The sequence below is a fragment of the Parvibaculum sp. genome, from assembly GCF_030694575.1.
Taxonomy (GTDB): domain Bacteria; phylum Pseudomonadota; class Alphaproteobacteria; order Parvibaculales; family Parvibaculaceae; genus Parvibaculum.
On sequence record NZ_JAUYUS010000112.1, the window covers coordinates 1 to 56,404 of the forward strand.

Consider the following 56,404-nt stretch of genomic DNA (forward strand, 5'->3'; position numbering starts at 1 on the left):
ATGGACCGCGAGGATGCACGGATCGCGATGGCGGAAGTGGCGCCGGAGGGGATCGTCGTTTCCAATCATGGCGGACGGCAGCTCGACGGCACGCCGGCGACGCTCGACGCGCTGCCCGCGATCCGCGAGGAGGTGGGCGACCGGACGACGGTTTTCGTCGATGGCGGCATCCGAAGCGGGCTCGACATCGTGAAGGCGATGGCGCAAGGCGCGGATGCGTGCCTGCTCGGCCGCGCCTGGGCCTTTGCACTGGCGGCGCAGGGGGAAGCCGGCGTGAAGGCGATGCTCGGCACGATGCGGCAGGAAATGCATGTGGCGCAAGCGCTGACGGGCTTCACGCGGGCGCGGGATATCGACGGCAGCGCGATTGCGTGAGACGACCGGGGCACGAGGGGCGCGGATCATCGGGAAGACATGATGAGACCTGCTTCATATCTTTCGCTTGCGGCACTTGTTCTTGCCGCGCTCGCGCTCGTTCCGGCGGGCGCGCATCTCTTTGCCCTGCCTAACAAGATCGGGCTGACGCAGGACGACTATTTCACCGTTCAGGGCATCTATCGCGGCTGGAGCCTGTTCGGCATCGTGCTCATCGGATCGCTTGCCGCCAATCTCGCGTTGGCCGTTGCGCTGCGGCGAGAGCGGGTGCCCTGCCTGTTCGCGGCGGCGGGCGCCCTTCTCATGGCGGCGGTGCTGCTTCTCTTCTTCGCGTTCATCTATCCGGCAAACCAGGCGACGGCGAACTGGACAGCGGTGCCGGAGAACTGGGACATGCTGCGCAGGCAATGGGAATATGGCCATGCGGTGAATGCGGTGCTGACATTCGCGGCGTTCATCTGCGTCGCGGCGAGCGCACTCGGAACGCGGCGGGAAATATAGGTCAGGCCGAGGTTCGGGGTTTTCGCTTTTTCGCGGCGCGCCTGCGGGCGGCGGGGTCGATGACGATTTCGATGTCGGTCATGTCCACCGCCCTACCCTTTTCATCGACATAAGCGACGGAAATCTTGCCGCCCGTCGTGCGCGAGCGGAGCGTGAGCGGCAGCTTTTTCCCGCCCAGATATTTGTCGCCCCATTGCGTCATCGCCATGAAGGGGAGCGCCAGCGCGCGGCCCATCTTCGTCAGCGGATATTCGACGCGGGCGCGCTGGCCCACTTCGCGATAGGCGCGCTTGTCCATGATGCCGGTTTCGACCAGCGATGCGAGGCGGGCGCTCAAGACAGTGCGCGGGATGTCGAGATCGGCCTGAAAGTCGTCGAAGCGGCGCAGGCCATGCTGCGCGGAGCGGAGAATGAGCAGCGTCCAGCGGTCGCCGATCAGCTCGAAGCTGCGCGAGAGGTTGCATTCTGCGAGCGAGACCGGCGAGCGGCGGATGGGGGCATCGTCCTTCATGACGCCAGCATATCTGAGTTGCAAATTCATATCCAGCCTGTCATGGTCAGCAAAGTCCATAAAATGGATTCAGCAGGAGAAGATCATGGCGCCGCAGAACCTCCACGAAGACGACCCGCTCGACGATTTCGACCCGCGCGAGATCACGCTCAACGGCGCGACGAAGAGGGTTCATGTGAGCGGCGCCGGGCCTGCCGTGATCGTGATGACGGAGATGCCCGGCATCAGCCCGCATGTGGCGCGGTTTGCGCGCTGGGTGCGCGACGCGGGGTTCACGGTCTACATGCCTTCACTGTTCGGCCGCGACGGCGCCGTGCCGGCGGCGGAGGAAGGCGTGGCGGTTTTTCAGCGGGTGTGCGTTAGCGCCGAGTTCCGCGCCTTCGGGGCGAATACCTCGAGCCCGGTGACGCAATGGCTGAGGGCGCTGGCGCGGATGGCGCATCAGGAATGCGGAGGGCCGGGCGTCGGCGCGATCGGCATGTGCTTCACGGGGAATTTCGCGCTCACCATGATGCTGGAGCCGGCGGTGCTGGCGCCGGTTCTCGCGCAGCCGTCTCTGCCGCTCGACGAGCCAGCGGGACTGGAGATCGCGCCGGAGGAGCTGACGGCGGTGAAGGCGCGGCTCGACCGCGAGGACCTCACCGTTCTCGGCTATCGCTTCACGGGCGACAGAATCTGCCGGGCGGAACGCTTTGCGGCTTACGCGAACGCCCTCGGCGACCGCTTCAGAGCACGGGTGCTGCCGGACGAGGCGGCGAACACAGATGTTGCGCCCTTCTTCGCCAAGCATGTCAACTATCCGCACAGCGTGGTGACGCAGCACCTGATCGACGCGGCGGGCGAGCCGACGATTGCGGCGCGCGACGAGATACTGGCGTTTTTCGCGCAGCGGCTTGGCGAGGGGCGTTGATCCAGAGGCATCAGAGATCGAGTTCGGTGCGGCAGGCGGCCTTCAGAAGGGGAAGGCGGGAGCGGACCAGCTCCCATATGATTTCGATATCGATGTCGCCGTAGTCGTGACGCAAGATCGAACCGAAGCGGCGAAGGTTCACGAAATCCGCCTCGGGATATTTTCCGTCCAGCCCATCGCCGATCTTCCGTGCAGCTTCGCAGCATCGTTCAAGACATCGCTCGACAGCATCCTGCGTCAGCGGGCTGGAGCGAAACGCCGCTTCATCCATGCCCGCTACATGCCCCTCAATACGCGCGATCTGTTCGAGAATATCTCCGAGACGTTTCAGCGGATCGCTAGAAGGCATAAATCTGATCCTCGGCGAGATGTTCCGCGAGTTCCGGTTTCATGCCGGCACGACGACGAACGATATCGACCGGGACGCCGATGAGGCTTTCGACAAGGCCGCCAATACCCGCGAGGTCGAGAATATCGAAGCGGCGAGCCGGATCGATATCGACCACGATGTCTATATCGCTTTCGGGCGTGTCTTCCATGCGGGCGACGGAGCCGAAGACGGCGAGGTGGAGAACGCCTCGTCTTTCGAGTTCGGGTTGCGCTTTCTGCAGTGTACGGAGCACATGGGCGAGGCGGCTTTTGTGGCGCGGGCGATCCGACAGGGCCGATTGCAGCGCCTGTAGGCTGGCGCGGAGGGGCGTTCCCCTGCCCTTTTCGAAATTGACCAGCGTGGCGCGGGAGATGCCGGCGCGGCGGGCAAGCTCGGCCTGGGTCAGGCGGAGGCGGGCGCGGGCGGCGCGGAGGTCGGCGGGGGTGAGGGTTTCGGCAGTTTCCATGACTGAAGGATGTACAATATTTTACTTTTTGTCAAATATTTTACATCACACAGCATGTCAGGCTCGGCGCCCCCGCCCCAAACGGCTTGCAGCCGTTTGACCCTCCCCGAGGGGAGGGTGGGAAGAAAGATTGCCGATGAGCGTGTGTCTCTGTACTGCGCCCTACTCCGCTTTCGTTATGCGGAGGATCTGGCCTTCTTCTTCGTCGGTGAGGAGGTAGAGGGCGCCGTCGGGGCCCTGGCGGACGTCGCGGATGCGGAGGCCCAGGGTTTCGAGGAGGGGTTCGTCGGTCAATACCTTGTCGCCGTCGAGGGTGAGACGGCGGAGGCTCGGGATGGCGAGGCCGCCGACGAAAAGGTTGCCCTTCCATTCGGGGATGGCGTCGCCCGTATAGAAGGCCATGCCGGAAGCGCCGATGGAGGGCGTCCACTGATAATGCGGGTCCTCCATGCCGGGTGCAGATTTTTTGCCGGTGCCGACCGGCGTGCCGTTGTAGTTGACGCCGTTGGAGACGACGGGCCAGCCGTAATTCTTGCCGGGTTCGGGAATGTTGATCTCATCGCCGCCGCGCGGCCCGTGTTCGTTTTCCCAGAGTTTGCCGGTTTCGGGATTGAGGGCGGCGCCTTGCGGATTGCGGTGGCCGTAGGACCAGATTTCCGGGAGGGCGCCTTCCTTGTCCACGAAGGGATTGTCTTCAGGCACGGAGCCGTCGGGCCAGATGCGGACGACCTTGCCGAGATGGGATGAGAGGTCCTGCGCCTGGCCGCGGAATTTTTCCTGCTGGCGCTCGCCCAGCGTGACGAAGAGATGGCCTTCACGGTCGAAGACGAGGCGCGAGCCGAAATGATTGGTGCTCGCTTCCTTCGGCTGCTGGCGGAAGATGACTTCCACGTCCTTCAATTGCGGCGACATGCTTTCGGTGAGACGGCCGCGCGCGACGGCGGTGCCGTTTTTATTTTTGTTCTCCGGGGCGTCGCCTTTTTCCGAATAGGTCAGATAGACGAAACGGTTTTCCGCGAAGTCCGGGTCGAGCGCGACGTCGAGCAATCCGCCCTGGCTGCGCGCGTCGACCTGCGGCACGCCATAGATCGCATTGCCGATCTTTCCTTTGGGCGTGACGATGCGGAGGAAGCCCGGCCGTTCGGTGACGAGCATGTTGCCGTCCGGCAGGAAGGCGAGACCCCAAGGATGCTTCAGGCCCTGCGCCACCGTTTCGACGCGGATATTCGTTTCGCGGGTCGCGATATTTTCATCGAGCGCGAAGGCGGCGCCCGCCGATCCGGCAAGGAGGCAGACGGCGAGAAGGAGGCTCGGGATGCGGGGCATGGTTAGTTCCTTCCGGCTTCGGGCGGGCTCATATCGGCGGCGGAGCCGTTCACGGCGCTGCCTTCGTGAGCCGTTTTCGGCGGCGCGCGCAGGATTTCTCCCGTGCCCTCCGGCATGACGTCGCTGGTGGACCAGGAGATAATGAACAAGGCGTCGTATTCGGTCTGTTGCGAGAAGCCGAAATCGGAGGCGGAACTTGAAATCAGCTTGCCGGTCTTCGCGTCGTAGCCGGCGGCGGCGAATTTCGCGACGCCCTGGCGGCGGTCGCGCTTGAAGAGCGCGATCTCGGGCAAGCCGAGGCTGCCCGCCAGCGGGATCGGCACATCCATCTGCGGGATGCCGACGATCAGCGAGTTCTCGTCTATCGAGAGCGCGCCGGCGCGAATTTCCACGATCATGTCGGCCTGATCCCGCTTTTCGACGAGGCGCGCGCCGCGGCGCAACAGCCGGTCGCGGATGGCGGCGACGGCGTATTTGCTGTCGGTGCCGTCGAAATACGCGGAGTCGACGAAGATTTTCGTATCCACGGGAATGGCGATGGAGAGGTTCTGCGCCGCGCGGTCGGCGGCGGCGGAGATCATCAACTGTTCCGTCGCTGTACGCGAGGGGGCGGTCCGGCGCTCCGTGGTGCAGCCGGCGAGGAGAAGGGCCGCCATGGCGGCGAGAGCGAAGGGGGCAAGCGGGCGGGGTTGCATGAAATCCCTTGGGAAAGCGGTCATGAGCCGAGCTTCGCCGCAGGAGGGGACGAAAATGTGGCGGTGCGGCAAAGAGCGCGCGGTCCCTGCCCGCCAGGTCACAACATTTCGGGCGATGGAACCTTGACAGAAAAGGCGGGTGGCTTTTAGTTAGGCTACCGAACTAAATGACGGCGCCGGTTTCACCCGGCCTCGCGCTTCAGGGAGTAGCCCCCATGACGATCCGCACACCGCTTTGCGACCTTCTCGGCATCAAATATCCGATCATGCTGGCCGGCATGGGCGGGGTTTCCTATGCGGAACTCGCGGCCGCCGTATCCAATGCGGGCGGCTTCGGCACGCTCGGCATGGCCGGGCTGCAGCCGGAGGAGATCCGCGTGCAGATGAAGAAGGTGAAAGACCTGACGGACAAGCCGTTCGGCGTCGACCTTCTGGCGGCGGTGCCGGAATCGCTGGAGCGAACGGCGGACATCATGATCGAGGAAGGCGCGACGGCGTTCATTTCCGGTCTCGGCGTGCCGAACAACATCCTGAAGAAGCTGCACGATGCGGGCATGAAGGTGATGAATGTGTGCGGCACCGTGAAACATGCGGTGGCGGGCGAGAAGGCGGGGCTCGACGGCGTGATCGCGCAGGGCACCGAAGGCGGCGGACATACGGGCAAGGTGGCCGGCATGGCGCTGATCCCGCAGATCGTGGACGCGGTGAAGACGATCCCCGTGATCGCGGCCGGCTCCATCGTCGACGGGCGCGGGCTCGCGGCGGCACTTGCCTTCGGCGCGCAGGGCGTGTGGATGGGCACGCGCTTCATCGCCGCGAAGGAAAGCCATGCGGGCGACATGTACCGGCAGGTGATCGTGGACGCGAAGGACACGGACACGATCGTGACGCGCTGCTATTCGGGCAAGACGATGCGCGTGTTCAACAATCCTTACGTGCAGGACTGGGAGAGCCGTCCGCAGGAGATCCAGCCGTTCCCGCAGCAGGCGATCCTGTCGCATCAGAACAATGTGATGGGCGGTATCGGCGGGCAGATCGAAGGGCTCGACCGCGACCGCTCCTGCTTTGCCATGGGCCAGGGCGCGGGCGGTATTCACGAGGTGCTGACGGCGGCCGAAATCGTCGAGAAGACGATGGCGGAGGCCGAAGAGGTTCTGGCGCGGCTGAAGAAATACGCCTGAACGAGACCGGCCGGCGGCAGGCCCGTTTCCTGCACCGCGTTCCCTGGAACCCGCACTTTTGAGGGGTGCGGACGGGAATTCGGGGCGGAATGGAACAGGGACTGTCCATATTCGATACATACGGCTTCATGCGCCGGCGGAAGCGTGCGGTTTGCGCGCTGCTCGCCGCGCTGATGCTGGCCGCCGCGCCGCTTCCCCATGCCCGCGCGCTGGCGCTTCCAGGCACAATGCTGCAGCTCGCCGAGGTGCTGGGGGCCGTTCACCATCTGCGGACGCTGTGCGGCACCAATGAGGGGCCGCTGTGGCGGAACAAGATGATCGAGATGATGAGCGTCGCCAATCCGTCCGAAACGGAGCGGCAACAGCTCATTCAACGCTTCAACGACGCCTATCACCGCTACCAGGACGCCTATCGGAACTGTACCGCCAAGGCGGCCAGCCAGTCCGACAAGCTGATGCTGGACGGGCAGAGACTGGCGGACGAGCTTGCTTCCGGCAGCTACGGCCGATAGCGGCGGACGAGTATCCCCTGCGACCCTATGGTTATCGGAGACGGCGTATGTCTCATCCGATATGGCGACCGTTAACCTCCGCTTCACGAAACGGGAGACATTCGCCGCGAGTGTGTTAAAAAGGCGATGTAATTCTCCGGCGCGTATGCCGGAGGCGAAAGTGCCGTAGAGAGGGACCATGGCCGAAGATTTTCCTGGAGACGCCACGTTCGGTCCGCTCGACGAAGACGGATACGACGCGTCGCCGCTGACGGAATCCGAGCAGCGCCGCGTGGCATTGCAGAACATTCTCGACGCATGGGACGAAGCGCTGGGCGAAGGCGTGGAAGCCGACGTGCTGGCGACGACGGCGATTTTCGCCGCGCTGTCCGACATGGTGGAAGCCTATGGCGAGGACGCCGTGGCGGAGATGGCGAACGGACTTGCCGACCGCGTGCGGCAGGGCGAGTTCACGCTCAATCGCGTGCTGAACTAGGCACAAGCGGACCGCAAATCGAAAGCCCGCCGTTTCCTGCGAGACGGCGGGCTTTGATTTTCAACGGATGATTTTCGTCAGAAGCGGATGTTGACGCCGAGCGAGGTGCGGTTGCTCGTCAGGTCGATATCGCCATCGACCGGCAAGCCGAACCATGTGCCGGCGTAATTTTCGGCGCCGAGATCCATGTAGAGATATTCGGCCTTCACCGACACCCTGTCGCTGATTGCATATTCCAATCCGGCGCCAGCGGTCCAGCCGACCCGGTTTTTCGTTTCGTTCACGTTCGTCGTGAAGCCGAAACCGAAATCCTGGAAATAATCGACTTCCTGCCGCGCCCAGGCGATGCCGCCCGTGAGGTAAGGAAGGAACGCGCCTGCCGCATATCCGAGACGGCCGCGAAAAGTGCTGTAGGCTTCGATCTTGCTGTGGGTTTGCGTGACGATGGTGAGGCCGACGGTGTCCACGATGTTGCGGCTGCCGGACGCCTCGGACAATCCGATGTCGGCAATAAAGCCGGTGACGATGCCGTTCGGATGCTGGTGGTCGTAACCGACCTGAATGCCGCCGGAAAAGCCGTCGAGGTCGTGGTCGTAACCGTAGTAGTCGTTCGTCTCCGTTTCAAACCAGTCGTAGCCCGCGTGCATGCCGACATAAAAACCGGACCAGTCATGGCCTCTGTCGGCGGCGAGCGCGGGCGTCGAGAACATAGCGACGGCTGCCGCGAGGCAGGCAATGCGTTTCATGGAGGGGCCCCCTTACCAAACTCATAATTTCACTCACGCAAATTAAGGAGCATTGGTGCGAGGTCAATAAAAAACGGGCGGCGAAGGGGGAGCCCCCTCGCCGCCCGGGCATCTGCCAAATGCCGGATCAGAGCATCACTTCGATAAGGCGCGGCCCCTTCTGCTTCATGGCCGAAGAGAAAGCGTCGGCGAATTCTTCCGCCGTTTCCACCCGGACGGATTCGACGCCCATGCCCTGCCCCAGATGCACCCAGTTCAGTTCCGGGTTGTGAAGATCGAGCATGGAGAGCGCCTTGGGGCCGGGGTTTTCGGCGCCGACACGCATCAGCTCGATATTGAGGATGGCGTAGGAGCGGTTGGCGAAGATCACGTTGGTCACGTCGAGCTTTTCGCGCGCCTGCGTCCAGAGGGATTGCAGCGTGTACATCGCGCCGCCGTCGCCGTGGAGACAGACGACCTTGCGGCCGGGACAAGCGACCGCCGCGCCGGTGGCGAGCGGCAGGCCCTGACCGATGGCGCCGCCGGTGAGCGAGAGGTGATCGTGTGGCGCGGCGTTCACCGTCGCGATCATGGAGCCGATGCCGGAGGTCGCGGCTTCATCCGAGACGATGGCGTTGTCCGGCAGATAATGCGCAATGATCTGGCCGGCCGTGAACTGGTCGAGCGCGCCTTTCGGCAGATCGGGCTTTTTCAGGGGCGCGACATTCGCCGGCTCTTTCGGCGCGGCGATGGCGGAGGCGACGGCTTCGAGCGCGGCGGTGCCGTCTTCATGCGGATGGGCGAGATAGATGATGTCGGCGCTTTCGGGCGTGCACCAGCTCGGCTTGCCGGGATAGGCGAAGAAGGAGACGGGCGGCTTCGAGCCGACGAGGATCAACTGCTCGACGCTCGCCAGCGTTTCGACCATCTGCTCGGCGAAATAGGGGATGCGCTCGATGACGACGCGGCCCGCGCCGCGCTGGAGGCGGGGCGCGAAGGTGTCGCACATGATGCGCGCGCCGGATGCCGCGGCGATGCGGCCGGCGGCGGCGAGGCCGCGTTCCTTGAGCGCCGCACCACGGACGAGGATCGCGGTCTTCTTGCCGTTCTTCAGCGCCCTGGCAGCGGCGTCGATGGCTGCCGAGGAGACTTCGGCGGGCGCCGTCAGCGGCAGCTTCGGCGCGGGATGCTCGGCGTCGAGCCAGGCGGTGTCGGCGGGGAGGATGAGCGTTGCGATCTGGCCGGGCGGTTGCATGGCGGCATGGACCGCGCGGGCACCATCGGCGGCGACGGTTTTCGGGCTGGTGGAAGATTGCACCCAGCCGGAGACGGGGCGCGCGAAGCCGACGATGTCGGAGGCGAGCGGCGCGTCGTATTGGGCGTGGTAGGTGGCGTGGTCGCCGACGATGTTGACGATGGGCGTCTGCGCGCGGCGGGCGTTGTGGAGATTGGCGAGGCCGTTGGCGAGGCCCGGCCCGAGATGGAGAAGCGTCGCGGCGGGCTTTTCGGCCATGCGGCCATAGCCGTCCGCCATGCCGGTGACGGCGCCTTCGAAGAGGCCCAGGATCGCGCGCATGCCCTCGACCTTGTCGAGCGCAGCAACGAAGTGCATTTCCGAGGTGCCGGGGTTGGAGAAACAGACCTCGACGCCCGAATCCACCAGCGTCCGCACCAGACTTTCCGCACCGTTCATGTTGCCGTCTCCCACGCGATTTTTTATTGCGAACCGGAATTCCAGTTCGAGATTAGAGCAAAACCCTCGCCGCGACACGTGCGAGAATGAGGATACCGAAACCGAAGATGAGCACCCCCGAGACACGGTTCACGATCACCAGCATGTGGTCGTTCATGCGATGGCGGAACAGGCTGACGAAACCGGAGACGCTGGCCCACCAGAGGATCGAGCCGGACATGACGGCCAGCACGATGGTGGCGGCGTGACCGTAATCCTCGCCAGCAGCCGCGAGACCCGCGATGCCGCCGAAAATGGCGATGAAGCCGAGCATGGTGGCCGGGTTGGTGATGGTGAGGACGAAGGTGGCGGCGAAGACGGCCGCCATGGCGCCGGAAGCGTTGACCGGTTCCTCGTCGCCGAAATGGGGACGGGCAAACCAGGTACGCAGGCCGAGGCCGATGAGGAAGAAGCCGCCGATGAACTGCAGCACGGTTTCGAAGCTGATGACGAAATCGACCGCGGCGGTGAGGCCGAAGGCGGCGATGGCGGCGAAGATCGCATCGCCCGCCGCCGCGCCGCCGCCGGACAGAAAACCGTTCAGCCAGCCGTAGCGGAGCGTGCGGCGGATGACGATGAGATTGACCGGGCCGATGGGCGCGGCAACCGCCACGCCGATCGCGACACCATTTGCCGCCAGTCCAAAATCGATCATACGACTACAACGTCGTTGCCCGGCGGATTCGCATAAAGCTTTTCGACGAGAGCGGCGCGGCGGCCGAGCGCCACGGACTGATTGATGTAGCCCTTGTCGGTAAGCTCGCCCGCATCGACGCTGGGCGGCTCGGCCATGAGCAGCGCACGGACGATGCGCGTGCTCGACCCCGGATGGGTCTTGTTGTGCTCACGCATGCCATCGGCGAGACGCTCCAGCACGGCCGGGTGGCGGATCAGGTCTTCGACGGCAAGGGAGGGATCGCCGGCGATGTTGCGGCAGGCGGGAATGTTGGGGAAGCCGAGAATGCCGACGAAGGCGCGGTCGAGGCCGGCGACGAGCGCGTCGGACAGAACACCGTTCGAGCCAGCGACGACATCGACGCGGAGCTTGCCCGCGCTCACCCATGTGCCGGTGGAAAGCTTGAAGTCTTCCGCCACGCGGCCGTCGAAGACGAGACCTTCGAGCGGGTTTTCGGGATCGAGGAAACGGGCGCCGTCGCCGAGGCGATAGAAGCCTTCTTCGTCATAGGCCTCGCGCGTCTTCTCCGGGTTCTTGTGGTAGCCCTTCGTGATGCAATCGCCGCGCACGCGGACTTCCATCTTCTGGCCGACGGGCGCGAGCTTCAGTTCGATGCCGGGCAGCGGCAGGCCGAGAAGGCCCATGCGCTCGGTCGGCCAATGGACGTTGCAGATCGTCGGCGCGGTTTCGGTGGCGCCGTAGCCGGACGAGAAGACGATGCGCTCGCCCACCGTGCGGATCGCGACCTTCTGGATGCGGTCGTAAAGGTCCTGGCTCAGGGCAGCGCCGCCGTAAGCCATGGTGCGGATGCGCGAGAAGAAGTTCTTCGCCAGCGCCTCGTCGTTCTCCAGCTCGTCCACCAGCATGGTGTAGGCGGCGGGAACATTGGAATAGGCGGTGGGCGCGATCTCGCGGAGGTTCTGCACCGTTTCCGCGAAGCCGCCCGGGACGGGACGGCCGCCGTCGATATAGAGCGTGCCGCCGGAGACGAGGAGATTGTTCAGGATGGCGTTGCCGCCGAAGCAATGGTTCCAGGGGAGCCAGTTGAGGAGGACGGCGGGCTCCTCGTTTTCCTCTTCCAGCGTCACGCTTTTCGGCATCACCGAATTCACGCACATCATGCGCTGCGTGGTGATGACGGCTTTGGGCATACCGGTGGAGCCGGAGGTGAAGAGATACTTCGCGACCATGTCGTAGTTCTGGCGCGCATAGCTCTCTTCGACCGCATTGCCCGGCGCCGTGGCGAGAAGATCGGCGAAGGCGGTGCCGCGCGAGCCATCGACGGTGACGAGTTCGACGCCGTCGAGATCGAGCGCCGCGAGGCCGCGTTCGAAGGGCGCGGCTTCCTGCATGAAGATGAGCTTCGGTTCGACGAGATCGAAGACGTAGCGCAGCTTGTCGAAATCCGAACTCATGGTGCTGTAGGAGGGCGAGACCGGCGCGACGGGAACGCCCGCCAGGATCGCGCCATAGGTCATCAGCGCATGTTCGATGGAATTGCCTGAGAGGATCATCACCGGCGAGGACTGATCGAGGCCGCGATCGAGCAGCGCCTGCGCGATGGCGTTCACCTGCCGGTTGGTGTCGGCATAGGTGAGAAGTTCCCACTCGCCGAAGCCTTCCTTCGACGGCCTGCGCTTGCCGAGCCAGACGCGGTCCGGCGCTTCAGCGGCCCATTTGCGGATCGGCGCGATGAGATTTTCGGGCACGCCGCGCAAGGGATGGGGATTGCGCATCACGATCGAGCCGTCGGCGCGGTGCTCGATGTCGAGCTTCGGCTCGACATAGTTCGGGAAGCGGAACGGCGGCAGGTTCATATCGGGCTTTGTCATTCCGGCCGCTCACGCATTCACGTCGATGACGGCGCGTCCGCGCACATGGCCCGCGATGATTTCTTCCGCGAGCTTCGGCACGTCGTCGAGCTTCGCCCGGAAGCTCATGGCGTCGAGCTTCTTCATGTCGAGGTCGGTGGCGAGGCGCTTGTAAGCTTCGACGCGCTTTGCCATCGGCGCCATCACGCTGTCGATGCCGGCGAGCGTGACGCCGCGCAGGATGAAGGGCGCGACGGAAGCGGGAAGGTTCATGCCCTGCGCAAGGCCGCAGGCAGCGACCGTGCCGCCATATTTCGTCATGGCGAGGACGTTTGCCAGCGTGTGGCTGCCGACGGCATCGACGGCGCCGGCCCAGCGTTCCTTGCCGATGGGCTTGCCGGGGGCGGAAAGCTCGTTGCGGTCGACGATTTCGGAGGCGCCGAGGGATTTCAGGTAATCAGCTTCCGAGGCGCGGCCGGTGGAAGCGATCACCGTGTAGCCGAGCTTCGAGAGGAGCGCGATGGCGACGGAGCCGACGCCGCCCGCCGCGCCGGTGACGAGGATGGGGCCGCTTGCGGGCGTGACGCCATTATGTTCGAGCGCGAGGACGCAGAGCATGGAGGTGTAGCCGGCGGTACCGATGGCCATGGCGCGCTCGTTCGAGATCGCGTCGGGAAGCTTCACCAGCCAGTCGCCCTTCACGCGCGCCTTCTGCGCATAGCCGCCATTGTGGCCTTCGCCGACGCCGTAGCCGTTCAGCACGACGCGGTCGCCGGGCTTGAAACCGGCATGGGAGGATTTCTCGACCTTGCCGGAGAAGTCGATGCCCGGGATGAGCGGGAAGGAACGGATGATCGGCGCCTTGCCGGTGAGGGCGAGGCCGTCCTTGTAGTTCACCGTCGAATAATCGACCGCGACGGTGACGTCGCCTTCCATCAGATCGGCTTCGGTGAGGTTCACGAATTCGGCTTTCGGGCCGGCTTCGCCCTTCGAGACGCGGATGGCGCGGAACGTATCGGTCATGGGTCGGGCTTCCTGTTTGACGCTTCCGGGTGGCTATTTTTGTGCCTGTTGTGGCGACAAACGAACCCAAATCCGGCGCGGGGTCAAGCAGCGGAGGGACGGCCCTGCGGCGGCGCGGGAGACGGCTGGCACTCACCGCGGGAAGAGAGTGCCAAGTCCCTGATTTTGTTGAACGAATCGGCTTGCTTCAGCGTTTGTCAATATCGACGTGTGTAATTTTGGTGACTACGATTCACTGACACATGTTCTGTTCTGGATTGTTCGATCTGGAGGGCGTTGCGTGAAACAGGTTTCGGAACTGAAGAAGCTGATCGAAGGCTACCGGCTGGTGACGGCCGAAATTCTCTACCGGATGCCCGACCATCCGAAGCTGCTGCAGAGCTATCTCTGGCAGGATTACGACCTCGAACCGAAATATCCGGCGCTCTCCAGGTTTCTCGACTTCTGGTCGCGGGAGCTTGAGGGACCGATTCATTCGGTGCGCGTCGGTACGCGGCGGGTGATCCATCCGAGCGAGCTGATCCGGGCGGATTTCGTGGCGACGATTCATTAGTACCCTCCTCGTCATTGCGAGGAGGCGAAGCCGACGAAGCAATCCAGAAGCTGCAAAGGCGGAGCCTGCCGCCCCTGGATTGCTTCGCTCCCTGCGGTCGCTCGCAATGACGATGATTTTCAGTGGCGCGGGAGGTTCTCGACGAAGGTGATCGGTTCGCCGGTCGCTTCCGCATCCAGTTCGTCTTCCCACATGGCGCGGTGGCCGCGGACGATGGTGCCGATGGGCCAGCCTTTGACGGTCATGCCGTTATAGGGCGTCCAGCCGCATTTCGAGGCGATCCATTTATCCTCGATCGTGCGGGTGGCCGACATGTCGACGATGGTGAGGTCGGCGTCGTAGCCGACCGCGAGGCGGCCCTTGCGGGACATGCCGAAGATGCGCTGCGGGCCGGCCGATGTCAGGTCCACGAAACGCTGCAGCGTCAGGCGGCCTTCGTTCACATGGTTGAGCATCACCGGCACCAGCGTCTGCACGCCGGGCATGCCGGAGGGCGACTTCGGATAGGTCTGTTCCTTTTCTTCGATGGTATGCGGCGCGTGGTCGGAGCCGAGCACGTCAACGATGCCGGCGGCGAGACCTTCCCACAGACCGGCGCGATGTTCGTGGCCGCGGATGGGTGGGTTCATCTGCGCCAGCGTGCCGAGCGCCTCGTAGCATTCGGGCGCGGCGAGCGTCAGGTGTTGCGGCGTGACTTCGACGGTGGCGATGTCCTTGTTCTGCGCGAGGATCGGCATTTCATCGGCTGTTGAGATGTGCAGCACATGGATGCGCTTGCCGGCTTCGCGCGCGAGGCGGAGAACGCGCGTGGTGCAGAGAAGGGCGGCTTCGGCGTCGCGCCAGACATGATGCGTCTCGACATGGCCGAGCAGTGCCAGCTCGCGGCGTTCGCGCAGGCGGAACTCGTCTTCCGAATGGAAGGCGGCACGGCGGTTGATCGCCTTCAGCACGCGCAGCACGTCCTCGTCCTTTTCAACGAGCAACGTGCCGGTGGAGGAGCCCATGAAGACCTTGATGCCGCAGCAGCCGGGCGTCCGCTCGATGTCGGCGAGGATGTCGACATTCTGCGTGGTGGCGCCGCCGTAGAAGGCGAAGTCGCAATACATGCGGTGGCGGGCGCGGGCGACCTTGTCGGCGATGGCGTCGGGCGTCGTGGTCGGCGGGGCGGTGTTCGGCATTTCGAAGACGGAGGTGACGCCGCCGAGCGCGGCGGCGCGGCCGCCCGAGGCGAGGTCTTCCTTGTGTTCGTTGCCGGGCTCGCGCAGGTGGACCTGGCTGTCGACGACGCCGGGGAGGATGTGGAGCCCTCTCACGTCGATCGTCTCGGCGGCGGAGACGCGCGAGAGATCGCCGATGGCGGCGATGCGGCCGTCCTTTACCGCGACATCGGCGAGGCCGGTGCCGTCATGATTGACGATGGTGCCGCCCCGGAAGACGAGATCGCAGGTCATGCTCACGACAAATTTCCTTTTTCCAAGATGGGCACGGCATTCTGGCCGCTCACGTCCGTTTGTGCCAGCAAGGCGGTGGCGGCTTCCAGGACCGTTTCGACCGCGAGGTCTTCCATGTGGTTGCGGCCGTGCCAGTCTTTCTCCACGCCCTCCCCCGCCCGGACCTCGCCCACTGCGCGCGGGACCCGCACGGCAACGGTCTTCGGACCCCAGGGCGCATAGATGGCGTCGTCGCTCGGCCCGAAAAGACCGACGGTAGGCGCGCCGGCGGCGGCGGCAAGGTGCATGAGGCCGGAATCGTTGCCGACATAGAGGCGGACGCGCTCGAAGCAGGCGGCGGTTTCGTCGATGGCGGCACCCACGAGGTCGATGCGGTGCGATTCAGGCACGGCGTCGAGGACCGGCTGGCAGGCCGCGCGGTCGCCCGGACCGCCCGTTACGAGAAGATGCGCGCCTTCCATGGCGCCGCCGGGTCCGAGCAGGCGCCGGGCCAGTTCGGCGAAACGGTCCGCCGGCCACATCTTGCCCTCCCAGGCGGCGGCGGGGCCGATGGCAAGGACCTGCATGCCGTCCGGGATCACGGTACGGGCGCGGGCCTGCAGTTCAGCACCCGGCCAGACGCGCGGATCGGGCGGCGGCGAGAAGCCCGCCACATTTGCGTTGTGGACGACGCGGTGCAGCGTGTGATCGGGCTTGAGGATGTGGCGCTTCCGCGTCCATAGCAGCCAGGCGGTCGCGGAGCCGCGCAGGTCGATCACCGCCTCGAAGCGGTGGAACATCGTGGCCTTGAGGAGTTTGCGCCAGTGGCCGGCGCGCTTTTCCTTGCGCATTTCGATGATGCGGGTGACGCCCGGCGCGTGGCGGAAAACGCCGGTCGCGAGCGGGCCGCAGGCGACCCAGAATTCGGCGCCAGGATAGCGCTCGATCAGGCCGCCGAGGAGACCCGTCGACAGGACCGCATCGCCGATGCGGTTGGAGGCAATAAAGAGAATACGCATATAAAATCCGCCAGCGGCGCGAAGGACGGGCGAACCGCCAGCCTCGGGGTTCACCGGGTTATAAGTGGCCGGGGCGCCGCTGCCAAGGTTCCGGGTGCTTGCGGACCGCCCTCGCCGGGCCTACATCTGATGGCCGGAACGGAACGAGGCAGGACATGACAGGGGCGTTGGCCTCGGCGCTTTCGAAGCGCGGGGTTCTGAGGGTCGCGGGCCCGGAGGCGCGGAGCTTCCTGCAGGGCCTTGTCACCAACAATGTCGAGCTTGCGAGCGGCGATACGGCCGTTTACGCCGCGCTGCTGACGCCGCAGGGCAAATTCCTGTTCGATTTCTTCATTGCCGCCGACCCCGCCGACAAGGACGCCGTGCTGCTCGATTGCGACGGCGCGCGGGCGGATGCGCTGGTGAAGCGGCTCACCATGTACAAGCTGCGGGCCAAGGCGACCATCGAGGACCTGAGCGACACGACGACCGTGCTGGCGCTGTGGAACGAGGACGGGAGCCCGCTCGCCGAGGGCCCGGGCTTCGCGGACCCCCGGCTTCCCGGCATGGGACGGCGGGCCATCCTGGCTTCGGGCGATGCCGAGGGTGCAATTTCGGCGGCGAAAGCGCGGGCGGCGGGCGAGGAAGAGTACCACCGGCTGCGAATAATGCTCGGCGTGGGCGATGCCGCGCAGGATTTTGAACCGGATCGGACCTTTCCTCTCGAGGTGAATATAGCGGAGCTTAACGGGATCGATTTCCACAAGGGCTGCTTCGTCGGGCAGGAGGTTACCTCGCGGACGAAACGGCGCGGCAGCGTACGGAAACGGCTGCTGCCGGCGCATGTGGAAGGCGATCTGCCGCCGCATGGAACGCAGGTGAAGGGTGTCGCGCGCGAAGTGGGCACGGTGCTGTCCGGCGACGAAGAAACGTCGCGCGTGCTGGCACTGCTGCGGCTCGATCTCATTCGCGGCTCGGTGCTGGAAGCGGGCTATTCGGAAATCCGGCCGGAAGTGCCGTCATGGCTGCATATCGATCTCGACGGCAGCGACGAGGAAGCGAGCACGGGCGATGGCGACTGAGACGAAACGATGCCCGTGGCCGGGCGAAGACCCGCTCTATGTGGCCTATCACGACGACGAATGGGGCGTGCCGGAATATGACGATCGGGCGCTTTTCGAGAAGCTCGTGCTCGACGGATTCCAGGCCGGCCTCTCGTGGATCACGATCCTGAGAAAACGCGAGAGTTTCCGCGAGGCTTTCGACGGCTTCGAGCCGGAACGGATCGTGCGCTATACGCCGGCGAAGGTGGAGAAACTGCTGAAGAACCCCGGCATCATCCGCCATCGCGGCAAGATCGAAGCGACGATCGGCAATGCGCGCGCTTATCTCGACATCATGGAGAAGGACGGCAGCTTCGCCGACTTCCTCTGGGCGTTCACCGACGGTGTGCCGCAAGTGAACAAATGGAAGCGCATCACCGACGTGCCGGCGGAAACGCCGATGAGCGTCGCGATGTCGAAGGCGCTGAAGGCGCGCGGCTTCAAATTTTGCGGACCGACGATCGTTTATGCCTTCGCGCAGGCGGTCGGCATCGTCAACGACCACCTCGTCACCTGTCCCCGACACGCGACTTGTTCCGCAATGGTTGGAATCTCCAACCAATAATTAAGCGTCGTTATGTCCTGCTGTGTCGGCGGAATCAATGTTCCGCCACATTGTCGGCACATACGGGCCACGTTGGAACTCTATTCTACGCTTGTTCCAGCCAGTGGAGGGGAAATCAAATGTTCAAGCGCCCAAAGGGTGTTTCCGATTCCGATCCGGCGCCAACGCCTGGGTCTTCCGGCGTACGCGCGGAAGACGTCACGCCGACTCAAACACCGCCGGACATAAACCCGGACGAGCGCGACCGCGACAATGCCGGTACGCGCGTCATCACCCCATCCTATCAAGTAAGGAAGCCGCCCGTGCGCACTCTTCAATCGACTCATCCTTCGTCCGCTGCTCCCGCACCTGCCGCCAACCTGCATGTGGGCCGGGGACTGAAGCTCGAAGGCAAGATCCAGTCCTGCGACTCGCTCGTCATCGAGGGCGACGTGCAGGCGACCATCGAAAGCGGAACGCTGACCATCTCCGAAACCGGCGACGTGCGCGGCGAGGCGACAGTCGACGAAGCCGAGGTGAACGGCAAATTCGACGGCACGCTGACCGTGAAGAAGTGCCTGACGATCAATTCGTCGGGGCGCGTTACCGGCACGGTGCGTTATGGCGAACTGAAGGTCGAGCAAGGCGGACAGGTGAGCGGCGAAATCCGCGCGGCCGACGACGCCAAGCCGGACGACAAGGCGGAGACGGCCCGCATCGGTGGCAAATCCGGCAACGGCGACACCAAGAGCGACACGACGCGAAGCGACAGCAGCGAGAACGGGACGCGCACCGCGTCGATGATCTGAACTAGGGTATGAGCCATTCCATCCGCGCCGCGTCCGCCTGCCAGCGGATGCGGGCGCGGCGGTGGCCCGTGCGGCTGAGCACCACCACATCCGCGTCGTCGAAGGTAAATTCGAGCAACGCAAAATTCCGGCGTCCCTGGTCCAGCCGTTCGGCAGACGGGATCACGCCTTCGACATCGGCGGGCAATCCCGAAACCGGCATCGCACTTGCCGTTCCGGGGGCAGCGGTGACGAGGTAGGCGCGGCGGCTCGACAGGGGCGCCCCCTGCCATGCGGCTTCCGCCCCATCGTCCTCCGTCCGAATCCTCGCTCTTCCCGAAAGCCTGACCTGAACATCGCAGCGCGGCTCATAAAGGAGGAGCGATGCGCGCGGATCGCGTGCGAGTTCGGCAACTTTTATCGAGCGGGCGTCGGTGAAGGCGAAGAGTGCGCGCGAGGCGCGGTCGAGATCGCGGAGAAAAACCGTTCTGAGGGCCGGGGCGCCAGTGGCCGAAACGGTGGCGAAGGCCGGTTTACGCAGGGGCGACGCGGCATTGGCGACACCTTCGGCCGCCAATACGAAAGCCAGTTCCGCCATGTCCCCGAGCGTTAACGCACGCAGCGCTGCGCCCTCGTAAGGCGCGCCGGGGAGCGCAAACCCGCCTTCTTCCGCCTGCCCTTCATTGCCCATGCCCTGCTCCCCCTCCATTCCCTGCCGTTCCACAGTGGAATCCTCCGCATAGCTGTTCTATTTTAACCTCCGTGGCTGGGGGAAAGCCGCATCATTTCATTCCGGGTATAACCGATCAAAAGACCCAGGATGCACGCCGGCAACGAGATCAAGAAGAATCGGGTGGACAGTGACCAAAGTCGTCATCAGCGGGACGGGCGTTTTTACGCCGCCTTATTCCGTCAGCAATGCGGAACTCGTCGAGACCTTCAATACGTATGTAGATAAATACAACAAGACGCATGCGGCGGAGATCGAGCGGGGCGAGGTCGAGCCGCTCAACCAATCGAGCGTCGAATTCATCGTGAAGGCGTCGGGCATCGAATCCCGTTACGTGATGGACAAGTCCGGCATCGTCGATCCGGAGATCATGGCGCCGCGCCTGCGGCAGCGCTCCAACGACGAGCCGTCGATCCTCGCGGAAATGTCGGTCGACGCCGCGCAGAAGGCCCTGAAGCGCGCCAACAAGACGGCCGCGGATATCGACGCGGTGCTGGTTGCGTGTTCGAATCTCGAACGTCCCTACCCCGCCATCGCCGTCGAGGTTCAAGAGTTGCTCGGCATCGAGGGGTTCGGCTTCGACATGAATGTCGCCTGCTCGTCGGCCACTTTCGCCATCCAGACGGCCTACGACATGCTGCGCTCGGGCTCGGTCGATTGCGTGTTGATCGTCGACCCGGAAATCTGCTCGGGGCATCTCAACTTCCGCGACCGCGACAGCCATTTCATTTTCGGCGATGTCGCCACGGCGATCGTCGTCGAGCGCGAGGAGACCTGTACCGCGAAGGGCGCCTGGGAAATTCTCGGCACACGGCTGCTGACGAAATTCTCGAACAACATCCGCAACAATTTCGGTTTCCTCAACCGCGCGACGCCGGAAGGCATCGGTGCGAAGGACAAGCTGTTCGTGCAGGAAGGTCGAAAGGTCTTCAAGGAAGTCGTGCCGATGGTTTCGCAGCTCATCCTCGAGCACATGGCGGATGAAGGGCTCGACCCGAAGGACCTGAAGCGCATGTGGCTGCATCAGGCCAACAAGAGCATGAACGACTTCATCGGCCGCAAGGTGCTGGGCCGCGACCCGGAGCCGGGCGAGCAGCCGAATATCCTGCACGAATACGCCAATACGAGTTCGGCAGGCTCCATCATCGCCTTCAGCAAATTCAACGAAGACCTGAAGGAAGGCGATCTCGGACTGATCTGCAGCTTCGGGGCGGGATATTCGGCCGGCAATGTGCTGGTGAGAAAGCGGGCGTAGCTTCCCGCCCGCCCGGAACTACTTCTTCAGCGGTTCGACCGTGACGATGCGGAAGGTGAGCATGTCGCCGTCCTGTTCGGTAACGGAAAGATATTCCCCCGCCTTGAACTCGTGACGGTCGAGCTTGAAGAAGGGCTCGTCGCCTTCGCGCGTCGTCGCATCGTAGTCGATCACCCAGCCACGGCCGATATGGCGGAGAAGCCCCTTCTGGTCGGGCTCGCCACGCCAGAAGCGCCGCACGAGGCATTCCTTGGCATGGGCCTTCCAGGCTTCGGGGTCGAGCTTCATTTCGCCGTCGAGCGGCACGACGAGATCGTAACCGTGCGCGGGCGAACCGTCGGGGAACTCCTCGTTGCGGGCAAGCGTCATGTGGACATGGTAGAGGGTCATCGGAATTTCCGTTTCTTCTATGCGTGGTTTCAGTGCGCCATCAGGACGGGGATGGTGGCGTGAGAGCGGATATGCTGTGTCGCCCCGCCGATGATGAATTCGCGAAGGCGGCTGTGGCTGTAGCCGCCCATGACGAGGAGATCGGTTTTCGATTTCTCCGCCTGTTCGAGCAGCACCTCGCCGTATGCACGGGTCTGCGCGTCGACGAGATGCACATCCGCGACGACGCCGTGAAGCGCCAGATAATCGGCGAGCGTGGAACCGGGAGTGGGGTCCAGTTCCTTGCCGCCGATGCAGAGGATGGTGACCGACTTCGCTCTTTCGAGGAAGGGGATCGCGGCCGTGACGGCGCGCGCGGCTTCGGCGCTGTCGTCCCAGCCGATGGCGACGGTGCCGCCGACCGGCGACCATGCCTTCTTCGGCGCAATCAGGACCGGACGGCCCGCGCTCATCATGGCCGCTTCAAGCGCCGTGCCGCCCGCCGTTCCGGTGGTGCCCTCGCCGAAGACAATGAGATCGGAGAGGCGGCTATGCGCGGCGACGACTTCGTCGCGGCGGCCGGTCACGTCGAGGAAGCGGGCGGAGGGCAATTGCGGGTCCGCGCCCTTCACAGCGACGGGGATGCCCATTGCGGCGGCGGATTTTTCCAATGCGGCACGGACGCGAGCGGAAGCCTGATCCGCACCTTCGCGCGCGGCCTGCATCAGATCCTCGATCACCTGCCCCGAAACGCCGTCGCCGAGATAGGGCAGCGCCTCGCTCGGATCCGGACGCGCGAACAGCCCGACAAGCTGCGCCTTGAAATCGCGAGCGACCGAAAGCGCCGTCGCCAGCACTTCATCATCCTCGGGCCGGCCGGCGAGAGGGACGAGAATCTTACGGACGGACATATCAGCCTCCATCTTCCATGTGGGACGGCGCGGGACGCGGGGCGCGCTCCGAACCGAGAATCAATACAGGACATCCGGCAGATGCCGAAAGACGCGCCGCATCCTCATCATCGCCGAGCCAGGCCGCATTGACCACGATCAAACCGACGCCGTCCCGGCGGGCGGCATCCGCGATATCGGCGGCGGATTTACCCTTCGCGGAAAGGCGCCGGAAGGGGGCGCCGATGCGCGCGGCAAGGGTTTCGGCAAAGGCGGCGCAACTTTCGGCCAGGCTCGAGCCTTCGTCGACGGTGGCGACGGGACGGCCCGGCATGACGGCCTGAAGCGCGTTGGCGGGGCGCGCGGGCGCGGCGAGCCGGGTTTTGGCGAGCGATGCGCGGAGACCGACGCCACGCCCCACAAGGAGCACGTCGGCATGAACTTCCCGCGTTGCCGCGCGGACGGTGCGGCCGACTTCGCGCGAGGCGGAGCCGGGCGAGCGGATGACAAGCGTATCATCCGCACCGGCGCTCGCGGCGAGCGAGGCGAGCGGGCGGCCGCGGCGGACATCGAAGCTCCAGTCCACATTCGCCTCGGCCGCGATCCGCGCGAGCGTGCGGCGAACGCTTTCGGCCTGCGCCTTCATCGCACGGAGCATACGTTCCGGATCGACGCTGCGGATTTCGCCGGAAAGGGAAATTTCGCGGGCAAACGGCAGGTCGGCCAGCGTCAGCAGGTTTTCATCCTCGACGAAGACACCCTTCAGGCGCGCATCGACCGAGGCCGCAAGACGCGCGGCAAGAGAAAGGGCCTCGCGCGCAACCAGCGAGGTGTCGAGGCCGATCACGACCCGCGTCTCGGGCGCCTCGGTCTTTTCGGGCTCCGTCTTTTTCGGGGCCGCCATTACGCCCCCTTCCTCCCGTTTGTGCCGCTCTCGTCCGCCGGACGCTGGGCAAAGCGGATCTGGTTGTCGGCGAAGGCGGCGAGCCTCTGCTCGGTGCGCGCATAGATGCTGCCGTCGGGGAATTTTCCGTCCGGTCCGCGTATGCCGGCGGGAGCGCCCATCAGCAGTTCGACGCCTTCCTCCACATGCTCAACAGGATAGATCGCAAACATGCCGCGCTCCACAGCGTCGACGACGTCCTGCCGGAGCATAAGGTGCTTCACGTTGGAGGCAGGGATCAGCACGCCCTGATCGCCGGTGAGGCCGCGGCGCATGCAGATGTCGAAGAAGCCTTCGATCTTGTCGTTGACGCCGCCGATCGCCTGCACCTCGCCGAGCTGATTGACCGAACCGGTGACGGCGAGGCCCTGCGCAATGGGCGCTTCGGCAAGCGCGGAGATGAGTGCGTAGAGCTCGGCGGAAGAAGCGCTGTCGCCGTCGACGCCGCCGTAGGATTGCTCGAAGACGACGCTGGCGCTCATGGAAAGAGGAATGGCGGGGAGAAACTGACCCGAGATGTAGCCCGACAGGATGAGCACGCCTTTGGTGTGGATCGGGCCGCCCAGCGCCACCTCGCGCTCGATGTCGATGACGCGGGCACTGCCGAGGCCCATACGGACGCGCGCGGTGATGCGGCTCGGGCGGCCGAAGGAGACGCTGCCCATGGAGAGGACCGAGAGGCCATTCACCTGGCCGACGCGCTCCCCCTCGGTGTCGATCATGACGATGTCGCGCGTGATCATTTCGAGGCTGCGTTCGCGCAGACGGTCAGCGCGGGCGATCTGCGCGTCGACGGCTTCGTCGATGTGATGCGCCGAAATTGCGGCGGCGGCTTCGCTGCGGGCGATGTGGTCGGCCTCGCACAGGAGATCGACGATGGGGCGCATGACGGTGGAGAGCTTCTCGGCGTCTTCCGCCTGGCGCGAGGAACGCTCGATGACGCGGCCGACGCCGGAACGGTCGAGCGGTAACAGGCCTTCCTCGCGGCATGTGCTCGCGATCAGGCCGGCGTAGAGCTGATCGTTGTCGGGCTCGCGGTCGATCTCGTCCTCGAAGTCGGCGGCGACCTTGAAAAGTTCGCCGAAATCCGGGTCGAGGTTGCTCAGCATGTAGTAGAGATAGCGGTCGCCGAAGAGGATGATCTTGATGTCGAGCGGGATCGGATCGGGCTCCAGCGTCACGGTGCTGATGAGACTCAGATACTCGCCGGCGCTTTCTATCACGACCTTGCGGCGGCGAATGGCGCGCTTCAGCGCTTCCCAGGCGAGCGGCTCGCGCAGCAGCTTCAATGCGTCGATAAGGAGGTAGCCGCCATTGGCGCGGTGGAGCGAGCCCGGCTTGATGAGCGTGAAATCGGTGACGAGCGCGCCCATCTGCGGCATGTGCTCGACGCGGCCGAGCAGGTTCGCCATGGTCGGATGGTCTTCGTAGAGGATCGGGGCGCCGCCGCCGATATAGCCGCCCGCGTCCGCGATGTCCTGCGCGCGCCATTTGGAGGAACCGCTCTTGCGGGCTTCGTTGCTGTTGTCGACGACGATGTTGACTTCGTAACGGCGGAGGGGATCGCTTGCGCCGAGATCGGGACCGCGGCCCTGCATCGCGGCCTGCATGGCGATGATTGCGCGCTGCTGCTCCGGCACCGCATCGCCGCCGCTTGCGAACATGCCGATATTCTCGACGAGATCGCCCATCACCGCGGTGAGCCAGGCGGCGACCGCCGTCATGCCCTCGAAGAGCGAGCGCAGTTCGCGCATGGCGCGCTCCACGGCGCGTTCGGCGACCTCGCGGTTGAGCGCGCGGACACGCTGGCGATGCTCCTTCTCCCAGCCCGGCACATGCTCGATGGTTTCGGCAAGCTCCTTCTGCAGCGTCTCGATGGTGTTTTCGATCCGCTTGCGTTCCTGCTCGGGGAGCTTGTTGAATTCGTCCGGCTTCAGCACATTGCCGTCATGCACGGGTGCGAGCGCGAAGCCGGCGGGCGTGCGGAGGAGCGCGATTTCCTGCGTCTCGGCCTTGGCGCGCAATTCCTCGAAGGCCTGTTCCTGCTTCTCCTGATATTCCTCGTCTATCGACTGGCGGCGGTTCTGGTATTCCTCGCTCTCGATGATCGAGGGGATCGTGACCTTGAGGTCGTCGATCAGGCGCGCCATGCCCTCCTTCAGCGCGCGGCCGGTGCCGGCGCCGAGTTCAAGGGCGACCGGCTTGTGGGGCGTCCGGAAATTGTTGACATAGACCCAGTCGGAGGGCGCGCGCTCCTTGAGCGCGACGCCGGATAGGAAGCGCAGGACGGCCTCGTGCTTTCCCGCGCCATCCTGCCCCAGCACGAAGATGTTGTAGCCCTGGCGGCGGATGCCGGTGCCGAAACGGAGCGCCTCCAGCACGCGCTCCTGGCCCACGAGGCCCGCATGATCGTCAAGCTCGGCCGTGGTCTCGAATGTGAACTGGCCCACATCGCAGGCACGATAAAGCATCTCGGCAGGAACAGGTTCAACAGCCATATTCGTCCCGTTTCAGCGGCCTTGCCGCAGGCGTTTCTTGTGCCGCAACTGTATGCTGCGCCGCTGCCCGGGGCAAACGAGCGGCCTGCGGCGGATCAGCCGACGGCGGAGGCCCGGCTGGATCGGGCAGCGGGTGACAAGCTTTCCCGTCCGCCCTAAGTTGCGCCTTCACTTTCAACTCCGGCATCTCATGGCATCGCACGACGGAAAACGCGAAACCGCTCCGAAGCCCCGCGCCTGGCAACGCATGCTGAGCGGGCGGCGCCTGGACCTGCTCGATCCCTCGCCGCTCGATGTCGAGATCGACGATATCGCACACGGGCTTGCGCGCGTGGCGCGGTGGAACGGACAGACGGAAGGCGACCACGCCTTCACCGTCGCCGAGCATTGCGTGCTGGTGGACGATATCTGCGCCCGCTTCAGGCCGGGCTGGCCTGTGAAGTGGCGGCTCGCGGCGCTGCTGCACGATGCGCCCGAATATGTGATCGGCGACATGATAAGTCCGTTCAAGGCGGCGCTCGGCATCGACTACAAGGCGTTTGAACACCGGCTCGCCGCCGCCATTCACATGCGCTTCGGGTTGCCCGCGGAACTGCCGCAGAGCGTGGAAGACCTCATCAAGCGGGCGGACAAGGCCTCGGCTTTTTTCGAAGCGACGCAGATCGCCGGTTTCTCCGACGAGGAGGCAGCGCGGATCTTCGGGCGGCCTCGCGGGCTGACCCCCATGGCCATCGAACCGCTGCCGACGAAGAAAGCCCAGGCGCGGTTCCTGAAGCGGTTTGCGGAACTGGCGGACGGCGATTCGAACCCATAAAGGCCCGCCAACGCTGGATTTCGGCCCGGCTTTGCACAAATTTGTGTTATTAGGATCGTATGTTCCACTTCGCCACGATTCAGCCGCCGACGAGCGACAGATGATTTATGTAAGCCCTCTAAGTGCCGTCGAAGATGCGATCCGCGACATCCGGCCTTCGCATCTCGTCAGCCTGCTCGATCCCGAAACGATGATCGGTACGCCGGAGGGCATTCTGCCCGACCGTCACTTGCGGATCGGCATCAACGACATCGCGGAAGCGATCGACGACCTCGTGCCACCCAGTGCCGGGCATGTGTCGGCGCTGATCGACTTCGTGCGCGGGTGGGACCAGCAGAACCCGCTTCTCGTTCACTGCTGGGCCGGGATCAGCCGTTCGACGGCGGCGGCATTCATCGCGCTCTGCACGATCAACGAGGCGCATCCAGAGGACGAACTTGCGCGGCATGTGCGCATGTGCGGTTCCCATGCACATCCGAACCGGCTGATGGTCAAGCTCGCCGATGAGCTTCTGATGCGCGAAGGGCGGATGTCGGCCGCGGTCGAGGCGCTCGGCCCCGGACGCGCCTGCTGGGAAGGCGAACTCTTTTCCATTCCGCTCCGACCGGGCCTCGATCGTCAGGCTTCGCTCCATCCGGGGAGCCGCTGAGGGGCATGACCAAGGTGCGCGTAAAGCCATCCGTTCAGTCCGCCGCCGAGGCGGCGATGCGCGCGGACAAGGCCGTCGTCATCGGCCTCAACGCGGCCATCGTCACCGTTTCCGACGACGAGCCGAAAATTCTCGTCGTACCGCATAATGAAACGGACGGCGCGAGTGGCTGGGACGCGCTGCCCTTCGGTCCGTTCAATCCGCTGCGTCACCGTACCCTCGAAATCGGCCTGCGCTCATGGGTTCAGGAGCAGACGCAGATCGAGCTCGGCTATGTCGAACAGCTTTACACGTTCGGCGACCGGGGGCGGCATTCGCTGGAAGTGGAAGCGCCGGGAGAGCATGTCGTTTCGGTTGGCTATCTGGCGCTGACGCGCAGCCATGACGAGGCGCTGAAGGGCGCCGCATGGCGCGACTGGTATCAGCATTTCCCGTGGGAGGACTGGCGCGACGGCAAGCCTCAGATCATCGACCAGGTGATCGTGCCGCTGCTGCGCGAGTGGGCGGGACGGCAAAGCGAAGCCTCGCCGGAGGAACTTGCCCGCGGCAAGCGCCGCGACCGGATGCGCCTCTGCTTCGGCGTGGACGGCGTCGCATGGGACGATGAAAAGGCGCTGGAGCGCTACGAACTTCTCTACAGCGCGGGGCTGCTGCTGGAAGCGGCGCGCGACGGGCGGCCGAACGCCCAGAAACTTCTCAACGGACAGGCGCCGCAGCTCGGGCGGCCGATGCAGTTCGATCACCGGCGCATTCTCGCGACGGCCATGAGCCGCCTGCGCGCGAAGATCAAGTACAGGCCTGTCGCCTTCGAACTGATGCCGCCGGCTTTCACGCTTTATGAGTTGCAGAAGACCGTGGAGGCGCTGCTGGGTCTTCATGTCCACAAGCAGAATTTCCGGCGGCTGGTCGAGAATGCCGGCCTCGTGGAACGGACGGGACGCATGTCGACGCGCACGGGCGGACGGCCCGCCGAGCAATTCCGCTTCCGCCGCGAAGTGCTGAACGAGCGCCCGGCGCCCGGCCTCAAGCTTGCGCCTTCGCGCAGCCGTGCCAACAGCTGATCATCGGGAGACGGAGCATGAACGGCATTTCCATCAAGGCAATTCTTGTCAGCTCGATCTTCGGTTTCGTGCTGATGCTCGTTCTCATCATGATCCTGGGCGCGCTCTATCCAGTGCTGTTCAACGGCGGCACTGCGGCAGATTTCGAGCAGTCCTGGTTCTCGATGCTGGCGCTGGCAGCGCCCGTGGCGGCGGGCTATCTCGCGGCGCGACAAGCCCAAACGCGGCCCGTGCTGCATGGCGCCTTGTCGCCCGTCCTCAATGTGCTCTGGGGATTGATCGCCATGACATTTCTGGTGCCGCCAACGGCTTTCACGGTAGCCGTGCTGGTGGCCAATGTCCTGCTCGGCGCGCTGGGCGGCTACCTATATCCAAGCGTCAGAAAACATTGATCTTTTCAGGCTGCCCTATTTTGAACGGCGCGCATCGCGCAAGCGGGATATTCCTTGTTGACGCTTGATAATACTCAAGCGTAGCATATCTATCGTTAGAGCCCGGCCCTCTCGGAGTGCCGGTGTTTTTGATCCCTTATATATACTCACAGTGAGTATATATGGGCAGCGAACAGGGAGGTCATCATGGCCCTCGCAGGTAGCATGCAGCAGCAAAAGACGGGCAGCGTAACGCCCGCAGGAGCGCGCAAGTTCAAGCCGCTGGAGATGCCCGAGCTTGAATACACGCCCGGCCTCGCGAAGGAGATGGCGCCTCTCTACGAGAAGGTGAAGAACGTCATTCCGTCGGTCGAGTGGCCCTTCTTTGCGCCCTATATCCACGCCATCAACCGGCTGAAGAAAGAGCGCGACGCCGTTGTGCTCGCGCATAACTACCAGACGCCGGAAATCTTCCATTGCGTCGCCGACATCGCGGGCGACAGCCTGCAGCTTGCCAAGGAAGCGGCGAAGGTCGATGCCGACGTGATCGTGCAGTGCGGCGTCCACTTCATGGCCGAGACGTCGAAGCTGCTCAACCCGCACAAGACCGTGCTCATCCCCGATGTTAAGGCGGGCTGCTCGCTCGCCGACTCGATCACGGGCGCCGATGTGCGCCTGCTGCGCGAGACTTATCCGGGCGTACCGATCGTTACCTATGTGAACACGTCCGCCGAAGTGAAGGCGGAGAGCGACATCTGCTGCACCTCTTCCAACGCATTGAAGATCGTGGAGAGCTTCGGCGTCGACCGCGTGCTCTGCATTCCGGACGAGTTCCTGGCGAAGAACATCGCCAAGCAGACGGATGTGAAAATCCTTACCTGGAAGGGCCATTGCGAAGTGCATGAGCGCTTCACGGCCGAGGAACTGCGCCAGTATCGCCGCGACGACCCGAACATCGTCATCATCGCGCATCCCGAATGCCCGCCGGAAGTCGTGGCGGAAGCCGATTTCTCCGGCTCCACGTCCGGCATGATCAACTGGGTGAAGGAACATCAGCCGAAGCGCGTCGTCATGGTGACCGAGTGCTCCATGAGCGACAACGTCGCGGTGGAAAATCCGAACGTCGAGTTCGTGCGTCCCTGCAACCTCTGCCCGCATATGAAGCGTATCTCGCTGAAGAACATTCTCGAGAGCCTCGTCTATATGCGCGAGGAAGTGACCGTCGATCCTGCCGTCGCCGTTCGTGCACGGCAGGCCGTCGAGCGGATGATCAATCTCGGCAACTGACAAGGTCTCGGGAGACGCCATCATGGCTCAGGGCAACATCGTCGATGCCGGCGACGTTCTGATCGTCGGCGCGGGGCTTGCGGGCCTCTTCACGGCGCTGAAACTCAGCCCGCGTCCCGTCACCGTGCTCGCGGGCGCGCCCATCGGCGACGGCGCGTCGAGCGCCTGGGCGCAGGGCGGTATCGCAGCGGCCATCGAAGCGGGCGACACGGCCGAATCCCACGCCGCCGACACGATCGCGGCGGGCGCGGGCACGGTGGACGAGGAAGCCGCGCTTTCGATCGCACGCGAAGCGGCCTTCCGCATCGAGGATCTGCTGAAGCTCGGCGTCCCCTTCGACCGCGACATCGAGGGCAAGCTCTCGGCGGGCCGCGAGGCCGCGCACAGCCACCGCCGTATCGTCCGCGTGAAGGGCGATCAGGCCGGCAAGGCCATCATGCAGGCGCTTGTCGCCGCCGTGCGCGCCACGCCTTCCATCCGCGTGATGGAGGGACTCTCGGCCTATGAACTTGCCATCGAGAACGGACGCGCTGTCGGAATTTTCGCCCGGCCGGCCCATGCCGCCACCGCGCCTCAGCCGCTGCTCATCAAGGCGCGCGCCGTCGTGTTGGCGAGCGGCGGTGTCGGCCAGCTTTTCGCGGTCACCACCAATCCGCTTCAGGCACGCGGCGAAGGCGTCGCCATGGCGGCGCGCGCGGGCGCGCTGATCGCGGATCCGGAATTCGTGCAGTTCCATCCGACCGCCATCGCCTCTCCGCGCGACCCGGCGCCGCTCGTCACCGAGGCGCTGCGGGGCGAAGGTGCGGTCCTGATCGACAATATAGGCCGGCGCTTCATGCCGGCCATTCACGCCGACGCAGAACTCGCGCCGCGCGATATCGTGGCGCGCGCGATCTTCCGCGAGATCGAGGCGGGGCGTGGTGCCTTTCTCGACGCACGGGCAGCGCTCGGCGAGCGCTTCGCCACCGCCTTCCCGACCGTTTACGAGACCTGCATGTCGCTCGGCATCGACCCGGCGCGTCAACCGATCCCGGTCGCGCCCGCCGCGCACTACCACATGGGCGGCATTCATGTGGATGCGCGCGGCCGGAGCAGCATCGAGGGGCTCTGGGCCTGCGGCGAAGTCGCCTCGACCGGCATGCACGGCGCGAACCGTCTTGCCAGCAATTCGCTTCTCGAGGCCATCGTCTTCGGCGCGCGCATCGCCGCCGATATCGACGGCTCCGTACCCGGTGCCCGCGCGGGCGCCCATGTGGCGCCGCCGGTGCTCGGTTCCGCCTCCACCCCCGAGGCGCCGATGCTGGCGCAGCTTCGCCAGATCATGACGGCGCATGTCGGCGTGGAGCGCAATGCGCCGGGGCTCGCCTTCGCGCTCGGCGAAATCGCGCGGCTCGAACGCGCGGCGGGGCCTGCGAGCCTCTTCGGCAATATCGCGACGACCGCGAAACTCATCACGGCTGCAGCCTATGCACGCGAGGAAAGCCGCGGCGGCCACTATCGAAGCGATTTCGCCACCGCGCGCGCGCCCTGGCGGCATCGCACCTTCATCACGTTGAAAGAGGCTGCGCGGATCGCCGAAGCCGCCATCGCCGAAGCCCCGGCCGCGACCGCCGCCGACGCGCAGGCCTGTCTATGACGCTTCACCTGACGCCGCTGCCCGCACTGATGATCGAGCCTGCCGTGCGCGCGGCGCTGGCGGAGGATCTCGGCCGCGCAGGCGACATCACCACGCAGGCGACCGTGCCGGCGGAGGCGAAGGCGCGCGTGCTCATCAATGCGCGCCAGCCCGGCCGCGTGGCGGGGCTCGATTGCGCGCGCATGGCTTTCCGGCTTGTCGAGCCGCTGCTGAAGGTCGCGGTGGTGAAAGGCGACGGCTCGGATGTGGAGCCCGGCGACACCATCGCCGCCATCGAGGGGCCGGCGCGCGGCATTCTCACGGGCGAGCGCGTGGCTTTGAATTTCCTCGGCCACATGTCCGGTATCGCGACCTCGACGCGCGAGATCGCCCGCGCCATCGAAGGCACGAAAGCTCATGTCTGCTGCACGCGGAAGACGACACCGGGCCTGCGCGTGTTCGAGAAATACGCGGTGCGCGCCGGCGGCGGCATGAACCATCGCTTCGGCCTCGACGATGCCGTGCTCATCAAGGACAACCACATCGCCATGTCCGGCGGCATCGCCGCCGCGATAGCGCGCGCGAAAGCGGCGAGCGGCCACATGGTCAAGATCGAGGTCGAGGTCGACACGCTCGACCAGCTCGACCAGGCGCTTGCCGCGGGCGTCGACGCGGTACTGCTCGACAACATGACGCCGGAAATGCTTGCCGAGGCCGTGCGCCGCATCGGCGGCCGCGCCATCGCCGAAGCGTCGGGCCGCATCACGGCAGCAACGGCGCCCGCCATCGCCGCCAGCGGCGTCGATCTCATTTCCTGCGGCTGGATCACCCATTCCGCGCCCTGCCTCGATATCGGCCTCGACTTCGATAGTCTGACGGCCTCCTGACGGATGCCTTGGGATAGCCTGACGGCCTCCTGACGCGTCAGTTCCCATTGGCTTTGCCGTCTCATCTTTCGCTAGACTGCGGTCCATCGAAACCACAGAAGCGGCGGGAGGCTCTCATGGGACAGGCGAACGGGCGGCAGAGCATTTTCATCACAGGCGCGGCCTCGGGCATGGGGCTCGAGACGGCGCGGCTTTTTCATGCGAAGGGCTGGTTCGTCGGTTGTTTCGACGTCAACGGCGTCGGCCTTGCGGCGCTTGAAAAGGAACTCGGCCCCGACAATTGCTTCGTGCGCAAACTCGATGTTACCGACAAGGCAGCCTATGACGCCGTCGTCGCCGAATTCGGCGAGGCGACGGGCGGCAAGCTCGACCTCCTCTTCAACAATGCGGGCATCGGCAAGGGCGGGCTCTTCGAACAGATGCCGTTCGAGGACATCATGGCCGTGGTGAATGTGAATTTCGTCGGCGTGCTGAACGGGATTTATGCGGCGCTGCCGCTTCTGAAGGCGACGGAGAATTCGCTCTGCTTCACCACGTCCTCATCCTCCGCCACCTACGGCATGCCGGGCATCGCCGTCTATTCGGCAACGAAGCATGCGGTGAAGGGGCTGACCGAAGCGCTCTCCATCGAATTCCGCCTGATCGGCGTGCGCGCGGCGGATGTGTTGCCGGGTCTTATCGACACGCCGATCCTGCCGGAAGGCACGGCCGCGAACGCACCCAAGGAAGGCATGTTCCGCGCGATCCCGCCGGTCGAGGTTGCGAAGGTCGTGTGGGAGGCTTACGGCTCGGACAAGTTGCACTGGTTCGTGCCGCCGGAGCTTGTGGAACTCGACAAGGCGGCGGGCAACGCGCCGGAGCTGGTGCGCGAGCAGATCGCGACGACGGGGCCCATCGCCGCGCTGTTCAAGGAAATGGAAGCCGCAAAGGGCTGAGCGCTTCGCCGGGCCGTACCGAAGGTCAGGACTTACCTTCGGTGCGTGCCGGGCGATAGAAGATGTGACGGCCGATCTTCTTGACCTCCACCATGCTCGACGCCCAGTAAGGCTGCACATAGTCGGCGTGGTAGAACATGGCCGGGGCAAGCGTCGTGTCGATATCCCGGCCCATCGTCACATATTGCGCCGTGCGGCGCGCCTTCGCCCAGGCACGGCGTTCATTCGGCAGTTTGTTCAGCTTGCCGTCGCAGGTGAACGAGAACTGGCAGCCGGTCTTGCGGCTCGCGCCCTGATAGACGACGCCGCAAATGCTGTCCGGGTAGTTCGCCGAGCCGACGCGGTTGAGGATCACGCGCGCAACCGCGAGCTGGCCCTCGGTCGACTCGCCCCGCGCCTCGAAATAGATGCCGGCGGCGAGGCAGCGGCGTTCCTCTTCCAGCATGCGTGCCTTCAGTTGCACCAGAGGCGTGTCCACGTCCATCGGCACGCCGGGCGAGGGAAGAATGATGCTGGCGTTCTGCACATGGGCATCGAACATCTGACCGTCGCCCGCGAAGGCGCCCGCCAGATCGCGGCCGTGAGACGGCGCATAGGCGATCATGGGTGCTGCATTGCGGAGGGGTTCGACCTGCGGCGTCGGCGTCGCCATGGCGCTGAGAACGGTGCCTGAGACCACACCGAGGCACACGAGAGCCGCAGCCGTCTGGGCAGCACCGCCGACAATGTGGCCCAGGTCGAGCCATTGAAACAATTTACGCATCGTTCTCTAAACCGTCTGCTTTGTTGTTCTTGCAGTCCCCTAGGCGTCCCCTTTAGGGAAATCGCCCGGCTCCTTTGGGGGAGCCTTTTCGAGGCCTGTCGGACAGCACCGCTATAAACGTGCCAGAGCCCGATGCCGCATCGACACCTGGGCAATCACTACCCGTTAATCAGTGAAACGGAGGTAGCATGTGGATTCCGGCGCAACAATGTCCGAATTGCGGCAGTATTAGCGCGGAATGCTATGTCGTTGAGTAACAAGGGCTTTTACGGTGCGACAAAATGTAATGCAGTGTGATTATGGGTTATGTGCACGTGGTTAAATCGTGCCCCACGTCGCATTTCACACGACTCAAAGCGTTAATGAAATTGACTCAATTTCGTCATATATATTAATGCTCCGTACACGTTTTATCCCGATACGGGACAATCCGCATACGGAAAATAGCGTCGAGGCTCAGGCCGTGCCGCTTCCCTGCGCGGTGCCTCCCGCAACTGCGAGCGCCGATTGTGCGGCTGCGAGACGGGCGATCGGCACGCGATAGGGCGAGCAGGAGACGTAGGTGAGGCCGATCTCCTCGCAGAAAGCGATGGATGCCGGGTCGCCGCCATGTTCGCCGCAGATGCCGAGCTTGATATCGGGCCGCGCCGCCCTTCCCCGCTCCGCCGCGATGCGGACGAGCTCACCCACGCCGTCGATATCGAGCGAAACGAAGGGGTCCTGCGTCAGGATTTTCTTGCCCAGATAGTCGTTCATGAACTGTGCGGCGTCGTCGCGGCTGATGCCGAAGGTCGTCTGCGTCAGATCGTTGGTGCCGAATGAAAAGAATTCCGCCGACGAAGCGATTTCACGCGCCATCAGCGCCGCGCGCGGCAGCTCGATCATCGTGCCGACGGAATAGGCGAGTTTCACGCCCTGCTCCTTCTCGACCAGCGCCGCCACGGCAACGATGCGCGTCTTCAGGAAGTCGAGTTCGGCCTTCATGCCGACCAGCGGGATCATGATTTCAGGGATCACGGATGCGCCCGTCTCCTTCGCGGCGAGAAGCGCGCCTTCGAAGATCGCCCGCGCCTGCATTTCGTAAATCTCGGGATACGAAATGCCGAGGCGGCAGCCGCGATGACCGAGCATCGGGTTCGTCTCCGCGAGGTCGGCGAGGCGGCGCGCCAGCTTGTCGGCCGGAATGCCGGTGTCCTTCGACACCTGCGCGATTTCCTCTTCGCCCTTCGGCAGGAATTCGTGCAGCGGCGGATCGAGCAGGCGGATCGTCACGGGCAGCCCTTGCATGATCTCGAAGAGCTGGCGGAAATCGTCGCGCTGCATCGGCAGGATTTTTTCAAGCGGCGCGACGCGGCCCTTCGGATCGTCGGCAAGGATCATCTGCCGCACGGCGACGATGCGATCCTCGTCGAAGAACATGTGCTCGGTACGGCAGAGACCGATGCCTTCGGCGCCGAACTTCCGCGCCGTCTCCGCGTCGTGCGGCGTCTCGGCATTGGTGCGCACCTCCATGCGGCGGTGCTTGTCCGCCCATGTCATCAGCGTCGCGAAATCGCCGGAGAGTTCGGGTTGCAGCGTCGGGATCTCGCCTTTGAGAACCTGTCCCGTCGAGCCGTCCACCGTGACGATGTCGCCCTTCTTCACGGTGACGCCCGCGGCGGTGAAAGTCTCGGTCTTGTAGTCGATGCGGATGGAGCCCGCGCCGGAGACGCAAGGCCGCCCCATGCCGCGCGCGACGACGGCCGCGTGGCTCGTCATGCCGCCGCGCGTCGTCAGGATCGCGACGGCGGAGTGCATCCCGTTGATGTCTTCCGGGCTCGTCTCGACGCGCACGAGCACGACATCCTTGCCCGCCTGCCGCATGGCGGCGGCTTCGTCGGAATTGAAGACGACCGCGCCCGAGGCCGCGCCGGGCGATGCGGGCAGGCCCGTCGCCAGAACATCGCGCGGCGCGTCGGGGTCGAGCGTCGGATGCAGCAACTGGTCGAGCGAGGCGGGATCGACGCGGCCGATGGCCGTTTTCTCGTCGATGAGCCCCTCGCCCACCATCTCGACGGCGATCTTCAATGCCGCTTTCGCCGTGCGCTTGCCCGCGCGCGTCTGCAGCATCCAGAGCTTGCCTTCCTGCACCGTGAATTCGACATCCTGCATGTCGCGGTAATGCTTCTCCAGGCGCTCGAACACGGCGGCGAGTTCGGTGAAGGCGGCGGGCATCGCTTCTTCCATCGAGGGCTTCTTGTCGTTGCCTTCGAGGCGCGCCTTTTTGGTCAGGCTTTGCGGCGTGCGGATACCGGCGACCACGTCCTCGCCTTGAGCGTTCACAAGGAACTCGCCGTAATAGGCTTTCTCGCCGGTCGAGGGATTGCGCGTGAAGGCGACGCCGGTCGCGCTCGTGTCGCCCATATTGCCGAACACCATCGCCTGGATGTTGACGGCGGTGCCCCAGCTTTCGGGAATGTTGTGCAGGCGGCGATAGGTTTCCGCGCGGCGGTTGCGCCACGAGCCGAAGACCGCGTCGATCGCGCCCCAGATCTGTTCGTTCACATCCTGCGGGAAGGGCTTGCCCAGTTCTTCCTGCACGCGCTCCTTGTAGCGCGCGATGACGTTCTTCCAGTCGTCGGCGGAAAGCTCCGTGTCGAGCGCGTATTCCTGCTCTTCCTTGAAATACTCCAGTATCTCTTCGAAGTTGTGATGCTCGACCCCGAGCACCACGTCGGAATACATCGAGATGAAGCGGCGATAGCTGTCATAGGCGAAGCGTTCGTCGCCCGCGCGCTTGCCGAGGCCCGCCGCCGTCTCGTCGTTGAGGCCGAGGTTCAGCACCGTGTCCATCATGCCCGGCATGGAGGCGCGCGCGCCGGAGCGCACGGAAACGAGGAGCGGGTTCGCGGGATCGCCGAAATGCGCGCCGACCGACGCGCCGATATCGGCGAGCGCCTTCTCGACCTGTTCCTTCAGTCCGGCGGGGAAGGCACGGTCGTTTTCATAAAAGGCGGTGCAGACTTCCGTGGTGATGGTGAAGCCGGGCGGCACCGGCAGACCGATATTCGACATCTCGGCGAGGTTCGCGCCCTTGCCGCCCAGCAGATCGCGCAACGACGCCGCGCCTTCCGCCTTGCCGTCACCGAAGGAATAAACCCACTTCTTCTCAGCCATCGCACTCGCCTTTGGTTTGAGCCTTTGTCCGGACCGCCAAGCCCAAACAACCTGTCTTGCCCGGACTTGATCCGGGCATCCAGGGCCGTTTGCTCAGAGCTTTGTTACCCTGGATTGCCGGGTCAAGCCCGGCAAAGACGAACATAGGAAAGCCGGGGGCCTACCCCTCGACCTTCGAAAAATCCGCGACCTCGTGCAAGGCCGCGCGAATCTGCGCCAGAAGCTTCAGCCGGTTCGCGCGGAGCTTTGCGTCGTCGGCATTCACCGTCACCTTCTCGAAGAAGGCATCGACGGGCGCGCGGAGCTTCGCAAGCGCCGACATGGCGGCGGCGAAGTCTTCCCTGGCGACGGCGGCTTTCGCCTCCGTCGTCGCGGCTTCGATGGCGGCGCCCAGCGCCTTTTCCTCGTCCTGCGCGAAGAGCGATGCGTCCGGCGCGGCGTTAAACGCGCCCTCGCCGTCCTTCTTCTCTTCGATGCGAAGAATGTTCACCGCACGCTTGTAGCCCGCGAGCAAGTTCTTGCCGTCCTCGGTCGCCAGAAACTCCGACAGCGCCTCGACGCGCTTCACGATGAGGACAAGATCGTCCTGGACTTGGCCAAGCTCGTTCAATGAGAATACTGCGTCGACGAGATCATGCCTTGCCCCACGATCACGCAAATAGACTTTCAGGCGGTCGGCGAAGAAGGCGAGAAGATCATGGACCATGAGCTCCACGCCACTGGGATACGATGGGTCGACGATTACATCCTCACCGCTGAATTCCATCGCGGTTGCCAGCTTTCCTTGTGTCAGCCAGCTCTGAAAACTCAAACCCCGGAGACTCCATTGCACAGCTTCCGCCACAACTATCCTTAGAAGCGGAACTCTAAGTTCACCTTCCAGAATAATGCGAATGATACCGAGAGCGGCGCGACGTAGTGCGTAAGGATCCTTCGAGCCCGTTGGCTTCTCCTCGATGACCCAAAAACCGACAAGCGTGTCGACCTTGTCGGCGAGCGCAACTGCCTTGCCAAGCGGCGTCGAGGGCACGTCGTCGGTGGGACCGACGGGCGAATAATGCTCTGCGATAGCGTGGGCGATGCCGTCGTCGAGTCCGTCATTGCGTGCATAGTAGGCGCCCATGAGGCCCTGCAGTTCCGGGAACTCGCCGACCATGCCGGTGGTGAGGTCGGCCTTGGCGAGTTCGCCTGCGACACGCGCCTTTTCTGCCGCGGCACCTCGGACGAAAGGCGCAAGCGACTTGGCGAGCTTGCCGATGCGCATGGCCTTGTCGTGCACCGTGCCGAGCTTCGCGTGGAAGACGACCTCTTGCAGCTTCGGCAGACGGCTCGTCAGCGTCTGCTTGCGATCCTGATCCCAGAGGAAGCGCGCATCGGCGAAGCGGGCGCGGAGGACGCGCTCGTTGCCGTTGACGATGGCCTTGCCGCCGTCTTCCGCTTCGAGGTTGGCGATCACGACGAAGCGCGGCGCGAGCTTCCCCGTCTTGTCATGGAGCGCAAAATATTTCTGGTTCGCGCGCATGGTGCTGGTCAGCACTTCCTGCGGCACGGACATGAATTCGTCGTCGATGCGGCCGATCAGCGGCACGGGCCATTCGACAAGGCCCGCCACTTCATGCAGCAGCGCCTCGTCCTCGACCAGCACGAGACCTTCGGCCTCCGCCAGCGCCCTTGCGCCATCATGGATGAAATGCGCGCGCTTCGCCGGGTCGAGCACGACCTTCGCATCGAGCAGTTTCATCTCGTAGTCGGCAAAATCCGTCACCGCGAAAGCATCCGGCGCCATGAAGCGGTGACCGCGCGTCGCGTTGCCGGATTTGATGCCGTCGATCTCGAAATTCACCACCTTGCCGCCGAGCAGGCAGAGGATCGAATGCAGCGGCCGCACCCAGCGCAACGTGCCGGCGCCCCAGCGCATCGACTTCGGCCAGGGGAAGGCGCGGATGACGGCGGGGACGATTTCGGCGATCAGCGCGCCCGTGTCGCGGCCCTGTCTCTCGGTGACGGCGACATAGAAGGCGCCCTTCTTGTCTTCCCGCACCGTCGCTTCGTCGATGCTCGCGAGGCCCGCCGCGCGCAGGAAGCCGTCGATCGCCTGTTGCGGCGCGCCGACTTTCGGGCCCTTTCGCTCTTCCTTCACATCCGGCGTCTTGTCGGGCAGTCCGTCGATCACCAGCGTCAACCGGCGCGGCGTCGCGAAGGCGCGTGCATTCCTGCCCTCGACACCTGCCGCCTTCAGCGCGTCGGTGACGAGACGCACGAGGTCCTCGCCCGCACGCTTCTGCATGCGGGCCGGGATTTCCTCGGAGAAAAGTTCGAGAAGCAGCTCGCTCATTCCGCGCCCCCCGCCGGCGTCTTCAGCCAGGCTTCGGCGCAGGCTTTCGCCAGCGCGCGGACGCGGCCGATATAGGCCTGCCGTTCGGTGACCGAGATCACGCCGCGCGCATCGAGCAGATTGAAATTGTGGCTCGCCTTGATGACCTGGTCATAGGCCGGCAGCGTCAGCGGCGTGTCGCGATCCAGAAGCGCGGCGCATTCCTTCTCCGCGTCCTCGAAATGACGGAACAGCATTTCCGTGTTCGCCGCCTCGAAGTTGTGCGCGGAATATTCGACCTCCGCCTGATGGAAGACGTCGCCATAGGTGACGCGGTCGGCACCCGTCGCGCCGTTGAAGTCGAGTTCGTAGCCGTTATCGACGCCCTGGATGTACATGGCGAGGCGTTCGAGGCCGTAGGTGAGTTCGCCGGAGACGGGCGAGCAGTCGAAGCCGCCGACCTGCTGGAAATAGGTGAACTGCGAGACTTCCATGCCGTCGCACCAGACTTCCCAGCCCAGCCCCCAGGCGCCCAGCGTCGGGCTTTCCCAGTCGTCCTCGACGAAGCGGATGTCGTGGTTCCGCGCATCGACGCCCAGCTCTTCGAGGCTTTCGAGATAAAGCTCCTGAAGATTGTCCGGGTTCGGCTTCAGGATCACCTGAAACTGGTAATAGTGCTGGAAGCGGTTCGGGTTCTCGCCATAGCGGCCGTCCGTCGGGCGGCGCGAGGGCTGCACATAGGCCGCCTTCCAGGGCTTGGGGCCGAGCGCGCGCAAGGTCGTCGCCGGATGAAACGTGCCCGCGCCCATCGACATGTCGTAGGGCTGCAGGATGACGCAGCCCTGCCGCGCCCAATAGGCCTGCAGTTTCAGGATCAAAGACTGAAATGAATTGTCGGGCTTCGCCGTCATTTTGGCCTGTCGCGTGTCGCGCCTCTCAGGCTCGGCTCAGCATGCGGGCCGGGCGGCGGGCGCCGCCCCTGAAGGCGCGCGCAAGGTAGCCGCCAGCCCCCTTAGGGTCAAGCAAGCGGATTTGCCGCCAAGCGACGGGAATCACAGGATATTCAGGGCCGCGCTCAGCGGTCGCGGCGGCTGTGCTCCGGCACGTAGATGCCGTCGCCGGCATCGCGCAGCGTGCCGAGATCGCGCGGCTCTACCCGGCGGTGGCTTCGCGCGCGGGCGAAAGCCTCGCGCTGGCGTTCGGCCGCGCGGGTCAGGGCATTGTAGGCCGCATAGCAGGCCGCGATGAACACGGCTGCAAAGACGATCTTCGTCATGTCATCGTCCTCTCAACTACCGGAACTCATGCCCCGGACACCCCATTAAAGGCCAAAACGGCCCCAAAGGGAACGCCTCTCGGCTGCGGCGATCAGTCCCTCGCCTATTTGTGATGCGAATCCGGCCCCGAAACCCTGAAAAGCGCCGTCGAATCGGCTGGAAGCGATGCCGCCGCCGGGCCGCCACCAGGGCGTGCGCGGCGAGACGAGCTTCAGCTTCACGTCCTTGCCGAAGAGGTCGCGCATCTTGCCCCGGAGGTCGGCCACCCCGTCGATGAGGCCGCGTTCGAGCGCGCCGGACGCCGCCCAGAACTCGCCGGAGAAGATCGCCGGGTCGTCGGCCTTGAGGCGTTCGCCGCGCGCGTCCCGCACGAGCTTCTTGAAGTTCTCGTGGACATCGAGCTGCAGCGCGAGGAGCCGCTTCACGTCCTCTTCCTTTTCCGGCTGGAAGGGATCGAGCATCGCCTTGCTCTCGCCGGCCGTGTGGACGCGGCGCTCGACGCCGAGCTTGTCGATCAGGCCGGTGAAACCGAAGCCCGCCGAGACGACGCCGATCGAGCCCACGATCGAGCTTTCATCGGCATAAATCTCGTCGGCCGCGCAGGCGATCATGTAGCCGCCCGACGCCGCCACGTCTTCGGCGAAGGCGTAGACCGGCAGGCTCTTCTCCTCCGCCAGCGCGCGGATGCGCTTGTAGATGAGCGAGGACTGCACCGGCGAGCCGCCGGGCGAATTGACGATCAGCGCCACCGCCTTCACGCCGCGCATGGAGAAGGCCGCTTCGAGCGGCCCGGCGACACCCGCGAGGTTGAGCCCGCCGCGCAGCGGTTGCGATGGGCCGATGGTGCCCGAAAGCCGCACCACGGCGACCACCGGCTTCGGCTGCCAGTCCGGCGCGATGCGGGTACGGAGAGGGCTCGGGAGATAGGGAGCGATGAGGTTTTTCATAAGACCATAGATAGGAGGGCGGCACGCCTGCGGCAAGAAGCCTAGGCCACCGGTTGATCGAGCAGCAGCGCCTCGCCGCCCCGGAGCAGCGCTTCCGTCCGGTCGGTGAAGCGCCCGTCGCGGCCATGCAGCACGAGGCCGGAGCGGAGCGTGAGCGGCGCGCGGGAGCCGCGAATGCCCCGCACGAGGACGCGCGTGGCGGGTTTTCCCGCCGCCGGCCAGAGCGGAAAAATCTCGATTCCGCCAAGGTGGCCCGTCATCGCGGCAAGCAGCGCGGCCAGCGCGTCGGCGCGGTGGATGAAGGTGACCGTGCCCTTCGGCCGCGCCATCACGCAGGCGAAGCGCACCCAGTCGTCGAGGTCGGAGCCGAGCGTCAGGTGTGCCTGCGCCTTGCTCGCATCGGGCGGCGCCGGGCTCGTTGCCGGATCGTGAAACGGCGGATTGGCGAACACATGGTGCCAGCCGTTCGGCTCCAGCCCCATCGCCGCCAGGTCGCGCACCGGGCTGCCGATATCGCCTTCGAAGATGGAAACGCGCTCCGACAGCCCGTTGCGCGCGATGTTTTCGGATGCGAGGCGCACAAGCTCCGGTTGCAATTCGATGCCCGCCACATCAAGCCCGGTCACACGCGAGGCGAGGCAGAGGCTCGCGACGCCGACGCCCGCGCCCGCCTCCAGCGCACGTTCGCCCGCGCGCGCCGGCACCGAGGCCGCGAGCAGCACCGCGTCGAGCCCGGCACGGTAGCCCTTTTCCGGCTGCAGCAGTTTCAGCCTGCCGCCGAGAAATCCGTCATCGGTCGTGCCGTCATGCGTGGTGCCGCTCATCGCTCCTCGCCTCGTTTGACCTCGTCGAGAATTTTCCGCGCATCGTCGTAATCGTCATCGACCACCATGATACGCTTCGGCAGAATGCCAAGCGAGCCTTCCATCAGGCTCATATGCATGTCCATCTGGAAGGGTTCGATGCCCGCTTCCTCCAGCCTGTGCACCAGATAGGAAACGAGCACGGGATCGTTGGTACGAATCAATTCCTTCACGCTCTGCCTTTCCTCCACGCATGCTGAAATAGCCGGTGCGACATATGGCCGTCGGCCCTCAACAAGCCGTGAGTTTGCCGGTCGCCGTGGGTTTTCATCGTCCCTCCAGCCCTTGCCGCACAAGGGGGGTCAACCTATGCTCACTATGACGGCAGGATAACACAAGCCGTATGTGGAAAATCGGGCTCCGTCAAAGGGGCCCGCGCTCAGATTCAGGAGTGGCGAGTGGGCGTTGTTATACCCCTTGAGGAAGATCGCGGACGCGGCCAGAACGCCGTGGCGCAGCTTCAGGCCCTGGTGGCGACGGAAATGGAAGCCGTCAACGAATTCATCCGTGAGCGGATGGCTTCGGAAGTGCCGATGGTGCCTGAGCTGGCGAGCCACCTCATCAATTCGGGCGGCAAGCGTCTGCGCCCCATGCTCACCATCGCCGCCTCGCGGATTTGCGGCTACACGGGCACGGACCACATCAAGCTCGCGGCGACCGTCGAATTCCTCCACACCGCGACGCTCCTTCACGACGATGTCGTGGACGAGAGCGACATGCGGCGCGGCACAAAGACGGCGCGGATGCTCTGGGGCAATCAGGCGAGTGTGCTGGTCGGCGATTTCCTGCTCGGCCGCGCCTTCAAGCTGATGGTCGAAACGAAATCGCTGCGCGCCCTCGAAATCATCGCGGATGCCGCGTCGATCATCGCCGAGGGCGAGGTGATGCAGCTTGCCGCCGCCAAGGATACGGGCACGACGGAAGACGCCTATCTCCGGGTCATCCAGGCGAAAACAGCCGCGCTCTTTGCCGCGGCAACGGAAATCGGCGCCGTCATTTCCGGACGGAACGGCAGCGAGGCGGCGGCCCTCGAATCCTATGGCCGCAATCTCGGCATCGCCTTCCAGCTTGTCGACGATGCGCTGGACTATGGCGGCCGTGCGGCGGCGCTCGGCAAGAATGTCGGCGACGATTTCCGCGAGGGCAAGATCACGCTGCCCGTGGTGCTCGCCTTCCGGCGCGGCAACGCGGAGGAGCGCGCCTTCTGGGAACGCACGCTGCAGCAGGGCGACCGGCAGGAGGGCGACCTCGAACACGCCGTCAATCTCATGAACAAGCATGCGGCGCTCGAAGACACGATCCTGCGCGCGCGGCACTACGGTGCCATTGCGAACGATGCGCTCGCGATCTTCCCGGACAGTCCCTACCGGCAGGCGCTGACGGATCTCGTCGAGTTCTGCATCAACCGCAACCACTAGGCTCCGGCGGCACTTGCCTCCACCCACCAGTTGGGGTGCGCCGCCTTGAGCGTGCGCGCGACTTCGCGCGCCTCTTCCTCCCCCGGATAGATGCCGAAGCAGGTCGCGCCCGAGCCCGACATGCGCGAGAGCCGGCACTCGGCCGTCGATGCCATCGCCGTCAGCACTTCGCCGATTTCCGGGGCCAGCGCGCGGGCGGGCGCTTCGAGGTCGTTTCCCTCCGTCGTCAGCCAGGCGACGAGATCGCTCAGCGTAGCGAACGGCGGAGGCTGCGGATCGTCCGGCACGCCATCGAGCGCGGGGGCAGCGAGTTCGCGGAAGACGGCTGCCGTCGACAGCGCGACGCCCGGATTTACCAGCACAAGCCAGAAGCGTGGCAGCGCGGCAAGCGGCGCGAGGCTTTCGCCCCTGCCCCACATCAGCGCCGGACGCGACAGCAGGCACACAGGCACATCGGCGCCGAGCGTGGCGGCAATCCGCGCGAGCATCTTGTCGCCGGGCGCCACATGCCACAGTCTCGTCAGGGCCCGCAGCGCCGCCGCCGCATCCGCCGATCCGCCGCCGATGCCGGATGCAATGGGCAGGTTCTTTTCCAGCGTCAGATGCGCGCCGCCCATAAAGCCCGCCGCCTCACCCAGCGCTCGCGCCGCGCGCAATACGAGATTGTCCGCCTCGCCTTCCAGCGCGGCGGCAAAGGGCCCCGTGAGATCGAGTTTGAAATCGCCGGCCTCCCGCGCGGTCAGCCGGTCGCGGATGCCGGCGAAGACGACGAGGCTCTGCAATTCATGATAGCCGTCGGCGCGCTTGCCGAGAACGCGCAGCGTCAGGTTGATTTTCGCGCGTGCCTCTTCCGCGACCGGGCCGGACACGAGATCAGGAGCCCGCGGGCGCCGGCGCGGTCTTCTCGTTTTCGGCCTTCTCGGCGCTCTCGCCGGCTTCCAGTCCGAAATCGAGTTTCGTGCGCAGAATGTCCTCGCGCTTCTTCTCGGGTTCCAGCGCCAGCGCGTGACGCCACTGGAAGCGCGCCTCGATCTTGCGTCCAACCTTCCACAGCGCATCGCCGAGATGCTCGTTGATGGTCGGATCGCCCGGCTGCAATTCGGCGGCGCGTTCGAGGTATCTCACGGCGAGATCGTATTCGCCGAGCCGGTAGCGTGCCCAGCCGAGGCTGTCGACGATGAAGCCGTCGTTCGGACGGCGCTCGACCGCCTTCTCGATCATGGCGAGTGCCTCGTCGAGACGGTGGTGCTGCTCGATCCATGAATAGCCGAGATAATTGAGCACCAGCGGGTGTTCGTCGGAAAGTTCGAGCGCGAGCGTCAGGTCCGCCTCGGCCTTCTCCCATTCGCCGAGCCGTTCGGCACAAATGCCGCGCGCGTAATAAAGCGTCCAGTCGCGTTCGTCCGGCTCGCCCGACAGCGCAATGGCACGGTCGTACTGCACGGCGGCTTCGGCATATTTTTCCTTGGCGCGGTAGATGTCGCCCATCGCCACGTGAGGCTCGACGGCTTTCGGATCGTCCTTCGCCAGGCGCTCCAGAACGGAGATGGCCTCGGCCTCCTTGCCCAGCCGGTCGAGCGCCAGCGCCGACTGGATGCGCGCATTCATGTAGAGCGGCGTTCCCTTGCCGACCTTGCCATAAGCCGCAATGGCGTCGGCCCAGCGCTGCTGCGCCTCATAGGTACCGGCCAGCAGCGAGCGCGCGATGTCGAAATCGGGGCGCATGTAGAGCGCGAGGTTCAGGTAAAGCTCGGCGAGATTGCTCGATGTGTCGGTCGCAAGGGCACTGCCGAGCCCGTAAAGCGCCTCGGCCACGCCCTCCGCCGCGTCGGTCACGAGCGGCGGAGGCGTCTTGCCGGCATTGAGCTGCCGCAGTTCGTCTGCCGCCAGCGGATGCTCGGGCGAAAGCGCGAGGAAGCTCTCAAGCAGCGTGCGGGCATCGTCCGTGCGGCCATTGCGCGCGAGGTAGCTCGCATAGGCCTGGATCACGCGGATGCTGCCGCCGCCGCTCGTCTCCATCGCTTCCTGATAGGCTTTGCCCGCGCCTGCGGTGTCGCCGAGCACTTCGAGCATCAGGGCTTCGTGATAGGCGCGGAAAAGCGAGAAGGCCGCGCGGCCCTCGAAGGCGCCGAGCTTTTCGAGCGCCAGCGCCTTGTTGCCCTCGCCCGCCGCCGCCCAAGCGGAGGCGAGCACGCCGACAAGCGCGGTGAAGGGGCCGGGCGCCGCCTCCGCGATCTCGTCGCGCGCAGCCGCGTAGTTGCCGTTCTTCACGTCCGCCAGCGAAAGCGTGAGCCGCGCCATGCGCTGGCCGGGTTCGATCGCCACGAGCCGCTTCGCGAGCGGCACGGCGCGTTTCATGTCGCCCGCCGTCACCGCCGCCATGAAGGCGCGTTCCAGAATGATGGGATCGTTCGGCTGGTCCTTCAGCGCGACGTCGTAGAAGGCGGCGGCTTCGCTGTTATCGTTGACCGACGCCGCATGCCGCCCCGCCAGATAGGCGCCATAAGGGCTTTCGGACTTGCTGGTGGAGAAAAGGCCGCCCGAAAACCCGCTCGTGCCGGCGCAGCCGCTCAGGCTTGCGCCGAGCACCGTCAGCATCGCAGCGAGGAAAGCCCCTCTCCTCAAACGCAGGACCGGCGTTCCACGGGCAAACGCCGTAACGACACACATCATCTAGGGGCCTGGCCTCCGAGCCTCGGGGATCGGCCCGCCGACGCGGCGGACCGTCACCACACTATATAAAAGCGGACCCGGGATATAGTTGCGACAGGCCTCCGCCGCACTCATCGTCGCGGTTTCGGCACCGAATTCTCACATATTCGGGTAATTCGGGCCGCCGCCGCCCTCCGGCACGGTCCAGTTGATGTTCTGGGCCGGGTCCTTGATGTCGCAGGTCTTGCAGTGGACGCAGTTCTGCGCGTTGATCTGGAAGCGCGGATTGGCGCCGTCGGCGTCCCGCACCACCTCGTAGACGGCCGCCGGGCAGTAGCGCTGCGCGGGTTCGTCGTACATCGGCAGGTTGTAGGCAATCGGGATCGCGGGGTCCTTCAGCTTCAGGTGGACCGGCTGGTCTTCCTCGTGGTTCGTCGCCGAGAGGAACACCGACGAGAGCTTGTCGAAGGAAATCTTGCCGTCCGGCTTCGGATAGGCGATCGGCTTGCACTCGCTCGCCTTCTTGATCGACTCGTAGTCCGCCTTCTTGTGTCTCAGCGTGAAAGGCAGGCCCAGCCCGAGATTGTTCATCCACATGTCGACGGCGCCGAGGCCGATGCCGAAGAAGGTGCCGAGCTTCGACCAGAGCGGCTTCACGTTGCGGACGCGCTTCAGGTCCTTGTAGACCGCGCTCTTCTCATAGGCCTGCGTATAGGCGGTCAGTTCGTCGCCCTGACGTCCGTCCTTCACCGCCTCAAAGGCCGCTTCCGCACCCATAATGCCGGTCAGGATCGCGTTGTGGCTACCCTTGATGCGCGGCACATTGACGAAACCGGCCGAGCAGCCGATCAGCGCGCCGCCCGGGAAGACGAGCTTCGGCACGGACTGGAAACCGCCTTCGGTGATGGCGCGCGCGCCATAGGCGATGCGCTTGCCGCCGACGAATGTGTCGACGACCGACGGGTGATGCTTGAAGCGCTGGAATTCGTCGAAAGGCGAGAGATAGGGGTTCTTGTAGTTCAGGTGCAGCACGAAGCCGACGGAGACGAGGTTGTCGCCGAAGTGATAGAGGAACGAGCCGCCGCCGGTCGAGTTGTCGAGCGGCCAGCCCATCGTGTGCTGCACGAGGCCCTTGCGATGCTTCGCCGGGTCGATTTCCCAGAGTTCCTTCAGGCCGATGCCGAACTTCTGCGGCTCGCGGCCTTCGTCGAGCTTGAACTTGCGGATCAGCTCCTTCGAGAGCGAGCCGCGCACGCCTTCCGCGAACAGCGTGTACTTGCCGCGCAGTTCCATGCCCGGCGTGTAGCTGTCCTTGTGGCTGCCGTCGCGCGCCACGCCCATGTCGCCGGTCACGACGCCGCGTACGGAGCCGTCTTCCGCGTAGAGCACCTCGGCGCCCGGAAAGCCCGGATAGATTTCGACGCCCAGCGCCTCCGCCTGCTCGGCGAGCCAGCGGCACAGGTTGCCAAGGCTGCCGATATAATTGCCGTGATTGTTCATCAGCGGCGGGAACAGGATATTCGGAATGCGGATGCCGCCGGCGGGCCCGAGATAGATGAAGTGGTCGGCGGTCACCTGCGTGTCGAGCGGCGCGCCCTTTTCCCGCCAGTCCGGGATCAGCGTGTTGAGGCCGATCGGGTCGATCACCGCGCCCGAGAGGATATGCGCGCCGATTTCCGAGCCCTTTTCGATCACGCAGACCGAAATGTCGAAATCCTCTTCCGCCGCAAGCTGCCGCAGCCGGATCGCCGCCGACAGGCCGGCCGGGCCGCCGCCGACGATGACGACGTCATATTCCATGTATTCGCGTTCGACTGCCGCCTGGTCGCTCATATTTTTTCTCCCTGATCCGGCACGTCGGGCCTTCGCGCGCGCCGGATCGCCGCTAAAAACAGGGCTCCGTTATGGTGCGATTGACCCCATTGGTCAATATATTGAGGCGGATAGCGCGCGACCCGCCAGTTGCATGTTATTCTCAACAAACGCCGCGCTTCTGCCCCCGGAAAGAACGAGTGTAGAAGGGTGTTTGTGACCGTCAAACGCGACGCACCCTGTTGCAGGCGTGAACACTGTCCGGCCGCAAAGGAAACCTGATCGTCGATGAACCGTTCCGGCCCCCCTTCGGAAATGACGCCTGAAGACGCTGCCGCGCTGCTTGCCTTCTATGTCGAGGCGGGCGTCACGGACGCGCTTGGCGACGAGCCGGTCAACCGGTATGCGCTGGCGGATGAGGCGGCGCGGGCCGCGCCTGCATCCCGCGAGCCGGATGCGCCGCGCGCCATCCGTGCCGATCCGCGCGGCGATATGGCGCCGCCGCCCGCTGCCCGCGTTGCCGCGCCCGCCGCCATTCCGCTCGAGGATTCGCAGGCCGCCGAAAGCGCCCGCATCGTTGCCGCGCGCTGCAAGACGCTCGACGAACTGCGCCAGGCACTCGCGGTATTCGAAGGCTGCCCGCTCCGCTACACGGCGAAGAACCTCGTCTTCGCCGACGGCAACCCCGAAGCCCGCATCATGCTGGTGGGCGAGGCGCCGGGCCGCGACGAGGATTTGCAGGGCCTGCCCTTTGTCGGCCGCTCCGGGCAATTGCTCGACCGGATGCTCGCCGCCATCGGTCTCGACCGCACCTCCGTCTATATCGCCAACACGCTGCCCTGGCGGCCGCCGGGCAACCGCACCCCGACGCCCGCCGAACACGCCATCTGCATGCCCTTCATCGAGCGGCATATCGAACTCATGGCGCCGAAGGTGCTGCTTCTTCTCGGCGGCGTTTCCGCCAAGCAGCTCCTCCATACCGATACCGGCATCATGCGGCTCCGGGGCAAATGGACGGCGGCCCGCATCGGCGAGCGCGATATTCCGGCCCTGCCGACGCTCCACCCCGCCTATCTGCTCCGCCAGCCGGCACAGAAACGCCTCGCCTGGCGCGATCTCATGGCACTGCGCGCCTGGCTCGACACCAATCCGGACTAACTACAGCGTCCAGATTCGGCACATTCTACCTATGCGTGCTTGTCGCCGCCGTTTCGCTCATTAAGATACGCCCCCATGAACCGGGGGGCTTGCCATCCTTCCGCCGCTCTGCCGGCGGACCGTCTTTTCAGTGTGCTCGTCAGGAAGGCGGCGCTTTTCGCGCTGCCGCTCCTCGGCGCGGTGCTTTTCGCCGCCATGCAGCCGGCCCGCGCCGGCGTCCTCGTTGCCGATGCCTCGGCCGCTGGCCAGCCCGCCATGCGCATCTGGAGCCCGGAAATCCTGAGCGGCGCCGACCGCGAGCTCTACCGGAAAATCTTCGACGCCACCGAACGGGGCCGTTTCGCGGAGGCCGACAAGCTTGCCGCGCAACTGAAAGACCGTCGCCTCATGGGCTATGTGCTCCAGGCGAAATACATGGGCGCGCATTACCGGACGAGCTATGCCGAGCTGAGGGACTGGCTCGCCAAATATAACGACCTGCCGGGCGCCGCCGATATTCACAAGCTCGCGCTGAAACGGCGTCCCGCCTCCGCCGCCATGCCGGAGCGGCCGGTGCAGCGCCGCTGGCGCCAGCCCGTTCACGCCGCCTATGCGGTCGATGACGGCATGACCGGCAACCCTTCGCCGCGCTTCCGCGAGATCGACAATGAAATCCGCCGCATGGTGCGCGACGGCAAGGCCGACACGGCCCATGCCTATCTCAAGCGCCGCAATATCGGCGCCGCGCTGACGGGTACCGAACTCGACAGGATCCGCGAGCGCATCGTCGCCTCCTATTTCCTCGAAGGCGAGGACAACAAGGCCTATCTGCTCGCGAACGAGATCCTGCAAAACCATGCGCGCGAAGTGCCGCTTGCCGACTGGTATGCCGGGCTTGCCGCATGGCGGATGGACGCTTACGGCAATGCCGCGCGGCATTTCGAACGGCTCGCCCGCTCGGCCACCGTGTCCAACTGGTCGAAGGCGGCCGGCGGCTTCTGGGCCGCGCGCGCCTGGCTCGCCGACGGCGCACCCGAGAAAGTCGCGCCGCTCCTCGAACTCGCCGCCGACACCGGTCCGACCTTCTACGGCATCCTCGCCACGCGCCAGCTCGGACGCGACCTGCAGATCGACTGGGTCGAACCGCGCCTCGACGAGAAATCCTTCCGGCTGCTGACGGAAAACGACGCCGTGGCCCGCGCCGTCGCGCTGGTGCAGATCGGCCGTCGCGACATGGCGCGCGAGGAACTGGTGCGCGCGCACGCGCATATCGACCCCTCGCTCGACCAGGCGCTCATCGCGCTCGCCATCGCCTACGATCTTCCGGCCGTGCAGTTGCAGGTCGCCAATGCCGCCCATCTTCCGGCGCAGGGCGCGAAGCGGGGCCGCATTTCGCTCAATGCCGGGCTCTTCCCCGTGCCGGACTACAAGCCGAGCAACGGCTACAAGGTCGACCGCGCGCTGCTGCTGGCCTTCATGCGGCAGGAGAGCAAGTTCCAGCCGGACGCGATGTCGTGGGCGGGCGCGCGCGGATTGATGCAGATCATGCCGGCAACCGCGAGCCACATCACGCGGGACAATTCGCTGGCGCTTGCGAACAAGGACAGGCTGCTCGACCCGACCTTCAACATCACGCTGGGACAGGAATATCTCGCCGAACTGATGGGCGCGGGCGAGCCCTACGGCAATCTCTTCATGCTCACCACCGCCTATAATGGCGGCCCCGGCAATCTCAATCGCTGGCTCGCGAGCATGGATTTCAAGGGCGACCCGTTCCTCTTCATCGAGAGCATCCCGGCCGCCGAGACGCGCGGCTATATCGAGCGCGTCGTCACCAATTACTGGATCTACAGCGAGCGCCTCGGCCAGCCCGTCGGCTCGCTCGACGCCTCGGCATCGGGCACATGGCCGGTCTACGAGAGCGCGGTCGGCAGCATTCGCTGAGGGGCAGCCTCTACTCCGGCCACACCTTCATCGCCATTTCCGCCACCTGCTTCAGCTCCTTCGCCGTCGCGCCGCTTGCGGCCTGCACGGACATGCCGCGCATGACGGTGGAGATGTAGCGGGCGAGCGCGGCGGGGTTCGCCTGTTTCGGCAGGTCGCCTTCCTTCTTCGCGCGCTCCAGCCGTTTCCGGATATCGATCTCGCCCGCCTTGCGGCGCTCGGCCAGTTCCTCGCGGATGGCGCTGCTCTCCTCGCCGCCCGACAGGCCCGCCGTCACCAGCAGGCAGCCATGCGGGTGGCCCTCGTCGCATTGGCGCGAGGCCGACTGGCAGAGCAACCGTTCCACCGCCTCGCGCGCCGTCGGCGCGGCCAGCGCCTCTTCTATATAGCAGCCCTGCTGGGCCTCGTATCTGTCGAGGGCGCGGCGGAAGAGCCCCTCCTTGTTGCCGAAGGCGGCATAGAGGCTCGGCGGATTGATGCCCATCGCGGATGTCAGTTCCGACAGCGACGCGCCCTCGTAGCCCTTCCGCCAGAAGACGGTGAGGGCCTTGTCGAGGGCCTCGTCCACGTCGAAGGCGCGGGGACGTCCCATTGCCATCTTGTTCCTCCGTGTCTTTTTTTAGTTACCGATACATAAGCATCTTGATAGGCGGCCTTCAACCCCCATATGCGTAGCCTTCGATACACAAGTCGTTACAGAAGTCCCCTCATCTGCCGCCGGACCGCCCCTCCCCTCCCGGTCGTCTCCGGCAAAATATGTAGCCCGATCAAGGCCTTGTCAGGCCGAAGGAGTTTGCCATGAAGAGCTTCGCCCCCCATACCCTCCGCGGCCGTCTCATTGGCGCGGGCATCGCCGCTGCCGCCGTCGCCGGGATCGCCGGTTTCGGCCTCGCCTCCGGCGACGACGCCGAGGTCGCCGCCGCCCCGCAGGCCGTTGTCGTTTCGGTCGCCACGGTGAACGAGCGCGACGCCGCAAGCTGGGACGAGTTCTCCGGCCGGCTCGAAGCCGTCGAGCGCGTCGACATCCGTCCGCGCGTGGCGGGTGTCATCGAAGAGGTGCATTTCCGCGAAGGCGCGCTGGTCCGCAAGGGCGACCTCCTCGTCACCATCGACCGCGCCCCCTATGCGGCGGAAGTCCAGCGGGCCGAGGCCGAGCTTGCCTCCGCCAGGTCGCGCTATGCCTTCGCCAAAGTCGATCTCGACCGCGCGCGCCAGCTCGTCGGCAAGGGCACCATTTCCAGGCGGACGCTCGATGAGCGCGTCAACGTCTATGGCGAGGCGGAAGCCGCCCTTCATGCCGCCGAAGCCGCCCTGCAATCGACACGCCTCAACCTCGAATACACGGAAATCCGCGCGCCGATCTCGGGCCGCGCGGGCAAGGCCGAAATCACGGCGGGCAATCTCGTCGCGGCCGGTCCCGGCGCGCCGGTTCTCACGACGCTCGTTTCGGTGAGCCCCATCTATGCGAGCTTCAATGCCGACGAGCGGGCCGTCGCCCGTGCCCTGAAGGGTCTCTCCGGCTCGGACACCCATACGCAGGTCGACCGCATCCCGGTCGAGATGGGCACCTCCGCGATGGACGGCACGCCGCTGCGCGGCCGCCTCCAGCTCATCGACAACCAGGTCGACGCGCTGAGCGGTACGGTCCGGGTCCGCGCGGTCTTCGACAATGAGGACGGCAGCCTGCTTCCCGGCCAGTTCGCCCGCCTCCGCATGGGACAGGCCCATTCCCGGCCGGTACTCGCCATCACGGAACGGGCCGTCGGCATCGATCAAGACAAGAAGTTCGTACTCGTGGTCGATAGCGACAACCGGGTCGCCTATCGCGAGGTGACGCTCGGCGAGGCCCTGGGGCCGCTGCGCGAAGTGACGGGCGGCCTCGCCGCCGGCGAGCGGATCGTGGTCAACGGGTTGCAGCGGGTCCGCCCCGGCGATCTCGTCGAGCCGCAGTCCGCCTTGATGGAGGCCCCTGCCCTGGTCGCGGATGCCCGCGGCGAGAGCACGGCGACACGCTAGGGCCGCAGCGAACAAATCCGCCCGTGTTTGCAGCGGGTATCGGCGGGAGCTTCGGCGTATCCGAAGCCCGGCCAGCCGATGCCCGCTGCATTCATGTCCGGGCCTGAAAACCGATCGCTGGTACGGCGCAGAGGCCGCCGCCAAGCCGGAGGAACACAGCCATGAACATCTCCAGGTTCTTCATCGACCGCCCCATCTTCGCCGGCGTGCTGTCGATCATGATCTTTCTCGCGGGTCTGCTCGCCATGCCGAACCTGCCGATCTCGGAATATCCCGACGTCGTGCCGCCTACCGTCGTCGTCCGCGCGCAATATCCCGGCGCCAACCCCAAGGTGATCGCGGAGACGGTCGCAACGCCGCTCGAGGAATCGATCAACGGCGTCGAGGACATGCTCTACATGTCGAGCCAGGCCACGACCGACGGGTTGATGACGCTCACCGTCACCTTCCGCCTCGGCGCCGATGCGGACAAGGCCCAGCAGCTCGTCCAGAACCGCGTCTCCCAGGCCGAGCCGCGCCTGCCGGAAGAGGTCCGCCGTCTCGGCGTCACCACGATCAAGAGTTCGCCCGACCTCACCATGGTCGTGCATCTGATCTCGCCCAATGGCCGCTACGACATGACCTACCTGCGCAACTACGCCGTCCTCAACGTGAAGGACCGGCTCGCGCGGATCGAGGGCGTCGGTCAGGTGAACCTGTTCGGCTCCGGCGACTATTCCATGCGCGTCTGGCTCGATCCGCAGAAGATCGCCGAGCGCGGCCTCTCCGCCGGCGACGTCGTGCAGGAAATCCGCTCGCAGAACGTGCAGGCCGCCGCCGGCATCATCGGTGCCTCGCCCTCGTTGCCCGGCGTCGATCTGCAATTGTCGGTGAACGCGCAGGGCCGCCTGCAGACGGCGGAGGAATTCGGCAACATCATCATCAAGACGGGCGGCGACGGCGAGGTCACGCGCCTGCGCGACGTCGCGCGCATCGAACTCGGCGCAGCGGAATATGCGCTCCGCTCGCTCCTCAACAACAAGAGCGCCGTCGCCGTGCCGATCTTCCAGGCGCCCGGCTCCAACGCCATCCGGATTTCCGACAATGTCCGCGCCACCATGGCGGAACTGAAGGAAAACATGCCGGAGGGCGTCGATTACGAGATCGTCTACGATCCGACGCAGTTCGTGCGCGCCTCCATCAAGGCGGTGATCCACACGCTGCTCGAAGCCATCGCACTCGTCGTCATCGTCGTCATCCTCTTCCTCCAGACGTGGCGCGCCTCCATCATCCCGCTGCTCGCGGTGCCCGTCTCCATTATCGGCACCTTCGCCGTCATGTATCTCTTCGGCTTCTCGATCAACGCGCTCAGCCTGTTCGGGCTGGTGCTCGCCATCGGCATTGTCGTCGACGACGCGATCGTCGTGGTCGAGAATGTCGAGCGCAACATCGAGCGCGGTCTTCAGCCCTTGCAGGCGAGCTACCGGGCGATGCGCGAGGTCTCCGGGCCCATTATCGCCATCGCGCTCGTCCTCGTCGCGGTCTTCGTGCCGCTCGCCATGATCTCCGGCCTCACCGGGCAATTCTATCGCCAGTTCGCGCTCACCATCGCGATCTCGACGGTGATCTCGGCGATCAACTCGCTCACGCTCTCGCCCGCCCTCGCCGCGCTGCTGCTCAAGGGCCACGACGCGCCGAAGGACGCGCTCACGCGCTTCATGGACCGCTGGCTCGGCTGGCTCTTCCGCGGCTTCAATGCCGTCTTCTCGCGCGGCTCGGAAGCCTATGGCACCGGCATCGCGAAGGTGCTCACGCGCAAGACCGCCATGATGGGCGTCTATCTCCTGCTGGTCGGCCTCACCTTCATCGTCTTCCGCGCGGTGCCGGGCGGCTTCGTGCCGGCGCAGGACAAGCAGTATCTCGTCGGTTTCGCGCAACTGCCGGAAGGGGCCACGCTCGACCGCACGGAGGATGTCATCCGCCGCATGGGCGAGATCGCGCTCGACCAGCCCGGCGTCATCAACGCCATCCAGTTCCCCGGCCTGTCGATCAACGGCTTCACCAACAGCGCCAATGCCGGCATCGTCCTTCTCGGCCTCGATGCGTTCGACAAGCGCAAGGATCCCGCGCTCAGCGGCTTCGCCATCGCGGAAGAGCTGAACAGGAAGTTCGGCGATATCCAGGAAGCCTATATCGCCATCTTCCCGCCGCCGCCCGTGCAGGGCCTCGGCACCATCGGCGGCTTCAAGCTGCAGATCGAAGACCGGGCGGGGGGCGGCTACGACGAGCTCAACTCGGCCGTGCAGGCCTTCCTTGCCGGTGCCGGGAAGGCGCCGGAACTGACCGGCCTCTTCACCAGCTATCAGGTCAACGTGCCGCAGCTCTATGTCGATCTCGACCGCACGCGCGCGCGCCAGCTCAACGTGCCCGTGACGAGCGTCTTCGAGACGATGCAGATTTATCTGGGCTCGCTCTATGTGAACGACTTCAACGCCTTCGGCCGTACCTATTCCGTGCGCGTGCAGGCGGATGCGCAATACCGCGCGCAGCCGGAGGACATCGGCAGGCTTCAGGTGCGCTCGAACTCGGGCGAGATGGTGCCGCTCTCCGCGCTTGTCCGCGTCGAGCCGAGTTCGGGGCCGGAACGCGCCATGCGCTACAACGGTTTCCTGTCGGCGGATGTGAATGGCGGGGCCGCGCCCGGCTATTCGACCGGCGAGGCGCAGGCCGCCGTCGCGCGCATCGCGGCCGAGACGCTGCCCAAGGGCTTCGAATATGAATGGACCGAGCTCACCTATCAGGAAATCCTGGCGGGCAATTCCGCGATCCTCGTCTTCCCCATTGCGATCTTCCTCGTCTTCCTGGTGCTCGCCGCGCAGTATGAAAGCCTGACGCTGCCGCTCTCGATCATCATGATCGTGCCGACGGGTCTTCTCGCCGCGATGACCGGCGTCTGGCTCTCGGCGGGCGACAACAACGTCTTCACGCAGATCGGCCTCATCGTCCTTGTCGGGTTGTCGGCGAAGAACGCGATCCTGATCGTGGAATTCGCGCGCGAGCTGGAATTCGCGGGGCGCACGCCCGTCGCGGCCGCGCTCGAGGCGAGCCGCCTTCGCC

At 65.1% G+C, this 56,404-nt stretch carries 53 protein-coding genes (1 of these 53 cut by a window edge); 24 read left to right on the plus strand and 29 right to left on the minus strand.

Annotated features, from left to right (window positions below):
- Together Q8S60_RS15580 and Q8S60_RS15585 are read left to right on the plus strand one after the other, a co-directional pair.
- Positions 1-375, plus strand: a 375-nt coding sequence (locus Q8S60_RS15580; RefSeq protein WP_305668710.1) for an alpha-hydroxy-acid oxidizing protein, incomplete at its 5' end; no start/stop codon positions are given.
- Between the two features lie 39 nt (positions 376-414).
- Positions 415-876, plus strand: coding sequence for an anthrone oxygenase family protein (locus Q8S60_RS15585; RefSeq protein ID WP_305668711.1), 462 nt, complete (start codon positions 415-417; stop codon positions 874-876).
- Between the two features lies 1 nt (position 877).
- Here the strand turns inward: Q8S60_RS15585 and Q8S60_RS15590 are convergent, their stop codons facing one another.
- Complete coding sequence (locus Q8S60_RS15590) at positions 878-1,387, minus strand: helix-turn-helix domain-containing protein (RefSeq protein WP_305276311.1); 510 nt, start codon at positions 1,385-1,387, stop codon at positions 878-880.
- An 85-nt stretch (positions 1,388-1,472) separates the two neighbouring features.
- Between Q8S60_RS15590 and Q8S60_RS15595 the strand changes: the two genes are divergently transcribed.
- Entirely contained in the window at positions 1,473-2,297 is an 825-nt protein-coding gene (locus Q8S60_RS15595; RefSeq protein WP_305668712.1) for a dienelactone hydrolase family protein, read from the plus strand.
- A 10-nt stretch (positions 2,298-2,307) separates the two neighbouring features.
- On the opposite strand, the gene Q8S60_RS15600 is transcribed toward Q8S60_RS15595, so the two are convergent.
- The 4 genes from Q8S60_RS15600 to Q8S60_RS15615 all read right to left on the minus strand — a co-directional run bounded on the left by Q8S60_RS15600 (position 2,308) and on the right by Q8S60_RS15615 (position 5,154).
- Positions 2,308-2,646 carry a DUF86 domain-containing protein gene (locus tag Q8S60_RS15600; protein WP_305276307.1) on the minus strand — a complete coding sequence of 113 codons (339 nt, stop codon included), beginning with the start codon at positions 2,644-2,646 and terminating at the stop codon, positions 2,308-2,310.
- The gene (locus tag Q8S60_RS15605) at positions 2,636-3,133 is read right to left on the minus strand and encodes a nucleotidyltransferase domain-containing protein (RefSeq protein ID WP_305276305.1); all 498 of its coding nucleotides are present in this window, start codon (positions 3,131-3,133) and stop codon (positions 2,636-2,638) included. The genes Q8S60_RS15600 and Q8S60_RS15605 overlap by 11 nt, the downstream gene beginning before the upstream one ends.
- A 162-nt stretch (positions 3,134-3,295) precedes the next feature.
- A complete protein-coding gene (locus Q8S60_RS15610; protein ID WP_305276304.1) occupies positions 3,296-4,459 on the minus strand; it encodes a PQQ-dependent sugar dehydrogenase in 1,164 nt (387 codons plus the stop codon).
- Between the two features lie 2 nt (positions 4,460-4,461).
- Positions 4,462-5,154, minus strand: a complete 693-nt coding sequence (locus Q8S60_RS15615) for a DUF6655 family protein (protein ID WP_305276302.1) — start codon at positions 5,152-5,154, stop codon at positions 4,462-4,464.
- 215 nt (positions 5,155-5,369) lie between these two features.
- Between Q8S60_RS15615 and Q8S60_RS15620 the strand changes: the two genes are divergently transcribed.
- The 3 genes from Q8S60_RS15620 to Q8S60_RS15630 all read left to right on the plus strand — a co-directional run bounded on the left by Q8S60_RS15620 (position 5,370) and on the right by Q8S60_RS15630 (position 7,322).
- Positions 5,370-6,335 carry a nitronate monooxygenase family protein gene (locus Q8S60_RS15620; RefSeq protein ID WP_305276300.1) on the plus strand — a complete coding sequence of 322 codons (966 nt, stop codon included), beginning with the start codon at positions 5,370-5,372 and terminating at the stop codon, positions 6,333-6,335.
- 89 nt (positions 6,336-6,424) lie between these two features.
- On the plus strand, positions 6,425-6,847 hold the full coding sequence (locus Q8S60_RS15625; RefSeq protein WP_305276299.1) for a TIGR02301 family protein: 423 nt from the start codon (positions 6,425-6,427) through the stop codon (positions 6,845-6,847).
- 178 nt (positions 6,848-7,025) lie between these two features.
- Entirely contained in the window at positions 7,026-7,322 is a 297-nt protein-coding gene (locus tag Q8S60_RS15630; protein ID WP_305276298.1) for a hypothetical protein, read from the plus strand.
- A gap of 77 nt (positions 7,323-7,399) precedes the next feature.
- On the opposite strand, the gene Q8S60_RS15635 is transcribed toward Q8S60_RS15630, so the two are convergent.
- The 5 genes from Q8S60_RS15635 to Q8S60_RS15655 form a co-directional block, all read right to left on the minus strand.
- Positions 7,400-8,068, minus strand: coding sequence for an outer membrane protein (locus Q8S60_RS15635; RefSeq protein WP_305276297.1), 669 nt, complete (start codon positions 8,066-8,068; stop codon positions 7,400-7,402).
- A gap of 127 nt (positions 8,069-8,195) precedes the next feature.
- Positions 8,196-9,740, minus strand: coding sequence for an acetolactate synthase large subunit (locus tag Q8S60_RS15640; RefSeq protein WP_305276296.1), 1,545 nt, complete (start codon positions 9,738-9,740; stop codon positions 8,196-8,198).
- Between the two features lie 52 nt (positions 9,741-9,792).
- Positions 9,793-10,434 (minus strand): LysE family translocator, encoded by a 642-nt coding sequence (locus Q8S60_RS15645; RefSeq protein WP_305276294.1) that lies wholly within the window; start codon positions 10,432-10,434, stop codon positions 9,793-9,795.
- A complete protein-coding gene (locus Q8S60_RS15650; RefSeq protein WP_305276293.1) occupies positions 10,431-12,287 on the minus strand; it encodes an AMP-binding protein in 1,857 nt (618 codons plus the stop codon). The genes Q8S60_RS15645 and Q8S60_RS15650 overlap by 4 nt, the downstream gene beginning before the upstream one ends.
- Before the next feature lie 9 nt (positions 12,288-12,296).
- Positions 12,297-13,289, minus strand: a complete 993-nt coding sequence (locus Q8S60_RS15655) for an MDR family oxidoreductase (RefSeq protein WP_305276291.1) — start codon at positions 13,287-13,289, stop codon at positions 12,297-12,299.
- Between the two features lie 280 nt (positions 13,290-13,569).
- Here Q8S60_RS15655 and Q8S60_RS15660 point away from each other — a divergent pair, with 280 nt between their 5' ends.
- A complete protein-coding gene (locus Q8S60_RS15660; protein ID WP_305276289.1) occupies positions 13,570-13,842 on the plus strand; it encodes an usg protein in 273 nt (90 codons plus the stop codon).
- 119 nt (positions 13,843-13,961) lie between these two features.
- On the opposite strand, the gene Q8S60_RS15665 is transcribed toward Q8S60_RS15660, so the two are convergent.
- Both Q8S60_RS15665 and Q8S60_RS15670 read right to left on the minus strand, forming a co-directional pair.
- Positions 13,962-15,299: a dihydroorotase gene (locus tag Q8S60_RS15665; protein ID WP_305276287.1), complete on the minus strand. Its 1,338-nt coding sequence runs from the start codon at positions 15,297-15,299 to the stop codon at positions 13,962-13,964.
- Complete coding sequence (locus Q8S60_RS15670) at positions 15,296-16,291, minus strand: glycosyltransferase family 9 protein (protein WP_305276286.1); 996 nt, start codon at positions 16,289-16,291, stop codon at positions 15,296-15,298. The genes Q8S60_RS15665 and Q8S60_RS15670 overlap by 4 nt, the downstream gene beginning before the upstream one ends.
- Before the next feature lie 155 nt (positions 16,292-16,446).
- Between Q8S60_RS15670 and Q8S60_RS15675 the strand changes: the two genes are divergently transcribed.
- From Q8S60_RS15675 to Q8S60_RS15685, 3 genes are all read left to right on the plus strand, one after another.
- The gene (locus tag Q8S60_RS15675) at positions 16,447-17,352 is read left to right on the plus strand and encodes a folate-binding protein YgfZ (RefSeq protein ID WP_305276285.1); all 906 of its coding nucleotides are present in this window, start codon (positions 16,447-16,449) and stop codon (positions 17,350-17,352) included.
- A complete protein-coding gene (locus Q8S60_RS15680; protein ID WP_305276284.1) occupies positions 17,342-17,938 on the plus strand; it encodes a DNA-3-methyladenine glycosylase I in 597 nt (198 codons plus the stop codon). Before Q8S60_RS15675 ends, Q8S60_RS15680 begins: the two co-directional genes overlap by 11 nt.
- A 119-nt stretch (positions 17,939-18,057) precedes the next feature.
- On the plus strand, positions 18,058-18,726 hold the full coding sequence (locus Q8S60_RS15685; protein WP_305276283.1) for a polymer-forming cytoskeletal protein: 669 nt from the start codon (positions 18,058-18,060) through the stop codon (positions 18,724-18,726).
- Between the two features lies 1 nt (position 18,727).
- On the opposite strand, the gene Q8S60_RS15690 is transcribed toward Q8S60_RS15685, so the two are convergent.
- Positions 18,728-19,429, minus strand: coding sequence for a pyridoxamine 5'-phosphate oxidase family protein (locus tag Q8S60_RS15690; RefSeq protein WP_305276282.1), 702 nt, complete (start codon positions 19,427-19,429; stop codon positions 18,728-18,730).
- Positions 19,430-19,565: 136 nt separating this feature from the next.
- Here Q8S60_RS15690 and Q8S60_RS15695 point away from each other — a divergent pair, with 136 nt between their 5' ends.
- Positions 19,566-20,690: a beta-ketoacyl-ACP synthase III gene (locus tag Q8S60_RS15695; RefSeq protein ID WP_305276281.1), complete on the plus strand. Its 1,125-nt coding sequence runs from the start codon at positions 19,566-19,568 to the stop codon at positions 20,688-20,690.
- A gap of 18 nt (positions 20,691-20,708) precedes the next feature.
- Here the strand turns inward: Q8S60_RS15695 and Q8S60_RS15700 are convergent, their stop codons facing one another.
- The 4 genes from Q8S60_RS15700 to Q8S60_RS15715 are packed head-to-tail and all read right to left on the minus strand — an operon-like array spanning position 20,709 to position 25,390.
- The gene (locus tag Q8S60_RS15700) at positions 20,709-21,080 is read right to left on the minus strand and encodes a hypothetical protein (protein WP_305276280.1); all 372 of its coding nucleotides are present in this window, start codon (positions 21,078-21,080) and stop codon (positions 20,709-20,711) included.
- A 29-nt stretch (positions 21,081-21,109) separates the two neighbouring features.
- Positions 21,110-21,970, minus strand: a complete 861-nt coding sequence (locus Q8S60_RS15705; RefSeq protein WP_305276278.1) for a universal stress protein — start codon at positions 21,968-21,970, stop codon at positions 21,110-21,112.
- A 1-nt stretch (position 21,971) separates the two neighbouring features.
- Complete coding sequence (locus tag Q8S60_RS15710; protein ID WP_305276276.1) at positions 21,972-22,853, minus strand: hypothetical protein; 882 nt, start codon at positions 22,851-22,853, stop codon at positions 21,972-21,974.
- Positions 22,853-25,390: a Lon protease family protein gene (locus Q8S60_RS15715; RefSeq protein ID WP_305276275.1), complete on the minus strand. Its 2,538-nt coding sequence runs from the start codon at positions 25,388-25,390 to the stop codon at positions 22,853-22,855. The genes Q8S60_RS15710 and Q8S60_RS15715 overlap by 1 nt, the downstream gene beginning before the upstream one ends.
- Positions 25,391-25,580: 190 nt before the next feature.
- Between Q8S60_RS15715 and Q8S60_RS15720 the strand changes: the two genes are divergently transcribed.
- The 8 genes from Q8S60_RS15720 to Q8S60_RS15755 all read left to right on the plus strand — a co-directional run bounded on the left by Q8S60_RS15720 (position 25,581) and on the right by Q8S60_RS15755 (position 33,009).
- Positions 25,581-26,204 (plus strand): HD family hydrolase, encoded by a 624-nt coding sequence (locus Q8S60_RS15720; protein ID WP_305276273.1) that lies wholly within the window; start codon positions 25,581-25,583, stop codon positions 26,202-26,204.
- A gap of 100 nt (positions 26,205-26,304) precedes the next feature.
- On the plus strand, positions 26,305-26,853 hold the full coding sequence (locus Q8S60_RS15725; protein WP_305276271.1) for a tyrosine phosphatase family protein: 549 nt from the start codon (positions 26,305-26,307) through the stop codon (positions 26,851-26,853).
- Between the two features lie 5 nt (positions 26,854-26,858).
- Positions 26,859-27,914, plus strand: a complete 1,056-nt coding sequence (locus Q8S60_RS15730) for an NAD regulator (protein ID WP_305276269.1) — start codon at positions 26,859-26,861, stop codon at positions 27,912-27,914.
- A gap of 17 nt (positions 27,915-27,931) precedes the next feature.
- The gene (locus Q8S60_RS15735; protein WP_305276267.1) at positions 27,932-28,306 is read left to right on the plus strand and encodes a hypothetical protein; all 375 of its coding nucleotides are present in this window, start codon (positions 27,932-27,934) and stop codon (positions 28,304-28,306) included.
- A 204-nt stretch (positions 28,307-28,510) separates the two neighbouring features.
- Complete coding sequence (gene nadA, locus Q8S60_RS15740; RefSeq protein ID WP_370867266.1) at positions 28,511-29,572, plus strand: quinolinate synthase NadA; 1,062 nt, start codon at positions 28,511-28,513, stop codon at positions 29,570-29,572.
- A 22-nt stretch (positions 29,573-29,594) separates the two neighbouring features.
- Entirely contained in the window at positions 29,595-31,208 is a 1,614-nt protein-coding gene (locus Q8S60_RS15745) for an L-aspartate oxidase (protein ID WP_305276264.1), read from the plus strand.
- Positions 31,205-32,074, plus strand: coding sequence for a carboxylating nicotinate-nucleotide diphosphorylase (gene nadC, locus Q8S60_RS15750; protein WP_305276262.1), 870 nt, complete (start codon positions 31,205-31,207; stop codon positions 32,072-32,074). Before Q8S60_RS15745 ends, nadC begins: the two co-directional genes overlap by 4 nt.
- Positions 32,075-32,190: 116 nt before the next feature.
- The gene (locus Q8S60_RS15755) at positions 32,191-33,009 is read left to right on the plus strand and encodes an SDR family oxidoreductase (RefSeq protein WP_305276260.1); all 819 of its coding nucleotides are present in this window, start codon (positions 32,191-32,193) and stop codon (positions 33,007-33,009) included.
- 25 nt (positions 33,010-33,034) lie between these two features.
- On the opposite strand, the gene Q8S60_RS15760 is transcribed toward Q8S60_RS15755, so the two are convergent.
- The 8 genes from Q8S60_RS15760 to Q8S60_RS15795 form a co-directional block, all read right to left on the minus strand.
- Positions 33,035-33,772, minus strand: a complete 738-nt coding sequence (locus tag Q8S60_RS15760) for a cell wall hydrolase (protein ID WP_305276259.1) — start codon at positions 33,770-33,772, stop codon at positions 33,035-33,037.
- Between the two features lie 456 nt (positions 33,773-34,228).
- On the minus strand, positions 34,229-36,928 hold the full coding sequence (gene ppdK / locus Q8S60_RS15765; RefSeq protein ID WP_305276258.1) for a pyruvate, phosphate dikinase: 2,700 nt from the start codon (positions 36,926-36,928) through the stop codon (positions 34,229-34,231).
- Positions 36,929-37,088: 160 nt separating this feature from the next.
- A complete protein-coding gene (glyS, locus tag Q8S60_RS15770) occupies positions 37,089-39,263 on the minus strand; it encodes a glycine--tRNA ligase subunit beta (RefSeq protein WP_305276256.1) in 2,175 nt (724 codons plus the stop codon).
- Positions 39,260-40,153 carry a glycine--tRNA ligase subunit alpha gene (locus tag Q8S60_RS15775; protein WP_305276254.1) on the minus strand — a complete coding sequence of 298 codons (894 nt, stop codon included), beginning with the start codon at positions 40,151-40,153 and terminating at the stop codon, positions 39,260-39,262. The genes glyS and Q8S60_RS15775 overlap by 4 nt, the downstream gene beginning before the upstream one ends.
- A 164-nt stretch (positions 40,154-40,317) precedes the next feature.
- Complete coding sequence (locus Q8S60_RS15780) at positions 40,318-40,518, minus strand: hypothetical protein (protein ID WP_305276253.1); 201 nt, start codon at positions 40,516-40,518, stop codon at positions 40,318-40,320.
- A 45-nt stretch (positions 40,519-40,563) separates the two neighbouring features.
- Complete coding sequence (locus Q8S60_RS15785) at positions 40,564-41,466, minus strand: S49 family peptidase (protein WP_305276252.1); 903 nt, start codon at positions 41,464-41,466, stop codon at positions 40,564-40,566.
- Between the two features lie 41 nt (positions 41,467-41,507).
- A complete protein-coding gene (locus tag Q8S60_RS15790) occupies positions 41,508-42,290 on the minus strand; it encodes a tRNA1(Val) (adenine(37)-N6)-methyltransferase (protein ID WP_305276251.1) in 783 nt (260 codons plus the stop codon).
- The gene (locus tag Q8S60_RS15795; RefSeq protein WP_305276250.1) at positions 42,287-42,502 is read right to left on the minus strand and encodes a DUF2007 domain-containing protein; all 216 of its coding nucleotides are present in this window, start codon (positions 42,500-42,502) and stop codon (positions 42,287-42,289) included. The genes Q8S60_RS15790 and Q8S60_RS15795 overlap by 4 nt, the downstream gene beginning before the upstream one ends.
- A gap of 225 nt (positions 42,503-42,727) precedes the next feature.
- Here Q8S60_RS15795 and Q8S60_RS15800 point away from each other — a divergent pair, with 225 nt between their 5' ends.
- Positions 42,728-43,747 carry a polyprenyl synthetase family protein gene (locus tag Q8S60_RS15800; RefSeq protein ID WP_305276248.1) on the plus strand — a complete coding sequence of 340 codons (1,020 nt, stop codon included), beginning with the start codon at positions 42,728-42,730 and terminating at the stop codon, positions 43,745-43,747.
- On the opposite strand, the gene Q8S60_RS15805 is transcribed toward Q8S60_RS15800, so the two are convergent.
- The 3 genes from Q8S60_RS15805 to Q8S60_RS15815 all read right to left on the minus strand — a co-directional run bounded on the left by Q8S60_RS15805 (position 43,744) and on the right by Q8S60_RS15815 (position 48,232).
- Positions 43,744-44,616, minus strand: coding sequence for a 4-(cytidine 5'-diphospho)-2-C-methyl-D-erythritol kinase (locus Q8S60_RS15805; RefSeq protein WP_305276247.1), 873 nt, complete (start codon positions 44,614-44,616; stop codon positions 43,744-43,746). The two genes, Q8S60_RS15800 and Q8S60_RS15805, sit on opposite strands and share 4 nt — an antisense overlap.
- A gap of 4 nt (positions 44,617-44,620) precedes the next feature.
- Positions 44,621-46,345 (minus strand): tetratricopeptide repeat protein, encoded by a 1,725-nt coding sequence (locus Q8S60_RS15810; protein WP_305325494.1) that lies wholly within the window; start codon positions 46,343-46,345, stop codon positions 44,621-44,623.
- Between the two features lie 213 nt (positions 46,346-46,558).
- Positions 46,559-48,232 (minus strand): electron transfer flavoprotein-ubiquinone oxidoreductase, encoded by a 1,674-nt coding sequence (locus Q8S60_RS15815; RefSeq protein WP_305276245.1) that lies wholly within the window; start codon positions 48,230-48,232, stop codon positions 46,559-46,561.
- Between the two features lie 267 nt (positions 48,233-48,499).
- Between Q8S60_RS15815 and Q8S60_RS15820 the strand changes: the two genes are divergently transcribed.
- Together Q8S60_RS15820 and Q8S60_RS15825 are read left to right on the plus strand one after the other, a co-directional pair.
- Positions 48,500-49,369: a uracil-DNA glycosylase family protein gene (locus Q8S60_RS15820; RefSeq protein ID WP_305276244.1), complete on the plus strand. Its 870-nt coding sequence runs from the start codon at positions 48,500-48,502 to the stop codon at positions 49,367-49,369.
- 75 nt (positions 49,370-49,444) lie between these two features.
- Positions 49,445-51,292 (plus strand): lytic transglycosylase domain-containing protein, encoded by a 1,848-nt coding sequence (locus Q8S60_RS15825; protein ID WP_305276243.1) that lies wholly within the window; start codon positions 49,445-49,447, stop codon positions 51,290-51,292.
- 10 nt (positions 51,293-51,302) lie between these two features.
- Here the strand turns inward: Q8S60_RS15825 and Q8S60_RS15830 are convergent, their stop codons facing one another.
- On the minus strand, positions 51,303-51,890 hold the full coding sequence (locus Q8S60_RS15830; protein ID WP_305276242.1) for a TetR/AcrR family transcriptional regulator: 588 nt from the start codon (positions 51,888-51,890) through the stop codon (positions 51,303-51,305).
- Positions 51,891-52,090: 200 nt separating this feature from the next.
- Here Q8S60_RS15830 and Q8S60_RS15835 point away from each other — a divergent pair, with 200 nt between their 5' ends.
- Positions 52,091-53,308, plus strand: coding sequence for an efflux RND transporter periplasmic adaptor subunit (locus Q8S60_RS15835; RefSeq protein ID WP_305668713.1), 1,218 nt, complete (start codon positions 52,091-52,093; stop codon positions 53,306-53,308).
- A gap of 161 nt (positions 53,309-53,469) precedes the next feature.
- A protein-coding gene (locus tag Q8S60_RS15840; protein WP_305668714.1) for an efflux RND transporter permease subunit crosses the window boundary here: on the plus strand, positions 53,470-56,404 show its 5' portion. Its footprint extends 266 nt past the window's final position; only the first 2,935 of its 3,201 coding nucleotides appear in the window; its start codon is at positions 53,470-53,472; its stop codon lies off the right edge, out of view.

Coding starts and splice junctions, on each gene's coding strand:
- Q8S60_RS15600 (WP_305276307.1), bottom strand. CDS start 2,646: ATGCCTTCTAGCGATCCGCTGAAACGTCTCGGAGATATTCTCGAACAG.
- Q8S60_RS15610 (WP_305276304.1), bottom strand. CDS start 4,459: ATGCCCCGCATCCCGAGCCTCCTTCTCGCCGTCTGCCTCCTTGCCGGA.
- Q8S60_RS15780 (WP_305276253.1), bottom strand. CDS start 40,518: ATGACGAAGATCGTCTTTGCAGCCGTGTTCATCGCGGCCTGCTATGCG.
- Q8S60_RS15755 (WP_305276260.1), top strand. CDS start 32,191: ATGGGACAGGCGAACGGGCGGCAGAGCATTTTCATCACAGGCGCGGCC.
- Q8S60_RS15825 (WP_305276243.1), top strand. CDS start 49,445: ATGAACCGGGGGGCTTGCCATCCTTCCGCCGCTCTGCCGGCGGACCGT.
- Q8S60_RS15630 (WP_305276298.1), top strand. CDS start 7,026: ATGGCCGAAGATTTTCCTGGAGACGCCACGTTCGGTCCGCTCGACGAA.
- Q8S60_RS15785 (WP_305276252.1), bottom strand. CDS start 41,466: ATGAAAAACCTCATCGCTCCCTATCTCCCGAGCCCTCTCCGTACCCGC.
- Q8S60_RS15595 (WP_305668712.1), top strand. CDS start 1,473: ATGGCGCCGCAGAACCTCCACGAAGACGACCCGCTCGACGATTTCGAC.
- Q8S60_RS15760 (WP_305276259.1), bottom strand. CDS start 33,772: ATGCGTAAATTGTTTCAATGGCTCGACCTGGGCCACATTGTCGGCGGT.
- Q8S60_RS15720 (WP_305276273.1), top strand. CDS start 25,581: ATGGCATCGCACGACGGAAAACGCGAAACCGCTCCGAAGCCCCGCGCC.
- Q8S60_RS15680 (WP_305276284.1), top strand. CDS start 17,342: ATGGCGACTGAGACGAAACGATGCCCGTGGCCGGGCGAAGACCCGCTC.
- Q8S60_RS15650 (WP_305276293.1), bottom strand. CDS start 12,287: ATGACAAAGCCCGATATGAACCTGCCGCCGTTCCGCTTCCCGAACTAT.
- Q8S60_RS15615 (WP_305276302.1), bottom strand. CDS start 5,154: ATGCAACCCCGCCCGCTTGCCCCCTTCGCTCTCGCCGCCATGGCGGCC.
- Q8S60_RS15685 (WP_305276283.1), top strand. CDS start 18,058: ATGTTCAAGCGCCCAAAGGGTGTTTCCGATTCCGATCCGGCGCCAACG.
- Q8S60_RS15670 (WP_305276286.1), bottom strand. CDS start 16,291: ATGCGTATTCTCTTTATTGCCTCCAACCGCATCGGCGATGCGGTCCTG.
- Q8S60_RS15830 (WP_305276242.1), bottom strand. CDS start 51,890: ATGGCAATGGGACGTCCCCGCGCCTTCGACGTGGACGAGGCCCTCGAC.
- Q8S60_RS15640 (WP_305276296.1), bottom strand. CDS start 9,740: ATGAACGGTGCGGAAAGTCTGGTGCGGACGCTGGTGGATTCGGGCGTC.
- Q8S60_RS15790 (WP_305276251.1), bottom strand. CDS start 42,290: ATGAGCGGCACCACGCATGACGGCACGACCGATGACGGATTTCTCGGC.
- Q8S60_RS15655 (WP_305276291.1), bottom strand. CDS start 13,289: ATGACCGATACGTTCCGCGCCATCCGCGTCTCGAAGGGCGAAGCCGGC.
- Q8S60_RS15645 (WP_305276294.1), bottom strand. CDS start 10,434: ATGATCGATTTTGGACTGGCGGCAAATGGTGTCGCGATCGGCGTGGCG.
- Q8S60_RS15585 (WP_305668711.1), top strand. CDS start 415: ATGATGAGACCTGCTTCATATCTTTCGCTTGCGGCACTTGTTCTTGCC.
- Q8S60_RS15675 (WP_305276285.1), top strand. CDS start 16,447: ATGACAGGGGCGTTGGCCTCGGCGCTTTCGAAGCGCGGGGTTCTGAGG.
- Q8S60_RS15705 (WP_305276278.1), bottom strand. CDS start 21,970: ATGTCCGTCCGTAAGATTCTCGTCCCTCTCGCCGGCCGGCCCGAGGAT.
- Q8S60_RS15735 (WP_305276267.1), top strand. CDS start 27,932: ATGAACGGCATTTCCATCAAGGCAATTCTTGTCAGCTCGATCTTCGGT.
- Q8S60_RS15725 (WP_305276271.1), top strand. CDS start 26,305: ATGATTTATGTAAGCCCTCTAAGTGCCGTCGAAGATGCGATCCGCGAC.
- Q8S60_RS15820 (WP_305276244.1), top strand. CDS start 48,500: ATGAACCGTTCCGGCCCCCCTTCGGAAATGACGCCTGAAGACGCTGCC.
- nadA (WP_370867266.1), top strand. CDS start 28,511: ATGCAGCAGCAAAAGACGGGCAGCGTAACGCCCGCAGGAGCGCGCAAG.
- Q8S60_RS15815 (WP_305276245.1), bottom strand. CDS start 48,232: ATGAGCGACCAGGCGGCAGTCGAACGCGAATACATGGAATATGACGTC.
- Q8S60_RS15700 (WP_305276280.1), bottom strand. CDS start 21,080: ATGACCCTCTACCATGTCCACATGACGCTTGCCCGCAACGAGGAGTTC.
- Q8S60_RS15745 (WP_305276264.1), top strand. CDS start 29,595: ATGGCTCAGGGCAACATCGTCGATGCCGGCGACGTTCTGATCGTCGGC.
- Q8S60_RS15620 (WP_305276300.1), top strand. CDS start 5,370: ATGACGATCCGCACACCGCTTTGCGACCTTCTCGGCATCAAATATCCG.
- Q8S60_RS15715 (WP_305276275.1), bottom strand. CDS start 25,390: ATGGCTGTTGAACCTGTTCCTGCCGAGATGCTTTATCGTGCCTGCGAT.
- Q8S60_RS15730 (WP_305276269.1), top strand. CDS start 26,859: ATGACCAAGGTGCGCGTAAAGCCATCCGTTCAGTCCGCCGCCGAGGCG.
- Q8S60_RS15605 (WP_305276305.1), bottom strand. CDS start 3,133: ATGGAAACTGCCGAAACCCTCACCCCCGCCGACCTCCGCGCCGCCCGC.
- glyS (WP_305276256.1), bottom strand. CDS start 39,263: ATGAGCGAGCTGCTTCTCGAACTTTTCTCCGAGGAAATCCCGGCCCGC.
- Q8S60_RS15625 (WP_305276299.1), top strand. CDS start 6,425: ATGGAACAGGGACTGTCCATATTCGATACATACGGCTTCATGCGCCGG.
- Q8S60_RS15775 (WP_305276254.1), bottom strand. CDS start 40,153: ATGACGGCGAAGCCCGACAATTCATTTCAGTCTTTGATCCTGAAACTG.
- Q8S60_RS15810 (WP_305325494.1), bottom strand. CDS start 46,345: ATGCTGACGGTGCTCGGCGCAAGCCTGAGCGGCTGCGCCGGCACGAGC.
- Q8S60_RS15635 (WP_305276297.1), bottom strand. CDS start 8,068: ATGAAACGCATTGCCTGCCTCGCGGCAGCCGTCGCTATGTTCTCGACG.
- ppdK (WP_305276258.1), bottom strand. CDS start 36,928: ATGGCTGAGAAGAAGTGGGTTTATTCCTTCGGTGACGGCAAGGCGGAA.
- Q8S60_RS15710 (WP_305276276.1), bottom strand. CDS start 22,853: ATGGCGGCCCCGAAAAAGACGGAGCCCGAAAAGACCGAGGCGCCCGAG.
- nadC (WP_305276262.1), top strand. CDS start 31,205: ATGACGCTTCACCTGACGCCGCTGCCCGCACTGATGATCGAGCCTGCC.
- Q8S60_RS15590 (WP_305276311.1), bottom strand. CDS start 1,387: ATGAAGGACGATGCCCCCATCCGCCGCTCGCCGGTCTCGCTCGCAGAA.
- Q8S60_RS15835 (WP_305668713.1), top strand. CDS start 52,091: ATGAAGAGCTTCGCCCCCCATACCCTCCGCGGCCGTCTCATTGGCGCG.